Here is a 57,671-nt window from a genome sequence, read left to right as displayed (position 1 = left end):
GGAGATGCTCCAAAGGTCTTTGCCAAGAAAATCAAAAAATTGAAAGAGCTTCCCCTTCCATCGCTGGGATTGGCAGTGGTGGGTTTAATTGCATCAATCATTACAGCCTTGCTGCTTCCGGGGAAAATTTATGAGTATATTACTACAGCCGCAGGTATCCTGATTTTATTCAATTGGGCTTTTATCATTATCTCTGCTTTAAAATTGCTTGAATTAAAAGCATGGGGGAAATTCATTTCTTTTGTTGGAATAGCCCTTATCCTAGCGGCTGTTAGCGGAACGATTATGGAAAAGAGCATTCGTATGGGTTTCTTCATTAGCATACTCCTTGTCTTGCTTATTGGGATAATTTCTCTGTTTTTACAGAAAAAAGTATGGAATAAAGCAAGTAGCGCAAACTAACGAAAACATTAATAGTTTATGGAGGAGATTTTAATGAAACATCTAAGAGCGCTGGCAGTAAAATCCCTTGCCAGCCTGGTACTCCTATATGTCATTCTTGGCCTGATGTATGATATGTCTTTTACCAATGTATTTTTAATATCCCTGGTGCTTGGGCTAGCGTCTTATGTAATTGGAGACTTGTTCCTCTTGCCAAAAACGAATAATACAATCGCAACATTAGCAGATTTTGGACTTGCCTTTATGATCATCTGGATTTTGGGAGAAAGTTTGACGTACGGAGAGAGTTTACTGATTGCATCTCTAATATCAGCCGCTGGAATCGCTTTGTTTGAATACTTCTTTCATAAGTATGTGGCTGGGAATGTTCTCGAAGATGGCGGGAGGGATTATCAGAATACGAATTACCGTTACCAAACAGAAGCTGCTGAAGAACTATATCCCATTAAACCTGATGTAAAAAGTGAAGAGGATACCAAATAATAATGATGAATCCTAAGCGCTAAAAAAGAGCTGCAATCGCAGCTCTTTTGCTTGTAGCAGAAATTTTAATCTTTAAGATAAACTGTATCAGACTTTTCAGCAACCTTGAATTCGAATAATTCAAAGACAATTCCATAAATAAATGAAGTTAAAAACATGGATGCGAACATATCAAGTATATAGTGCTGTTTAACAAACAATGTAGAAATAATGATCAGCGAACCCATAACCGGAACGAAGATTGAATGGATGATATGTTTGTTGCCGATATTGATATTGCCAAGAATAATGGCAAATGTAGTTAATACATGAATGCTGGGAAAAGCATTATATGGTTGATCATGGCTGTAAATCATGCCGACAAGTTCTATAAGGATTCCGTCACCAACCAGGTTTGGGCGCGGAACGGTAGTCTGGAAGAAGAAGTAAATGACGAAACAAACTAACTCTCCGATAACAATTAAAGTCAATGTTTTTAAATAGACCCGAGTATCCTTATACCAGAAATAAACCAGATAACCTAAAATGAAGGCGTACCAAATGATATACGGTATAACGAAAATTGGAAGGAAAGGTATCTTATCGTCTATATCAGTTGAAAGGATTACAGCTTCCCGAGGGTTGTTATTCAAGATTTTATAAATCAAGCCCAGTACTGGCATAACCAGCAAAAACAATAAATATGGCAAATCTTTTATTTTGTTTTTCATGTTACTACCCCTTTTGCTTAGTTGCTTATGGAGTATAAATACCACAAACAAACTTATTTAATCCAAAAACAAAATATTGGTATATTAATAGAAAAATAAGAGCTTCACATATAATAGACGCATAAAAAATGTATTTAGTTCCATTGAACTAACTTTTTTTGGCCTTTTTAAACAAAAATGTGAAGTAGTGATTTCTACTTGGAGGGTAAAAAAAAGCTCTTAAGCGATATATTTCGGCTCATTTCGCAGTCATCAGCAAGAAGACAAAAGCAAGAGGGGGAGGAAACATTTTTAGAAAAATAAAAAACCTTGATTTTAAAATCAAGGTTTTAAAGCGTCCCAGAAGAGATTCGAACTCCCGACCTACAGTTTAGGAAACTGTTGCTCTATCCTACTGAGCTACTGGGACATGATGAAAATTAAAGTTATAAGTAAATACATAATCATTCACTAATTACAGCGACTCAATTATTATACGATGAATCTGTGAAAAATTCAAGATAAATTTTCCTTTAAATTTCAGAAAGCACCAAGAAGCCGTACCTCAGCTTCTTGAATGCCATTAATGCTGCTTTTTATGGAAAAGCCCCATAACTTCCAGGGTTTCAGTAATATTGACAAATGCTTCAGGATCTATTTCTTCTATTAGTGTTTTAACTTCTGTAAGTTCATAACGAGAAATGACTGTAATGATGACGTTGCTCTTCTCATTCGAAAAACCTCCAACAGAGTCCATGACCGTTACACCACGATAGACATTTCCAAGTAGATGCTGCTTTACTTCCTCCCCTTTTCTAGTGATGATCATCAACGTTAGCTTTACGTGATGTGTATGGACCTTATCGATCACTTTGCCAAGGACAAAAATGGAAACAAGCGTATTCAAAGCTGCATCCCAGCTAAACAAAAACCCTGATAATAAAATCACGACAGAATTCATCGCGAATAATAGTGTTCCCATAGGGAAGTCTTTGCGTCTTGCCAGAAGCATCCCGATAATATCAAAGCCGCCAGAAGATCCTGATGAACGGAAGATTATCCCTATACCCAATCCAACGATCGCCCCGCCAAATATCGATGATAATATTGGATCCTCTGCAAGCTTAAATACGGGTATAACATATAGAGCGATAGAAATTGTGATGACGGAAAGAATCGTATAAAAGATGAATTTACGTCCCAGTTTTAAATATCCTAAAACTAATAGGGGGAAGTTCAAAAGGAAATTGTAGACGCCAGTATTGATAGATGTGAGCATTGATAAAATGATGGATAGACCGCTAATACCGCTGCTCATGATTCCGTGGGGGATCAGTAAAAGGTTGAATGCAAATGAAACAATGATTGAGCCAATGATAATTCCTGCTGACTTCAAAAACGACGCCTCCAAAAAACAGTGTGTAAAAAATATTATATAGATGAAAATAAAGAAGTGAATTTAAAAGTTTATTTAAAATTCATTAAGTATTTCGATTTGCGATGCCCTTCTTTGTAAGAATCATATTTGGTAAAAGGAAGGGAAAGATATAGTGATGATTTTGGGAGGTGAAGCAGTTTTGGAGAATGATTCAATCAGGGACCTGGTGACTGTAACAGATGATAGGGGCAGAGTGAGACAATTTGAAGTAGAAGCGTTATTTGATATGAACGGAGAATCCTACGCGATGCTTAGAGATGAAGAAGGAACAGTGTTAATGAAAGTAGAAGAGCAGGGTGGCGAACAATATCTCGTTGGCCTGGATAGCGACACTGAAAAGTCACAGTTGCTTGATGCCTATCAAATTGCTGTTGACGCCGCACCTGCGGAAGATTAAGTGAAGCCGCCCAATTAGGGTGGCCTTCTTTAAAGGAATTTTTGTATCTAATATAGAAATAAGAAAAGATCATTTTATTTAATTTGGGGGACATATGGAATTTCCAGTTTTAGAAACAGATCGGCTCATTCTTAGGGAAATTACAGAGGAGGATGCTGAGGATTTATTTATCAATTTTTCCAACACTGAAGTTATGAAGCATTATGGATCAGAACCGATCGAGAGTATTGAAGAAGCAAGAGGTCTGGTTCATTCTTTCAAGGCAGGCTTTGTCGAAAATAAAGGGATAAGATGGGGCATTCAATTAAAAAACAAAAAAAGCGTCATAGGTACTGTTGGCTTTCATGCTGTGTCACCGAAACATAGAAGAGCAGAAATTGGTTATGAGCTTAACCAAGGATATTGGGGTCAAGGCCTGGCTAAGGAAGCAATCAGGGTGGCTATAGAGTATGGGTTGAAAGAAATGGGATTAGTACGGATTGGGGCCGTTGTATTTATTGAAAATAAAAATTCGAATGAATTACTTCTAAAACTCGGTTTTCAAAGAGAAGGGGTTCTGAGAAGTTATATGATTCAAGGCGGCCTTTCCTATGACACTAATGTGTACTCATTGGTAGCTGCTAATTGAGCCTGGTAAAATATCATTTTAAATCAACGCTTTTAACTGACTTATACAGTTAACCAGCATGTTTAGAAGACCTGTTTGAAAACAAAAAGCTCAGATTTCTGAGCTTTTTTGTTTGCTGTATTCTAGTGTATATTCCGTTTTTTAAACCTGCCGCCACGCACTTCTGCAATATTCCCGACTGCAAGGAATGCTGACTCATCCAATTCTTCGACAATGGATTTCAATTTGGCTTCCTCAAGACGAGTGATGACACAAAAGATGACTTTCTTGTCATCACCTGTATATGCACCCTCGCCAGTCAAATACGTGACTCCTCTGCCAAGACGTGCCATGATTGCGTCACCGATTTCCTTGTGCTGTTCACTTATGATCCAGGCTGCTTTTGACTCATCGAGACCGGCAATGACTATATCAATCGTTTTAAAGGCAATGAAATAGGCAAGGATGGAATACATTGCCCGGTCCCAACCAAAGACAAAGCCTGCGGTACCAAAGATGAAGATGTTAAAAAACATGATTACTTCCCCGACGGAAAATGGCAGTCTTCTGTTTGCCAGAATCGCAAGTATTTCCGTACCGTCCAAAGAACCGCCGTACCGAATGACAATTCCTACTCCAGCACCGAGAACGATTCCTCCGAAAACAGTAGCCAGGAGTAAATCTTCTGTAAAAACAGGCCAATCATGAAGGAAGCTGGTTGTTAAAGATAAAACGGTGATCCCCAATACGGTGGATAGCGCAAATGTTTTGCCAATTTGCTTATAGCCAATGAAAAAGAAAGGGATGTTCAGAATGAAAATAAAGAGGCCGAGGCGCCAGCCCGTCAGATGTGAGAGGATGATTGAGATACCGACAATACCGCCATCAAGAATTTTGTTCGGGACCAGGAATTCCTCAATTCCAACGCCCATCAGGACAGCACCGAAAATGATGAAGAAAATTCTTTTTGCGAGTTTAGTCTTCGTGATGCCCTTATGCTGCTGCTGAACAAGGGCTCGTTCTGGAATGCTGTTCATTTCTTCCCCCTTAATAGATTCTTCCATATGACTTTTATAACTAATTTTACCACAACTTTTCAGCCAAACTAAAAGAAAGACCTTTCATAATTTTATTTTCCAGTGTTGATTTTTAGGAAAGTGGGTAGTAATTAGGAAGGTTATTGCTTATAAAAATTGAAAAGGTGTTGTTGCAGGTTGAATCTTACTTTAGTCATTGGACTCTTTTTACTGATGCTATTTTTGATTGGTATGATCGGCATCAAATTAATAAAAATACCGGATATATTATTATATATTTTGCTTGGTCTGATTTTATCCTTGGTTATTAAGGAATCAAAGGTAATTGAAATGGCAGGGGAGATCGGTCTGATCCTGTTGTTCTTTATTCTCGGCTTGAAGTTCCCGGTCAACAGGTTGATTTCGAACAGTGCGAAGGTATGGAGAGGCGGATTGCTGGATGCTGTGCTTGGGATACTTGTAACTGCGGGAATAGCACTGCTGTTCGGTCTCGATTGGGTTTCATCATTAATTGTCGGAGGTATTGTCTACGCTACCAGTTCTTCTATCACAGCAAAATTGATTGAAGATAAAAACAGGACTGAAAACAATGAATCAGAATTCATGCTCCTGATCCTGGTTTTCGAGGATTTGATTGCTCCTATACTTGTAACCGTACTGATCGGTCTTTCCGGGGAGGGGTTTACAGTAACTGATTTTCTGTTAATTATTTTGAAGATTGTACTTCTCGCAGGGATTGCCATGTTCTTTGCCAGGGTGGTTTTCAAAAAGGCAGAAACTATGTTAAGAGAAATTGACCAGGATGATATTTTTATTGTGTTGATTACGGGCATTGCGCTAACATACGGCGGGATTGCGATGCTTCTTGGGTTATCAGAGGTAATCGGAGCTTTTCTTGCCGGAATGATGCTGTCTGAGCTTTCAATTAAGGACAAGGTAGAAAAAGCTGCATTGCCAGTAAGAAATATTTTTCTTCCCTTTTTCTTCCTGAATTTTGGCCTTCATATAGAAATGACAAAAGACATCCCTTATTTAGGACTATTGATTGTTCTCGTTCTGTGGTCATTGATCCATAAATTAATCGTGGGTTATATTGGTGGGCAATGGTATGGTCTTTCAAGAAGTGATTCATTGAAAGCGGGGCTCTCACTGACACAAAGAGGAGAATTCTCCGTGATCATAGCTGCGCTGGCAACCGGAGAGCTAAAGATCTTTGCCAGCATTTATATTTTGGTGATTGCCATCATCGGTACAATCATGTTCCAGTTGGCGCCGAGGCTGAATAACATGATTGTTGAAAAAGTAAAGGAAAAGACTAATTAAGCATTAAAGGGATTACCCTTTAATGCTTAATTTATTGTCTATGGGACTTATTCTGGAATTCCATACTAGTCAGTAAAGGCAAGGTAAAGCGTTACTCCAGTATTTCCTTTACGCGGCCTACCTGTCCGTCCTCCAGCCTGACCTTCACGATATGTACACTTTAAATTGTGTACATAATTGGTGAGACGTTGAAAATAGTGAGTTTTCTTCCTTTTTATTAATGTACAATAAAAATCATGTACATTAATAACTAATTTCCTGAAGAAAAGTCGGTTAAAGGTGTTTTTAAATATTAGATAGAATTGAATTGATTACTGCTTATCTGAGCTATCCATAATAATCGCTTGAACTCTTCCAACTTGTCCATCCTGTAATTTCACTTTAATTCCGTATGGATGATAGGAACTGTTTGTTAGTAATTTTTCAATTTTCCCACGAGTTAAGATTCCCGTTCTTTGGTTCTTCTTTAATACAACATCTACTGTTAAGCCAGAAATTAGTTCATTTCTGTATTTCCCTGTCATATAGAATAATTCTCCTTTTTCTGTACTTAAATTTGTGAAACGTATGCCTATCTTTATATACAAAAGCGAGAAACTCTTGAAATTTCTTTAACACTAAAAAGAAATGTGTACATAAAGCATTTTTAAATAAAGTTTATTTCCTTATTTCTTTCAAATAAGTTCCAAGTATACTGTAAGTATTTCTTTCCGAGAATATGACCTTCATTCATCTTGAGTTTGGACAAATGATATTCATCTTCGGCTTCAAAAATGCAGTGTACTTCCTCAGTTTCGGGATTAATTGCAAAGTACAAATCATCAAATTGGGTGTGACAGTTGGGACATAATACAATTATGTTATGACTAATATCATCACCTCTATGTAATTTATTATATGGTTGAAGATGGTGTGCTTCAGAGGTGAACTCACCGTTAGATTTTCTCAATTTATAACCACAAAGCTGACATTCGTTGTTATAGGAAATCTTTAGTTGTCTGGCTATTTTACTATCCCTTACCATTCTTTGTATAGAAACTTTATTTTGTTCGAGATTTCTTTCATTATTCATATCGAAATCATGAATATCTTGTTCATTAACGTCATTCCTTTCCGAATATTGGTTTCTTAAGAGAGTATCTGGTTTTTTATTCGGTAAAATATCTTCAATGTTATAGTTTGCACTCACAATACTTTTATTTTCAGCCCTCATGATAGATATATATTCATTAAAGGCATATTCAAATGGTTTAGTTATATCTTGTTCTAATAATATTTTGTAAATACCTCTTCCATCGGTAGAATGAAGTATATGGAACATCATACTTCTTCTCAAAAGTTCTTGATAAATCTTTTTCCCCCTAAATAATCCCTTATTAGCGACTCTATCAAAACAACTGAAGAGCCTATTGATTTTTCCATTATCTAAAGTGCTGTTTTCCATAATTAAAAGAATGTCACCAGAATAACCTTGCTTATTTCGATACTTTAGATAGTCCGTTAAGTATTCAAAAGTTATATCATTTAAAGATAACCATTCTACTAAGTCAGAATTTGCTTCCAAACGTCTTACATTTCTTATACGTTTTTTCTCAAAGTCAATATCTGATAATAAAAGTTTTACCACATCTTCCTGTTTAAACATATTAAAGAAGGTAAGCGAACAAACCAACGGAATTAGTGCCTCTTCGTAATCATACTTGAAAACTAAACGACCACTGAATAAAGTTCTAATATCATTTGGCGTCAAAAAGTCTATTTCATCTTCATTATTTTCAACTTGCTCTTCCGCAAAAAAGATGGATTTAATATCATTGTTAAATTGATAGTATACATTCTGTTCAATAAAACTTTCATAACGTAAAAACTCCAAGAACTGCAATAAACTTGGTCTAACATTATTAGATTTTCTCTTAATTAAAGAAAGCCTATCAATGTTAAAAATTTCTGCATAATCTCCTTTGGCAATTTTATCAATTATATATTTTTCAAAATAATCATCAAGAATAACCTTGTATCTTGAAAATGTACTTGGTTTAAGTTTTACATGTTCTGTCGCATATTCAGTAAATCCATACATCAAAAATTCATATTCTCCAATATCAAACATTCTTTCACCTCTTTATCTAACTGTGTGCTTCATAATTATTCTATTCAAATAAACCAGGGAAATTATCTTTCCAATTAGAGGTTGTCATCTTCTTTTTATCGTTTATATTTATAACATTCTCAATATTGTTTTCCTTTTGTTTATGGTCATACGTACTTTCTATGGAAATTTTTTGATATTCATTTTTATAAAAATCTCTATTGTCTTTGAGAAACCTAATTTCCTTGTCCTTTTCTTCAAGTAATTGTAAAAGTTCTCTTTCTTTTTGACTTGCTTTTTCAAATGCCACAGCTTTTTCCCAAAGAGCTTGTATATAGGTATTGTATTCATTAAGAGCGTTAATCATCGCTTTCTTATTTTCCCAATACTTATTTACAGTATCTATAATATTAGGTAAAGGAATTGCCTCAAAACTTTCAGCATCAAGAGAACTATATGATTGGTTTAACTCATTAATTTGTTCACTCATTCTACGAGACCATATATGACGATGTATTCCTGTTTCTTTTTCTAAGTTAAGAAAAGTTATTTTCCCTATGTTGTTTAACGCATAATTTGTTAGTATTTCTAATAGTTCTTCCTTGCTGTAACGTTGAGGTCTACCTTTTTTATTAATCATAACTTTATCTCGCTTTCATTTAACATTACTTAGGAATATAAGAATCAATAAGGGCTTTTTTATTGAATAATTCCGTTAGTTTTCTTGCAAGAATAGATAGCTGTTCTTGGTCTTCATGAGAATATTTCAATGTGCTTTTATCATAAAGCATATCTTTTGAGAAACGTTGCATTGTTTCAATTTGGTCTTTTATATTCTGAGAATATTTATTTGATTGTAATTTTAATGAGTTGACCATTTCGGGATTGTTTATTAAATCAAGTTGAAAATGAGAACAAAATATACAATTATCTATACAATTGTTTGGGAAGCTACTATCTCTACAAAATCCTCCTTGTATTCTTATATCCGTTGTTTCTCCCTTTGTTAGCTTACTTCTAACGATTAGGGCATTTGAATCAGATAGGAACGCATCTCCTAAATCTTGTTCTCTATTTCTTTTTATTGTCTCAGACAATATTCTTACTCGTGCTTCCGCAAAATAATCAAGATGGCTTGAATAAGTAATTTGGGATTTTAAATTTAAATGTCCACCGATTCTGGCAATCGTCAACTCATTAAAGCCCTGTAACATCATATTACAAAATGCAAAATGTCGAGTATCACCTAACTTCACTCGCTCCAAATCTGGATAACCATACTGTTCACCTATTACATCCACATAGAAGTCATCTAACAACTCTTCCATTTGAGCATTGTCCATCTTGTCGGTTCGATTTCTTCTACTTTTAGCATTATGTCTTGACCGTTCCTTTATAAAGGAATTGTAAGGCATATAAGCAAAAAGATACTCGCTTTTTTCCGTTTGACTTTGAAGAGATAAGTATTCAGAGATAAGGTCATATATCTCCTTGGTAATTTTCAAAGTGTTAGTAATTTCAATTTGACCATTTCCTTTTTGCTTATTTCTTGGAACAGTAATACTAAATGTATTATTTCCCGAAGAGAGACAGTCGGCTTTAAGGTCTAAAAAATCACTGGGGCGTAGAGGGATGATTTTTGTTATTCTCCACCATAAGAGAATAGGCAAATATTTTTTCCTTTGGTCAGTGGTACATTTTTTCATAAAATCAAGTAATATATCATCGAATTGAATTATACTTTCATAATGTGGCAACGTTCTGATTTTTCTCTTTGGAAGGGAAATGGATTTAAACAACTTTTCATATTCACTATTCCAGTGGTTTGTGTAAAATTCCGCAAACTTCAGATTGCTTTGAATTAATTGTTCTTTCTTTCTATCGGTTGTTGCCATTAAAATATCTTCATATTGTCTCAGAAATGCTGGTTCAAACTGTCTGCTTTCTATAAAGGCTTGTCGTATATTTGTTAACATAGACTTCAAATGGTCAAGAGTGTAATCGGTATTAATCAAATTAACAATAAAGCATTTTAAGGCTAAATTAAATTCCTTATGCAGTTCCAAATCAAATGTGAAAGTAACGGTAGACTTTTTCTTAACGTTTTTCAAGAGCCAAATAGATTCTGAAAACTCACCCGATTTTATTACACCTTCATTCTTTAATCCCTCATATATTTTCAAATAAGTTTCGACATCTTCAGATTTAAAACCGTACTCGCTGTTTTTAAATGATATTTTCTCATTGGGAGTTTCCTGTAATGTATGTAGCTTAACTAATATGTTCAAGTCCTTAATTCCTTTCAGGTAAATAGATTTTATCATTTATAGCTTCTAAGCTCGTTTCCAATGGTTTTAACGCTATAAAGCTATTAACGTATTCTTTATCAAAGGACTTTATTGATTGGCTTACTAAACCAAGCAATTTATACAGTATATGTGTTTTTCTGATTCGTTCATAAACATCATGTTCATCCAAATTCCTAATATCACTTATAATATGTACCAAGTCATTTTTCAGTGAAGTTAATAGATGGGTTCTTGGAATAATATAAGGGCATGTTTTACAGTTTCCTGTCGGATTTTTGCAGTTTTCACTATAAAAACATTGTGAGTATTCTTCCTTTGAGGGCATTGCTCCCACATATATACTGTACAACCGTTTTTCAATTTCATCGTTTGGTAAAAGAGCAATTTCAAGTGCGATTGATTTTTGTTTATTTTGTTGCTCTAAAAAATAAGACGATATTTCTTCTATTTCAGAAGGGGAATACTGTTGTTGATACAATTCTATTATTCTTGTTTTTTCCTCCAGCGATAGTTTCAATTCTTTTTTATTTATTGCTATGTCTACTAAAGAATTATATAGCCAACCAAAATGCCCCCTTTTAAACAGATTATAAGAAGTATCATCGAGGAATTCGTCTTCGTTGGTATTCATAACGTACTGACTAACCGTATCTTGGTCCATATGTCTTCTTAGTCTTTGTGCGAGGAGATGTGCCACATCACCATTTTTTGAGCCTTTAGAAACACTGTGAAAGAAGTAAGTCATTAAACTCCTGTTTGCTATCCTACTGGAAAATGACTTTAAAGTAGGGTGAGCGTGAAAAAACGAATTGATTAAAGGAGAAAATGAACTTCTCTTTTGCATTAAAGGGAGTAGATATTCATTATTGTAATTTTCTTTTCTTCTATGTAATTCAATCGTTAGTAATATAGTGGATGCTGTTTCAAGCATATCCATATTCACTAAAAATTTGTTTAAGACCTTCGTCTTACTAATGACAAATCTTTCCCATTGCTCTGAAACAATGTTAATAATAGATTGGGCATCAGAAACTGGAATTCCATCATTTAAAACACGCTCAATATAGTCATTTGGTATCTCCGAAAAATTTATCAAAGGGAAGTTAAGTATATCCGAACGTCTCCAGGCATTAGTCATGTGCATAAAAATGTAGAACCAAGTTTCAGCATATTCAGGTTGTAATAAAGATTTTTCTTTATGTATGCTAATGTTTTTAACGTAATCATAGTATTGTTTAAATTCACTTCTGGAATAGATTTCTTTATCCATTTGGGTATGGATTTTTGAAGTATAGTTATACTTATTTCTAAATTTACATTCATCCGATTTAACTGCCAGTATAAAATTTAAAAAGCCTATTAATTGTTTTTTATGCTTGGTTGAAGATGCTATTAAATTCATTATTTCAGCATCTGTATGATTATGAAGCTCCTTAGTAAGTAAAGTAGATAAATCAACAAACATCCGACCATTTACATTTATCAATGCGTGTTTTTGCCTCATTCTTGTATTAGAATACAAGTGTGTTACATAGTCTTTAAATATTTCGATTGTGGCCTCAATTTTTGCTTCGTTTTTGACCCTTTTTAAATAATAAGAAACTCTATCTTCAAAAGATGTATTTAAAGTTAACTTCTCGGTCTTTATCAATTCAAATGGAATAGAATGAACTTCTGTTTTACTTATAAAATATTTTTTCCGTTTATTATTAGTTTCAGTAGTATGTATGTCTTTGAATAAGCCATCTTCAATCCTTGCATAAATGGTGGAAGAATTGACTCCAAAATATTGTGCAATTTGTCCCACAGTATAATAGTTAATAGACAGTTCCAACTCAATAGTGGATAATATTCTTTTTCTTTTTTTGGGTTCTTCTTGGGCTTCATGTACTACTTTGGTACTTAAGCGTTCTTTTTCGGCTGTTAAACGTTCTTCTCTTGTTATTCTACGTTTCTCCTTCAAGTCCTCATTTAAAGCTCTTATACGGGCTTTAAATGAGATTATATCCCTATTAGGTATCTTCCAACTGGAACTGTAAAACGTTGATTTTATAGCGTTAGGGAAGGAACCTTTTGTAATATGTCTAAGAACTGTCTCCACATGTAAATTTAAATGTTTAGCTGTTTCCTCGGTAGTTTTAAAATCTGTCATCTCATAGTATGATTTATTTTCCTCTATTAATTTGTGTATTTCCGCTTTGCTTACGTAGTAATGATTATTAATCATCTGAACCGTAGTGAAAAAATTCTTTTTTACATAATGTTTATATAAATTGTTTTCACTAAAACCAAGCAGGGAACTTGCTTCAGGAATTGTAAACAGTGTATCCAACAGCTCAAGGTGCTTTTTGTATTCCTCTATGTCATTTTCAGAAATAAGTGTTCTTCCAGTACCCCTAATAACATCAGTGAATGTATTTCGTTGAAGTAAATATCTTACTTTATTAATTGTAATTCCTAATATATCGGATGCTTCTTTTGTTGTTAGATATTTCATATTTATCTCCTAAAAATCAGTCTAAAAAATCGCCATTATAAAGTAACTCTAATTCTTTTTGCAGTTTGTTCATTATCCTTTTTGTATCTGCTATATAAGTTAGTGAAGAATTTAAATTACTATCTCCACGAGAAACTGCAACCTCTAACACATTGTCAGTATACTCCGCTAATAAATTAGAAAATACACCTCTCCCAATATGTGTTGACCATTTCATACTGTCTAAGTAATGACCGTATGTTGAAATCCTAATGTCATTCGATTTCTTTAAATTTTCTACAAATAGTATCTGTAAATTTTTAAATGCTTTTCTATAACTTTCTCCTGACATTGGATTACCATCTCTATTAAGGAATAGAGCATCTGTATCGGTATTTCTATACATTTTTAAATGGTTATTATAAAGTTTTTTCAATAAACTCCTGTATGGAAAAATTGGTTGACTTCTATTTTTTTTAACTTCACCTGTTCCAGAAGTCGTTGTTAAGTCCGTTCTTAAATTTGTATCGGTAATCTTAACAATTTGTCCAAACTCTCCAAAAGAACCGATATTTCTAATATTTGACTTTGTGATATTAACTATTTCACCCATTCTTATTCCTCCAAAAAACTGATAATACACACCTAATGCAATTGGATTTGTTTCGTTATATGCAGTTTCTATAAAAGGAATTATTAATTCAGTTTTAAAATCATGAATTCTTTCCCCAACAGGGTTCTGGTTATATATTAACTTTTTAAAATGTTTATCTTTGAGATTTAATATGTCACTATGTTGTATGTTTTTTAAAATGCTATTTTCTGATAGATATACATAGAATTGATAGATAATGTTTTCATAACTCTTAACAGTTGACTTTACGTTTCCCTTCTTGGTTTGTGAAAATAAGAACTCCGTAGCACAGCTAATAGTCAACTCTTCTAAATCTTTAAGTGGATGTTCCCTGTCAAAGAATAACCAATTTAAAAAAGAAGTAATCCCGAACGATGCTACAGACATGGAGTTATACGATTTATTACGGTAATAATCCACAATAAATTGATTTAAAGGGTGTATAATCTCCTTTCCGTTATTTACATTTTTAAGCATTATAACGGCATGTTTTTTCATTACAGGTCCTGTTTTACGGTCTCGATACAATTCTATTGTTGCTGTCCTCACGACAAATCTTATATTGTTCTTACTCTTATTAAAGTGTAGTAAATTATTCATACATTTTCCCCTGATAACTTAAATTATTTTTGTACATAGGTAATTCGACATGAAATAAAAAAACCCTTTTATTCAAAAGGGTTTTGCCAATATTAATGTACATTTTTATTTATGTACAGATTGGTATACATTATTAATGCCATGGGGATGTGTGCTGGATTTGGTGAGGAGATCTTTCACGATTCCAGGAGTTAGCTTACCGGTTTTCTGGTCAGCCTTTAGGACAATATTAACTTTCATGCCGGGTTTGATCTCATTTCGGTTTTTGCCATCTTTTCTATTGGACATACATGACCCTCCACAGTTTTATTTTTAAATATAGTCTTATATATAATATAAAGCGACCCATGAGTATTCAATTCTACCATTTTTTACATTATTATAAAGTAGGGCTCTTTTCGTGAATTTAATCGAAAATAGCTACAGTAAAAAGGCAAAGAGGGATAGACTTGAAATTTTGGAAAACGGGTGTACTTATTTTAATCATTTTTTCATTTCTTGGCGGGCTTTTTTATTTTCAAATTAAACAGGAAGAGAAATATGAAGGGCTTGCCGTAATACCAGAGCGAACAGAAGATATTCCGCTTTATAGTGAATTGAAGCCAGCCAGTCCGATTTATAGAGCCGAAGGTGACCAATGGGAAGAAATTAAGCAGTTTTACGAAAAGGAACTCCTAAATAATGGATGGGTATTAATTATGTCACAATCCTCCGCAACACACACAGAGGATGGAGCAGGATTTACTTCTTTTTGGAAAAAAGATAATACATCCTGGGTACTATCAATAAGGGCGGCCTATTATAAGAACCTGAATCAAACACAAGTTATTTTTGATAAAAGAGAAGGACTGAGGGCTGACAGATGGATCGAGATGGAAGTTTCAGAAATTTGTATTAACGAACAGCCGGACCGTAGCGACGAGTGCTTCAAAATGAAGGATAAGCAAGTAATTGGACAGGTAATCAGTATGATAAATGGAGCTTTGGAAGCGGACAGGCAACAGGTTTATTATACCGGAAAAAGCGTTATCGATTTTGGTAGCTTAAAAGTTGATGTATACTACGATTTGGAAGAAGGAATTTATTTCGTGTCTGATAGAGGAGTTAAATGGATGAAACCAGAGAAAGAGTTTTTTGAGTTGACGAGAATCTCTAAGGAATATTGAAGCATGTTACGTAACACTCACGGTTTGGATTCTATACGCAGCAGGAGTATTATATACCTAGGCCAACCAGATCATTTTCATAACTAAAGAAGGTTTTAGCAGGTTTAAAGAAGATTAATTGTTGTTAAAGATGTATTCTATAATTAAGGAAGATAGGCTATTACCGAATTGATTAGGGCCAAAAAAGATATCCTTGCAACCGAGCCTATCCAGGCATTTTGAACAGCTAATACAAGATTACTCATAAACTTTTTTTGAAATCTGCAATACTTACGAAATAACTTAAGTAAAAAAGGAAGTGACCTTTGTGAATCCAACCTCAGCAGTAGCAAATGAACTTCAGCAAAATTCCGAACCTATCGCAAAGGAAATGGTGAATTCCATACTTAAACTGATTGGTGTGGAGATTCCAAAGCAGGAAGTTGACCAGGCAATTGTTGTTTATACAGAGTATCTTAGTTTTCTCGGTGACTCTATCATGACTAAAGATGAAACAACTTCTAAGAGACTTCTTGAATGGAGCAAGCAAAATGGAGAACGGGAAGCAGCTAAAGGCGGCAGGATTTCTGACATCCTTTTTAGGTATCCTCCCACGAGGATTGTTTTTATAGATAAAATGGCGGAAATTAGTTTGAGGCATGACGTTAACACGGAAGATTTAATATGGATCAATAAAAGAGTGAACAATATGCTTGATATTAGCATAAATGAAACTGTATTTGCGTTTGAAAGACAAACCTCAAAACTGATGAAAGATGTCCAGGCTGAAGTGGATATTCTATCTACTCCAGTTGTACCAGTACAAGAAAACATAGCGGTGCTGCCTTTAGTAGGCAAAATGGATCATGACCGTGCCAGATTGATATTGGAAAGGGCAATACCTTTGGTTGCAAACCAAAAAATACAGTCACTAATTATTGATTTTTCTGGAATTGTTACAATTGATGCAACGATTGCCAAGCACATTATTGATATCCACAATGTTTTACGGCTGTTGGGTGTAGACTCAATTGCTACTGGAATGAGACCAGAGCTTGCCCAGGCTGCGGTGGAGGGTGGAGTTGATTTTTCAAACATCAATACCTTTGCTACGGTAAAACAGGCTATTGATAGTATCAATAAAAGATTGTTTTCGTAAAGATTGTTGTTAAAATCCTAAAGCCGATTTTAACGTGATAAAAAGCCATTTTGTGGGGCGTTATTAAGTGTGCAAGCTCTTTCTCATAATAAGCGTAATTTTGTGGAAAACATAGGTCATTCAATCCTATTTTGTAGTCAATAGCAACAAAGTTTGTGTAAGAAATATAAACCAACTAAAGGAGATTCATTTTGATTAATAAAAAGCCAGATATTAAACTGATCGCACTGGATATGGATGGAACACTTCTAGATGACAGGCATGAGGTGTCAGACGAGAATAGACGTGCGATTAAAGAAGCCGAAAAAAGAGGGGTCCGTGTTGTACTAAGTACTGGCCGCAGTCTCAAAACAGCAAGGGATTACGTATTGTCCCTGGAGCTGTCTTCTTATCTCGTGACGGTCAACGGTGGAGAAATCTGGGGTCCGAATGGTGAATTGGTACAAAGAAGTAAAGTGGATACCGAGCATATCCAATGGATGTTTGAACTGTCCAAAAAGAATAGGACAGGGTTTTGGGCGACAAGCAGTGAAAACGTCTGGAGGAATAATATGCCAGAAGACCTGTTTTCCCAAGAATGGATTAAATTTGGCTTCCATATTGAAGAAGATGAAATAAGAGGAAATGTACTCAAAGAATTACAAGATAAAGGTGTATTCGAAATTAGCAATTCAAGCCTGAAAAATATCGAAGTCAATGCTCTAGGCATCAATAAGGCTGTGGGGCTGCAGAAGGTTTGTGACCTATTGGGAATATCAATGGACAATGTAATGGCAGTGGGAGACAGTCTGAATGACATTGCAATGATTGCTGAAGCAGGTCTTGGAATCGCAATGGGGAATGCCCAAGAGACAGTAAAGGAAGCTGCAGATGATGTCACAGGTACTAATCAGGATAGCGGAGTTGCCCAGGCAATCGAAAAATGGGTGCTCTCATAATCAAGGAAGCAGTTTGAACTGCTTCCTTTTATTATTTGTTTTTAAACGGTTGGCTGGTTTCTGGTAGAACCTCCCCAAATAACCTCCTTGAATCCTTTTGCGTTAATTTCCTTTACCATGGCTTTATTTTCATTATCGGCTAGTTCAACTACAATCTTTCCATTGACTGCTTCCGCGAAGACCTTTTCAACCTCAGCCATGGCGACACCTTTACCTATTTGAATGGCTTTTGGTGCCGAATATCTTGAAAGAACATTTCGAATTCTAACATTATCTGCATGGTTGCTTCCTCCAAATACCTTTATATCGGAACCTGCTTTTGTAAAACCGCTTAATGCCACATTTGTTAAAATAACATTTCTCGAACGGTACTGAATGGCAATTGCTGGTTCACCGCCATAGTCATAGAAAGGATCACCAATAGCAGTAAAATGGTTCACAGCTACATTTTTATAAGCTGATATTACCATTGCCCTTGGTGAAGAGTTTGCATATAACTCGGTATGAATCGGCTTATATGATATGATATTTGCTGCTCGAATGTTGATTGCAGTTTTTGATTCAGGATCATTTTCTTTGTGGTGTCCTATATGCCTGAAATTATAAGATCGATTGTCATTTGCAGAGAGATGGCCTATGATGACAACATTATTAGCTGCCGAAGACGTATGGTGGGCTTTGATTTCAACCCCGCCAAAGCATCTTGCGGATGAGTTGTTGAATAGCCAGACATTTCTCGATCCATCATCTATTTCGATTCCATTTGAATTTGAAAATCCTTTTTTATGTGTTTTGCCACTTGGATCACTCATATGGCAATTTGAAATGAAAATATTATCACTATGGTGAGTCGTAATCCCGTCATCACCAAAACCATGGCCATTGAGGTTATCGAGCCAGATAAACTCACTTCCTCCACGGGCCCGATAGCCATCACCATAATAATTATATAGAGGAGATGAAATATCAAAACAGTGAAGCCCGGGGTTAACACCTTCTACATCCTTTACCCAGCCATATTTTACATTTGCATAAAGCAGACAGCTGGAATGGTTACCCCAGGTACTGGTTTTTTCGACCTTCCCCAAACGTTCAACATTCCAATCCAGTGTCATCCCTTTCACATATACATTTCGATTCCCAGTGCGATGATTTTTATTTGTTATGAGTCTTCTGCTTTTTGGTGCCGAATCATGCAGTTTGATAACTGTTTTCCCTTTACCGGCCCCGACCAGATAGGTGAAGGAGGGCAGTTTCATCTCTCTGACGATATAAACACCCTCAGGAATGTATATTTTCACACGCCCTTTGCCAAGAGCCATTTTGAAAGCCTCAGTGCAATCCGTCGTCCCATCTCCGAGCGCACCAAAATCCTCTATATAGACCCCACGATCAATTTCCTTCAGTAAAGTTTTATATTGCTCATTTAATCTTTCCATCCATTCAGGAAAGACATTTCCGTTTTTATCAACAACGGTTTCATACGAAATAGCGTTATCGAAAGCAGATTTAGTCTGGATGACTCTGCGCAAATTAGCAGTGAAATTATTGAAAAAAGAGAAAATACCTGAATTTGATTTCATATTTAAAGGCTCGTAATGCTCACAAGCTTCTTCGAATAATTCGTTTGTTTCCTCAACCAATGCATTAATTTTTAAAGTTTGTCCTGATAATTGTGCAATCAGTTCAGCATTTAATCTAGGGTCATGATTTTTATCCAGCATTACCATTTTGTTCCCACCTTTTTAAAAAGCTGCTTGAATATTATTTCCCGCTAGAGGGAATGATAATCTTTTCGTATTCTAAAAATACCAATCTCTAATCCATCAACAGTATAATTGATATATGTTTTATTCCAAACAGGAAGGTTATGTTAGATTATAAGCGTTCTTATTAGGGAGTGAGTGGTTTAAATGATAACTTTAGGTCCAAGAGTTTTAAAGACAGGAGTGTCCGTTGCACTTGCTTTATACATAACAAAATGGATAGGATTGGAGCCTCCGGTTTTTGCTGCAATCGCAGCAACTTTTACGGTTCAGCCATCGATTTATCGATCATGGAAACAGGTATTAGAGCAGTTCCAGGCCAATACGCTTGGTGCGATCATCGCAATAGCAGCAATATATCTATTCGGAAACAACCCGATTGTCATTGGGTTAGTTACTGTTATTGTCATTATCATTAGCTTGAAGCTCAAAATGGAAAGTTCAATATCCTTAACGCTAATCACTGTTTTAATCATGATGAGTTCACATGAATTCAACGGAATTTTAACAGCAGCAAACAAATTTGTCATTGTCCTTGTTGGGATGGGCTCTGCTTTCCTTGTTAATCTATTAGTCTCACCTCCCAATTTCAACAAGAATTTTACTGAAAAAATGGCCAATAGCTTTAGAACCATGTCATTGCTTATCAGAACAGCCATATCCAATGAACTGACAGAGAAAACATTCCAGGGTCAATGGAGTCAGCTGAGAAAGGACGTAGCCAAGCTTGAAGAACTCTATAAAATACTTGATGAGGAAAGAGAAAAAATATCTAAGGTGAAACCTCTTGATGTGAGGGAATTGGTGGTGTTTAAGCAAATGCTTGCCTGCCTCCATCAAGGCTTGAGACTTTTGGATATCGTCGAGGACCATTTCTTTCAAAGCCGGCCTGAACCGGAGGAGACAAATGAATTTGATGACCAATTCGAAGAACTGATTCAATACCATGAGATGATTCTCTTGAAATATTCGGGAAAAATCCGGGAAATTGATATGGAACATATTCTTCAGCAAAGCGGGTTATTCCTAGAAATGATCATCGAGGATAGGTCCATTGAACGGAATGATAGACTTCGTCTCATAATCATTGGATCTGCGATTTATGATTATGCATTTCAGCTTGAGCGACTCAATGAACTGATTGATCAATATCAAAACAGAAAGGCAGATACTGAAAAAGACAGCAAAAAAGGAGTTTTAAAAAGGACAATCTTTTTTAAAAAGGATTAAGGCCGTTATGTGTGGAGGAAACCTTTCCAAGGATATGAAGTTTGAAACGGAGAAAACAGGTAAAATAAGGTTCTTGCTCCTATAAAAAACATCTATTCCAATTTATAAAAATCTCCTATAATCTATTTAATTGTGATTAAGGAGATATTGGGAATGACAGAGGAAGCCTTCAACGAGAAAAACCTGGTACATAAAAATGAGAATAAATATTTCTGGATTGTATTAAGTATTAGTATTGCTTCTTACATTCTATTTGCTTTATCCATTGTAGGGATAATTATTATTGCAGCATTCCTGATAATTTCATTGGTACTGCATGCTTTGATGATTGGACAGATCCGGCTCAATGCAGTGAAAATAGGTGGTGATCAATTTCCGCTTATTCATTCAACCGTCAAAAATTTGTGTATCAAAATGGGAATAAAACGGACTCCGGATATATATGTGCTGCAGTCTGGCGGAATAATGAACGCTTTTGCGACACGCTTTTTCGGCAGGAATATGGTCGTAGTTTACTCTGAGATTTTCGACCTTATTGAACAAAATGCTGAGGAGGAGGTTCAATTTGTCCTTGCCCATGAACTGGCTCATATAAAACGGAATCACCTTGGCAAAATGATGTTCATCCTTCCTTCAATGTGGATACCAGGACTTGCAGAAATGTACCTGCGCGCTTGCGAATATACTTGTGACCGCTATGCGGCCTTTTATACAGGTAATCCTGCAGCGGCAAAAAACGGACTTACCATGCTGGCTATTGGGAAAATCTTATTCAGAAGGGTAAACCAGGCAGAGTACCTAGACCAAATCAATCAGGAAAAAGGATTTGTAGTCTGGCTGGCAGAAATCTTATCAACGCATCCACCACTTCCAAAAAGAATGAATGAAATCAGCGTCTTTTTTGGTGAAACAGATTCAGTCATTATTCCTTCCAGTAAATCAAAGGGGCTTATAGCTTTTGTGGCTGCTTCATTTATGCTTACCGGGTTGGCCATGGTTGGCGGTCTCATGGTCTTTAATGAGGTGAATACGGCTTTCTATTCAGAAGAGGAATATTATGATGAAGCTATAGAAGTTTCTCCACTAATTGAAGCTGTCATCAATGGTAATCAGAAGAAGGTTGAAAGTTTAATAGAAAATGGGGAAGATATTCAACAATTAGACTACAATGGTTACACAGCATTGGACTGGGCTGTTATGGATGATAATGCTCAGATGGTTCAATTGCTGCTGGACCTAAATGCCGACCCGAATTTCGAATCCGATTATGGGATGACCCCTTTCATGACTGCTGCTGAAAGAGGGAATGCTTCAATGATCAACATGCTTTATGATGCGGGCGGAGATCCAAATTATCAGGAAATTAGCGCAGGTTATACAGCAATGACTCATGCAGTATTTAGTGGTGAAATCGACAAAGTCAAATTGCTGATAGAGCTAGGTGCAGACATCGAAATTAAAGATTATTCGGGTATGACTGCAAGGATGCACGCTTTGCAAACAGGTGAACAGGAAATCGCAGATTTATTAAAATAAAATTGAACAATTAGGAGGAAAAATCAATGTACAGACCAGCTGGTTTTTGGGTAAGACTGGGTGCAGCAATATTAGATGGATTAATTATCGGGGTGCCACTCTCGATCATTAGCTACTTAGTAACAGGAAGTGCGGAAGAAAATGCTTTTACTTCCTCGCTGAACCTGCTTTACACTCTTCTTGTTCCTGTTGTTTGGTCAGGATATACAGTAGGCAAGAAAATTGTCGGTGTGAGGATCGCGAAAGTCAATGGAGACAAACTTGGCTTCGGTACAATGCTTATGCGGACAATTGTCGCAGGACTTGTTTATGTGCTTACATTAGGGATTGGTGTAATCGTCAGCGCATTCATGGTAGGCATCCGTAAGGATAAAAGAGCGATTCATGATTTTATTGCAGGCACATATGTAACTTATGAAAAACCAAATGAAATACAGTATGAACAATAAGATTCGGACACCTGGCATGCCAGGTGTTTCTTTTATGCTCTCAAACAACAAACTCTTCGGGATCACTAACCGTCATGGCTTGATTCCTTAGAGTTTTTTTGTGGAAAAAATTGGTGATTCTTTCTCTGTTGTTATGTTATATTTATGCATAATAACTTGCAATAGGCGGCCTGCTGATATTGCTAATTAATTGTTAATCAGCAAGAAATACAGGTTGGCCTGTCATTTAAGGGGGAGTGAGTTAATGGGACCAATATTATTAGGCATCTTAGCGGCCTTCTTTTTTGCTTTTACCTTTGTTTTGAATCAATCAATGGAGTTATCTGGTGGAAGCTGGATTTGGAGTGCTTCACTGAGATACATATTCATGGTTCCATTCCTTTTGGCCATAGTGTCAGCCAGGAAAAACCTGAAGCCATTATTAATGAATATTAAACATAATCCAATTCCATGGTTTCTTTGGAGTTTCGTTGGCTTTGTCTTGTTCTATGCACCCCTTACATATGCAGCAGCCTATTCTCCTGGCTGGCTGATTGCTGGTACATGGCAAGTTACAATCATATCCGGCGCTTTGCTCAGTCCCTTGTTTTATGAAAGAACTTTGACTAATCAAGGGTTAGTATTTATCAGGGCAAAAATACCTTTTAAGGGACTCGGGATGTCCGTGATCATTTTAGCTGGAATATTGCTGATGCAATTTGAACACGCAAGGCATATACCAATCGAAATGGTTATGCTCGGAGTCATCCCGGTATTAATCGCATCCTTCGCCTATCCATTGGGAAATAGAAAAATGATGGAAGTCACAAGCGGGAAGTTAGATGCATATCAACGGGTCCTAGGAATGACGCTGGCCAGTCTGCCATTCTGGCTGCTCTTAGCTTTATATGGTCTTCTGACGGAGGGAGTTCCTACTGTGAACCAGAGCTTCCAGTCCCTTTTAGTGGCCATGACTTCGGGAGTAATTGCGACTGTACTGTTCTTTAAAGCTACAGATTTAGTAAGTGGTAATATGCAGAAACTAGCTGCAGTAGAAGCAACACAGTCAATGGAGGTGCTTTTTGCCTTGGCAGGTGAATTTTTTATCCTGTCATTGCCGCTGCCTTCACTATTATCCTGGGTCGGAATTATTCTCATCATGCTTGGCATGGCACTTCATAGCTATTCTACATTCAGGAGCAAAAAGGGAGAATTGAAAATTAGTGCATAAGTCTTGTTTCCTCCAACCTTAATACCTTAATGACATATTGGAAGTGAAATGCAATTTTCTGTACAACAGAAAGCTTTCTCCTCTGTAATGGGAATGTCAGAAACAGGATCTCTCGATTGAAATATTATTAATTTTTGAAGTTTTCAGGGGGGGGAAGATCAATGGAGCTAACGAAAATAAAACTAACGACACAGATGGCAAAAGTTTTTAGAATTGCAGAACAGGAATGCAAAATGTCACAAACACCCTGTCTGATGCCTGGACATCTTTTGATCGGCTGCTTGGATGATGGTTCCTTCCCCATCAAGGAGGGGAAACAAAAAAGTGGGATCGATATCGATGCTCTGAGAGATTCATTAGGGCATAGTGCTGATGGCCTTTCTTATGAATTCCAGAAATATTTTAAACTTCCGGTTTGTCGATCAACGAAACTGGTGATTGAACAAGCGATCCTTTATATGAGGAACTATAATCAAATTTATCTAAACGAAGGGCATGTCCTGAAGGCTTTAATTAAGACTGGCCAAACTGAAAAAATGTTGACTCAAGAACAGAATAACACCCTTCTCAATATAGCTACAGGATCCCGGAATATGTGGCTGGATGTAACAGACTATAAAAAGCCACATACACTCAGCAGGGAAATCATAATGGCTAGCAAAAAAGATGCTGAAAGGTTGATTCTGTTCATAAACGAAGAGTTTGGTACCCGCTGGACTGAGTCGATCCAACATGAGTTTAAGAAGCCTCATCCGTCTATTTTTATCGCGGAGGATCTAAAGGGGGAAATCGTTGGCTTTGCTGCCTTTGATATTCATGAACCCCGTTTTTTTTGACCGATGGGTGTCGCAAAGAATAAGAGAGCTGAAGGTATCGGGGAATCTCTGTTGCATATTTGCCTTGAAGCCATGCAAGAAAAGGGTTATAAAGAAATCATTATTGATCATGCCGGACCAATCGAATTTTACGAAAAGACATGTGACGCAAAAGTCATTCCTTTAAACTAATGGAGCTGTTTTCGCAATAAAGGTGACACCATTTAGGTTCCTTTATTAAAGCCCGAGGCTTTTTATAGCGCGATTTAGAATATGCAGGAAAAGTCAAAATTAAGGCGACATCACCTTTCATAAAGAAGTGTTGAAGGCTTTCTTTCAGGGAAGCCTACTATAAGATATTAGTGTAACTTAAAAGCATTTAGTTGGAAAATTAATTGAGGAGTACTTACACTTGTACTAAGCTTATTTACAAAGAATAATTGCTGAAAAATATTATTTGATATGCTTATTATTTCACATTCTAGGTACTTTTATGATATATTAATATTTAAAATATTCTTACAAGTTTTAGGAAGGTGACAAAATGACATCAGGAATCGAAGTGAATGACAGCAGTATGCCATTGCGCCGGGATGTGAAGATGCTTGGAAACATCCTTGGAGATATTCTTGTCTATCATGGCGGAGTGGAGTTGTTTGAAAAAGTAGAAAAAATTCGAGCTATGTGCAAAACGCTCAGAAATGAACATGAACGTGATACATATCCTGCTTTAAAAGAGGAGATTGCAGGTTTGTCTGTTCCGATGAGAAAAAATATCATCAGAGCTTTTTCGGTATATTTTCATTTAATCAATGCAGCAGAACAAAATCATCGGATCCGCAGGCGCCGCGACTATCTGCTCAAGTCTGAAATCAGCGCACAGCCAGACTCTATTGAAGCAGCCATCCTTTCATTGAAAGACAATTTTATAACCTCTGATATCATCCAAAATGTACTAAATACCATTTCTTTAGAATTGATTATTACAGCCCATCCTACGGAAGCCACAAAGCGTTCAATCCTCGAGATCCAAAAAAGGATTGCAGATATCCTTAAAAGTTTGGACAATCCAATCTTATCCAGGAAAGAACGTGAAAGGATAGAGGAAAGCCTGTTTAATGAGGTTTCTGTCCTGTGGCAGACTGATGAATTAAGAGACCGTAAACCTACTGTCATTGATGAAGTCAGGAACGGACTATATTATTTTGACCAGACCCTATTCGATGTCCTGCCTGAAATCCATCAAGAGGTAGAAACCAGCCTTAAGGATCATTATCCAGAACATGAGTGGAAAGTACCTCACTTCCTTCGTTTTGGATCATGGATCGGAGGCGACAGGGATGGAAATCCAAATGTTACTTCGGATATTACATGGGAGACATTGCAAAGACAGAGACGTCTGGTGCTTAAAAAATATAAATCTGTTTTGGTTGATTTGATGAAGCGCTTCAGCCATTCAACAACAAGAGCAGCTGTCAGTGAAGAGTTAATGGCATCGGTCATTAAAGATGAGGAAAAATACTTAACAGGTGATCAAAAGTGGAATATTGAAGGCGAAGTGTATCGCCGTAAATTTGCTGTTATCATTCAAAGGCTTAAGGAAGCTGGAAAATCAGATATCGGCTATAAATCATCAGAGGAAATGCTTGAAGACCTTCTTATCATAAAACGAAGCATCTATCAGCATCATCCAGTGCACCATGAACTTAAAACACTGCAAAAGTTGATACGCCAAGTACAGCTGTTCGGATTCCATCTTGCTACATTGGATATCCGCAATCACAGCGGTGAACATGAAGCAGCAATCGCTGAAATACTTAAAAAGGTCGGAATTACTCATGATTACCCATCACTATCTGAAGATGATAAACAGGAATTACTTGTCAAAATTCTTGAAGACCCACGTTCATTGCTCCTTCTCCATGAGGATTATTCAAAAGAGACGCAGGAAATGCTTCATGCTTTTGAGATGATCAAACGTGCGCACAATGAATTCGGGAAGCGTTCGATCTCTGTTTATCTAGTGAGTATGACTCAATCAGCGAGCGACTTGCTGGAAGTGCTCGTCCTTGCAAAGGAGGCTGGTATTTACAGGCTTCATGCAGATGGGACATTCGAGACAGACCTTAACGTCGCCCCATTGCTTGAAACAATCGACGATTTGACAGCTGGGCCGAAAATTATGGAAACATTATTTAAGCTACCAATTTACCGCAATCATCTGAAAACAATGGGAGATCAGCAGGAAATCATGCTAGGATACTCAGATGGAAGCAAAGATGGCGGTACATTAACAGCCAACTGGAAGCTTTACAAAGCCCAGCTGGAGATCAATGAAATGGCGAAGAAATATCAAATCGGCCTGAAGTTCTTCCATGGCAGAGGGGGTTCACTAGGCCGTGGAGGCGGTCCTTTGAACAGGAGCCTGCTCTCCCAGCCAGTCGAGACACTTGGCCAGGGAGTCAAAATTACCGAGCAGGGTGAAGTTTTATCTTCTCGCTACTTGTTGAAGGATATTGCCTACAGAAGTCTCGAACAGGCAACATCTACAATGATGAAGGCAGCGGCGAATGTACTGAAGGAATCGGAGCAGGGCCATTTGCGTGACCAAAGATGGGTTGAAGCCATCGAGCAGATTTCTGCCGTTTCCTTAAAGAAATATCAGTCGTTAGTATTCGAGGATCCTGATTTCATCACATATTTCAACCAGGCTACACCGTTGAAAGAACTTGCTGAATTGAATATCGGTTCACGTCCGATGAGCCGTAAAAACAGTGCCAAATTCGAGAACCTTCGTGCGATTCCATGGGTATTTGCCTGGACACAAAGCAGACAACTCTTCCCTGCTTGGTATGCGGCGGGAACTGGCTTGCAGAGCTTCGCACAGGAAAGTCCGGATAATTTAAAGGTCTTACAGGAAATGTATGAAGAATGGCCATTCTTCCGAAGTACTGTTGATAACCTGCAAATGGCATTGATGAAAGCGGATATTACCACGGCACAGGAATACACGTCTCTAGTGGAAGATCAAGGAATTGCTGACCGTATATTTGCCAACATTTTAGAAGAATATGAACGGACCAAGAATATTCTTCTGCAAATTACAGAGGATGAAGAACTTCTTGACCATACACCAAATATCAAAGACTCAGTCCATAGACGAAATCCATATGTCGATCCGCTTAACTTCATTCAAGTGGAATTGATTAAAGAGCTTCGCAAGGATGAAGATCCGGATGATGAATTATTGACTCAGGTTTTATTAACCATCAGCGGCGTTGCTGCCGGGCTAAGGAATACTGGTTGATGTAAAGAGGATGTCCCAAAAGTTTTTTTGGGACTTCTTTTTCTTTGTTTGATGGACTAATTGTGAAATGCCAAGGGAAAGAGGTGTAATCTGCTAAAATCAGGGTGTCATGAGAAATAATGAAGAAATTTTTAGCATATAAGCATAAATATAAATTCTTATTAGTCTCCAGATTATTTTTCAGCCATGCAGTTTCATTTGCCTCTCGGAAGTAACATGAGTTAAAACTTCATGGTTAAGTGTTTTAGCCATTTTCATAGTAAGGTTCAGTATTTTACGAATGCCTTCCTGGTACCCATTTTTGATAGCAAGCCCGTCACATAGAATTTCACTTTCAATGCTCATTTGTTGTTCTAGTACCGGGTATTCAATATGACCAAGTTCATGCCAGATAATCGCTTCTTTTATATCTTTGTCGGAGCAGAAGTTTGGATAGTCATATACAATGATGAACCAATCGAATTCAGCTTCATAAGATTGATAAAACAGGGTCAGAATCCGGGAATCGATATCCCATAAATCAAGCCAATTTTCATTCCTGAACCCAAATACCTTTAATACGGCTGCCTTATTTTCAATAATCGCAATTCTCCCATTGACCGAGTACTTCTCCTGATCCAATAGTTCACCGATGCATTTCAAAAAATTCCTCCTCAATATGAAAACCTGTTATTATTGTTAAATATATTTGGTATTGTTAAACAACATGAGTAAAATAAAAAGGAAAGAAATGATTAGAAGGGAGAAAGCTGTGAATGCTTTGTTCGCATAGTTACTGGAAAGTGGATCGCAGGATTGAGGATAATGAACAAATTTATGAAGAAAATGAGCAATTCATAAAAATGTATCATGACAGGATAACCACAGCTTCTGACATTTTTCATCTGCGTGACATATTAGATATTACATTTAAGAAAATGTCTGGAAGGACAGGCTTCCTTTATCTGCATACAACAAGGGGAGTATATTCCTTCTGTACGGATGCAAAGCCGGATAAGCTTATCGAGATTTATAAAAAAATCAAACATCAAAATTAGCTGAATTTACATATTTAGCAGCAAAAATCACACTCTATATACAAAGGGTGTGATTTTATGCTTTTTTCAACGATTGGTGCAATTGGATCCCAATTGAATGAGTATATGATGATTTTAAACTACATCTCGCTCCAGGAACTATTAGATGCTGAGGCGAAATATCATAGGGTATTAAGGATATATTGGCATGAAAATAACTTCCTTACTTACAAATGGTGGTTTCTGGTGGCTCTTTCCATCGTTCCGGCCATTGTCTGGTGGGTACAGGTTGATAAAACAAAGCTTATTGAAAATACAGCATTTGGTTTATTTTATGGCGTAACAGCCATCTTCCTGGATTCAATCGGCAGTAACGCTATGGTATGGACATATCCAGTCAGGCTCACGCCATATTTAAATCCTCAGCTGTATCCATATGATGTGGGCGTCGTGATAATCCCTTTCATGATGGTCTATCAAAAATTCAGTATGGTATTTAAAAAGTTTTTTATCGCTACAGGTGTATTATCCATTTTCCTCGCTTTTGTTGCAGAACCATTCATGGTCTACATGGGGATTTATAAAGAAATTACCTGGAAACACATATATTCATTTCCGATTTACTGGTTAGTAGGACTAATGTGCTGGGCAATCATTAAAAAATTCAAATCTTATTCTTCTTAGTGTTAAAAATCCCTGGCCTAAGGTCAGGGATTTTTATGATATATTTGCTTTGTAGAGGCTCTTTTCTCAAACTTTGTTGTTAATGAATACAAAATTGTATTGGATTACCTATATTCCTTCGTAAAGTTGACGCTTCTTATGAGAAAAGAGCATGCAAACTTAATACCGACCTCCAAAATGGATATATATTACGTTGAAATCGGCTTTAGGATTTTAACAACAATCTCTACGAAAACAGCCTTTGTAGGAAAGGAAGTGGAATCATGACAGATTTTACTAATAAAGTAATTAGAATCATCCAAGGCATCCCAAATGGGAAAGTGATGACATATGGACAAATAGCAAAAGCGGCTGGAAGCCCAAGATCAGCAAGACAAGTTGTCCGAATACTCCATTCGACGTCAGAAAAATATGGTCTTCCGTGGCATAGGGTGATCAATTCAAAAGGAGAAATTGGCTTCCGGGATGAAGAGATGTTCATTACACAGAAATTGTTGCTGGAATCTGAAGGAATCCAATTCAATACAGAAAGATCCCTGCCACTCAAGAGTTATCTATGGCATATTGAAACTGAGCTTTATTAACGGTAAGAATCGGATAAGTCATTCAATAAATATGCAGACAAAAACACCCATTGGTTGCTTTTGTCTGCATTTATTTTTTTGAGAGTTTTTGTCTGTCAACTGATAAAGGCGGTTGTTCAAGCCATTCATTCGCAACCAAGATATTGATCCCGTCTTCGGAATATTTAAGGATCTCTGCGTTCAATCGCGAATAATCAATCACAAGGTCACTGCTTTTACTCTCTGAAATGGCAACTCCATAATTGCCTATACCAGCATAAATCATAACGCTGAAATGAAACATCATTAATTTATCAGAGAAAACTAATACGGTCGATTCAGTTACTTCTGGTTCAATTCCGGCAGTGAATGCTTTTCTAAATAATCCCTAAATATCTTTGTGTGTTTTAGAGCAATTTCCTTTCCTCTAATAAAATAATTCCGTGCTTGTTTGTTTTGGGCTGTCTGACTAAAACCTGTTGACATTGCAGCTCCTAACTGATTTGTTTCAATATTAAAGTGAAGATGAGTTACTTCTGTGCCAGATAATGCACCTCTTCGGCCCAGCCCCTCAAGGAAAAAGGATTGTTTTTCGATGAATTCCACCTTATCCGGATAAGGAATGAAGGGAGGGCGTGTAGCAAGCCCTTTTTCCAGAAAAATCAATGTAGCCTTATTTTCCAGCTCCATTGAGGAGGTCAATGCCTTCGAGTAAAAGCTCTTTATGTCTTAACGATATATATTTGGCAGCATCCTGCTGTAACCAGATAGACCACCGCCCACCATGTTTTTTATGTATTTCAGATAGAGATTACCAGAAAACAATCTCTCAGCTTTAAGATTTACATCTTGATCAGTAAATCCCTGAGGAATCGCTATTTGCTCATGAACAAATAATTCTTTAATAATCTCCCACATGCTGATACGACAAATCAAGCGCATGGTTAGCAGTGCTTTTATATCAGAATCGTCTATATGCTGCAGGAAATACTTTAAAACGCAAATAGACATCGTATCTGATAGCTAGGTTGTCCAAAGGTATGAAATCTCTGCAGCTGTCATCTTAATGGAATTATGAGTGCCCCCCAAGACCATGTCCCCCTTTACTTAAAAATAATATGCCCGAAGCCAACTTCAAATATAACGATAAACCTTTATTGATTTATACATAAATCTGCAGTTTAGTTCTAAATTAAGTACGACGTATTCATGGTTTTGTCAGTAGTCGATTAGGGAAGAGATAAAGAGGAGTAAATTTCATAGCGAGGTATAATATGGAAATAGCAATGCTTGAAAAAGAAATCAATGGATATATAGGGAAGATGTTAAGAGAGAATTTTGGCCGTGGGCCAGGTAATGTGTTTTGTACCATCTCTAAGCCGTTCGTATCCATCTATATTACCAATTTTTTGTCCCCGATGGAGAATACTCTCCTAACAAATCACCAAAGTGTATATGTGCAAAAGACAAGAGATTTGATGATGGAAACTCTTGAAGAAGAAATCAAATCCTTTATTGAATTGAATACAAAAGATAAGATAAAAGAATTTTACTATGACTGGAATCTAGATGAAAAATCAGGAATGTTACTATTCATTTTTGAAAAAGACCAGCCATATAATAGCGATGTTTATGACAATAAAAACCTGGTTGAGGAAGAAACAATCGAATTAAGCATGGAAATTCAGAAAGCTCCTGAAGAAACCCACTCTAAGCTGCTTAACGAGCGAACGCTTATTATTGCACGCCACGGCATACTAATAAGCCTGGAAAAGGAATTTATTCAATTAGGGTTTCAAGAAACGCTGAAGATTGCAAAAAGGAAGCTGGAAAAGAAAGTAATTACCCAGCATCAAAGTTCGTATGAAAGGTACCTAAACGCAAAAATAACAGATTACTTTGTTGACTGGAATTTTGATAAGGACAAAAGCTACACTTTGTTTATACTTAAACCTGAATGATTAGCCTATTGATTTACTGATGATAAGATGCTATCATACTCAATAGGGTAAAGGTTAAAATTCTTAACCTTGCTTATTTGAAACTAGAACGTGCTTTATAATGAATAACTAAATATATTGATCTGATAGCAATGAATGGGCATAGAACCAAATCATAAGTCAGAAAAGGATTAATGTGGATTAATCCTTTTCTGACTTTTTTTATTGCCAATTATTGGATAATTTGATTGGAAAGGGATGATCATTCATTAATATGAGTATAAGCAAACCTGAAATAGGTCCATATATTGATACATTTGTTCAAAAACAGCAACAATTACTCTCGGAAACTCCTAATACTATTAAGAAAAAAGAAATCGAGTCGTATTTAGAAGAATATGCCGTAGAACATGGAATAGATTTCGATAAAGTCTCGGAATCTACCAAAACTATTTACACCCTTAACGTCGAAGGAAGAGAGACAATTGTAGAATTTTTCTATAGATATAGTCATTACTATACTAGACATTCCATCACTCTTAAATAATTCTGCTGTTCCTTGGGGAGCAGCTTTTTTAGTTCTATTTCAAACGGAGGTCTTGCTTTCATCATAATATTATAGGATAATTTTGTCATTGTTGTTAAAGAGGTGGGGAAATGGAAGACACATTTAATCGTTTTCTTGATGAATATCTAACTGTTTGGAAAAATTCTTCCTTGCCAGAATTAAAGATGATGATTTCAGGTGAATATCAGGCAAGGGAAATTACAAATGGTAAAATATCTGATTTTGGGTATGATGAATCGATTAGAGGGTGGGAGCAGGGTTTTAATTTTGTCAAAGGAATTAAGGGAAGTTGGGAATTAACAGTTATCGACAGGATAAAGATAAGGGAGCATGAGGTAATGGCAATTATCCTTGCCAGGCTGGTCCTCGACGGAAAAATCTTGGAGACTAGTAATCTCTTTTTTCAGACATTTACGTATGACTTTGGCTGGAAGCTTATCAGAAGTTATATAGAGGCTGGAATTCCTGTCAGCCAGTTTGAGTAGACAACATCTTGTAAAATGCTTATAAAAACTCTGGGGGGGATACACGGTGAACATCGCAGTAAAGGCTATATTAATCACCATAGGGACACTTTCAATAACCCTGGGAGTGATCGGAATCGTGGTTCCACTCTTGCCTACCACACCGCTGATCCTGCTTGGTGCAGCCTGTTATGTAAAGGCGTCAGATGAACTTTACCAAAAGCTAATCAGAAATAAGTGGTTAGGGAGTTATATAAAGGATTTTCGTGAGAAAAATGGAATTACCTTAAAAAATAAGGTATTAAGCCTTAGCTTGATGTGGATTTCAATATTGGGAACGATATTAATTTTTGAGATCAATTTTTGGCTTGCTGCTGTCCTGATAGTTATTGCTGTTACGGTAAGCGCCTATATTTTATCCTTTGATTCTATTTGAAGCAGATAGAAACCACCCTTTTACATAAGAAATTCGAGGAATTAATTTTTATTTGCTTCAATTGTATGGATAAACAAAGTAAAATCTGTATCCTTTGGCAAGCATACTTAATATCAGATTCTTGACATAGACAGCTTAAATTTATACAATTATCTTGAATTCGAGATATATTTAAATAAAGATTAGTGGATTATACAGAAGGCAGGTGCACAACATGATGAAGAAAGAAACAGCTGGTATCCATCATATTTGGGCAATCGTAGGGAATCCACAAGAAAATGTTGATTTTTATGCAGGTGTTCTAGGCCTGCGTTTAGTGAAGAAAACAGTTAATTTTGATGACCCTGAGACCTATCATTTATATTTTGGAAATGAGGACGGAACACCAGGCACTATCATTACGTTCTTCCCATGGTCAGGTTCATATAAAGGGAGAATCGGTGATGGCCAAGTTGGGATCACGACCTATGTAGTTCCAGAAGGATCCTTTAGTTTCTGGGAAAACAGGTTGACAGCCTTCGGTATTAATTGGGTAAAACTGGACCGTTTTGGCGAACAATACTTGCGATTCGAGGATCCGCACGGCCTTAAGCTGGAGCTTGTAGAACGCGATGGCGGACAGGTGAATACCTGGGAGTTTAACAGAGTTTCAAGAAATGAAGCGATTAAGGGATTTGGAGGAGCTGTACTTTTTTCTTCAAATCCACAGCAAACAGCAACATTGCTGGGAGATGTAATGGGCTTCGAACGTGTAAGTGAAGAAGGGGACTTCATCCGGTTTAAATCTACAGGAGAACTTGGGAATATCATTGACTTAAGATCAAGTAATGGCGTCCGTGGATTGATGGGAATCGGTAAAGTACACCATATTGCCTGGAGAGCTGCTGACGATAAAGATCAGCTTGTTTGGAAAGAGCTTATAGAGACCCATGGTTATAGAGTAACACCTGTCCAGGACAGGGATTATTTCAATGCGATCTATTTCAGGGAGCACGGCGAAATCCTATTCGAGATAGCCACTGACCCTCCAGGCTTTGCCATTGATGAACCTCATGATAGGATGGGTGAAAGGCTCATGCTCCCGCAACAGTATGAGAAACATCGTGCAAAGCTGGAAGAATCATTAGATCCAATTGAAGTAAAAGAGTTAGATATAGAGTAAGGTTCACTTAAGTGACTTTTGGCCATTTTAATATGTAAGGAGAGTTAATATGAAACATATTTATAAAAAAGGAAGTAATACATCCAAACCAACTTTATTATTGCTGCATGGAACAGGTGGTAATGAAAATGATCTGCTGCCTTTGGCGAATATGATTGACCCGGAAGCATCTGTGTTGAGTGTTCGCGGGAATATTCTGGAAAATGGGATGCCGCGTTTTTTCAGGAGGCTTGCTGAAGGTGTCTTTGATGTAGAGGACTTGATCTTCCGAACGCAGGAATTGCATGAATTTTTGGATGAAGCATCGGAAAAACACGGATTCGACCGAGGCAACATTGTGGCAGTCGGTTATTCAAATGGTGCCAATATCGCAGCAAGTTTACTGTTCCATTATGAGAATGCCCTTAAAGGAGCAATCCTCCACCACCCAATGGTGCCTAGAAGAGGGATTGAGCTTCCCGAATTGTCTGGAACTGAGGTGTTTTTAGCTGCAGGCAAAAATGATCCAATTTGTCCCGCTCAGGAGTCAGAGGAATTGAATACACTTTTGTCTTCCGCTAATGCCAGTGTGGAAATGCATTGGGAGAACAGCGGGCATCAATTGACATTAAGTGAGGTTGAGGCTGCCAGGGACTGGTATACAGGCAGATTCTAATTCTCGGCATAAGAAAGAGCAATGTCCTGACATTGCTCTTTAATCGTTATTATACGAAGCTCCCAATAATAACGTATGACTATATTTACTCAAGAGATCGCTTTTTGTGATTTGACTGTTTTTCTCATTAATTCTACAAAGATGCCTGCAAATACCGGATCCCATTGAGAACCCATACCATCTTCGATTATTTTTAGTGCTCTTTCAAATGCCATTCCATTACGATAAGGTCTGTTTGATGTCATGGCATCAAACGCATCAGCCACAGAAATGATTCTGCCGAAAAGAGGAATTGCAGTTCCAGAGATACCTGTTGGATATCCACGACCATCATAACGTTCGTGATGATACATAATGCCTTCGATCACAACCTCCATTTCGGTAAAGCCTTGTACCTGTCGTACGATATTTGCACCAACTACAGGGTGCTTTTTTATCTCGGCAAACTCCTCATCTGTTAGTTTGCTGTCTTTTTGCAGAATTTTATCCGAGATGCCAATTTTGCCAATATCGTGCAGTATCGCAGATTTTTTTAACAGGGACAACTCATGTTCTGATAATCCATATTTTTCTCCTATTAAAAGAGAATACGCTGCTACTCTTCCGGAATGCCCGGCAGTATACGGATCACGAGCATCCAATGCAGCTGATAAACTCTCGAGGAAGCTCTCGAACATCATTTGGTTTTGTTGATCCCGGATGTTGATTGCATCAACCATATGATTGAATCCACTCACTAAACCTGCGAATTCATCGGAATATAATTCATCTGTTTTTGCCGTTAGGCTCCCTTCCTGTATATTTTTCATTGAATTCTGAAGTTGTACTATAGGTTGGTTTATATCCAAAAATAATAATTTCGAACCAAAATAGGCAAAAGCAAGACCTATAAAGATAACAATGGCCGCCCAGCTCCAATAATTTTGGACAGAATCTCTTAATATATCCAATTTTACTTGAGTGGCTAGACCAAATAATAAAATGGGAAAAACGGTTATATAAAGAAAACTTAATTGGAATTTCCGCTTAATTGAAATAACACTTTTACCTTCAAGTGAAAGTGACTGGCTGAACCGCTTATCTGCTGTATGGGATAGTTCCTTCAACAATGGCTGAATCGCTTTAATAGTAAGGAAAAATTCAATGATACCATGCATCCCAGCTACCAGAATTGCCCCAATCATTGCAAAAAACACAAAAGAATAAGGAATACTCAACAGCTCCATATGGATTGAAGCACTTGCCAAAATCACTGCTGGAGCAGATAAACCAATTAAATGTGGGACCATTATTCTTTTGAAAGTCAGTATGGGGAAACTGTGCAGCCTGGTAAACGCAAGACGCAAAGAGGTAAGATTTAAAAATTCTTCCTCATAAACCTTCAAAATTGGCTCGATGTCCTTTGAAAAAGCTAAGTACTCTATAATCAACATGAAAAAGAAAGAAATTACCAATATAGCAGCCATAACAGAAAATTCAATAGCAGAAAGAGATAGAGTGAAGTAAATGAAAATTCCTCCGACCCCTAAAACAGCTAAAATTGATCCAAAAATATAATTATGTAAAAGTTGTTTTCTAAAGTTTATGAATGATTTCAAACATCTTTCTCCTTATTAAAAGACTTGTTTTGTTAATTATTATCTATACCAGATAGATCTGTAAAGAAAATTTCAGCTATAAAAGAGGCTTACTCATGTTGTCCATGGAACTTATAGTAATAAAAATTAAAATCAAAGGAGAGGTTAAATTGAAAACGATTGGAATGATCGGTGGTATGAGCTGGGAATCTTCGGCTGAATATTACCGATTGATCAATGAGGAAGTAAAACGGCAGCTTGGAGGTCTGCATTCTGCAAAGGTGATTATATTCAGTGTTGATTTTGATGAAATCGAAAAATGCCAATCAGAGGGCAGATGGGATGAAGCGGGGCAGATATTAGGTGTAGCTGGTTATTCACTGGAAAAGGCCGGGGCCGACTTTATTGTGATTTGTACTAATACGATGCATAAAGTGATTAACCAAATTTCCGAGAAAACAAGTCTACCCATTCTTCATATAGCAGATGAGACTGCAGCGCAAATCAAGAAACTGGGTATCAAAAAAATTGGTTTGCTTGGTACCAAGTATACGATGGAACAGGATTTTTATAAATCCAGAATACAGTCACGAAATATTGAGGTGTTAATTCCAAAAGAAAATGATAGGGATTTGATAAATAATACCATTTTCAATGAATTATGCCTTGGATTTATCCAGCCGTCCTCAAGAGAAAATTTTAAGAGAATTATTGAAGACCTTGCTGGGCAAGGGGCGGAAGGAATTATTCTCGGCTGTACAGAAATCGGTCTATTGATAAAGCAGGAAGATGCAACGGTTCCCCTATTTGACACCACGGAAATACATGCCCATGGAGCAGTGAAAAAGGCGCTCAATATATAGAAAAAATGGGTCAGAATTTTGGCCCATTTTTCGTTACTATATATGAATTTGAAGTAGCTTGAAAAGAAAAACTAGTGAGCACGAAAGGTATAGCGCCAAATAGGATGTCATGCTGGACCAGATAAGAAGTCTTTCTCTAATATTCCAGTAAGGTCTTATTTGTGTTTCAGATGTAATTCGTTTTCCCTCAAGTTATTTTCCATTATTTTGTCTTCTCATTTGATACCAAATTTATAAAAATGAAAACCAAATCATTTTAAACAAGAGAATATGGGTATATAAAGGCTGACTATTTTTTATAAATAGACAGCATTGGTGAAATAAAGGGATTAAGGGGCATGGGACGCAAATAAATATTTATGGACCGAGGCATAAGGTAATCATTCTGTGCTTGCTTAAAGCAATTATACATGGCTTTACCGCCGGTAGAGTTTGCAGAGTGTATCGTGATTCGATTGGCAAATAGCTGTTTCTCGACCATTATTTTTACTAGCATCAAGCCATTCCTGGTATAGCTTTCCAGGTCATGGTCTAACGACAGGTGGTCAATTTCATAGTTTTTCAAGAGAATGAGACATTCATCTATAGTTTCTGCCAAAACATAACCTTCTGGCGCCTGGCGGTAGTCATCTAGGAAAACACTGATTTCATTCATTTCTCGCTCTCCTTCCCAAAAGAGGGTGACTAAGAAAAGTCGAATAACCCTAGATATTTATCATTCTCTTAAGCCTAACACACTTTTTGACATAAAGGGCCGAATACCACTTGGGAAATTCTTCTATAAAGTGCAAATTAATTTATTGCTGTTCAAGCTATTTAATATATTGTGCTGCAAAATGCCCTGAAGGCTTAAAGAATACGCAAGCAAGTACAGGTCTATAAACAAGCAATTTTTTCGAGAACAGTTTACAAACTTGGAGGATTTAGTGGTTCCGACTCACTTACAAACAAGGGAGAGATCAGGAACCCCCGATTCTGATAATTGGGGGTTTACTTTGGTTTACTTAGTGAGTAGAGTACTTTAGCAAGAATACCGGGACGGGCTAGGCTGATTGGATGCGCTTTTAGATGAAGGACCTGAATGAACTGGGAGTAAACACTTTCATCATGTGAGCAAGCCGCCACGACTTTCATTACGTACCATTGCAAAATGGGAAGAACTATTGGTTTCCTTCCGCTTGTGGTACGAAAACGAAAGTCTTCGGTTAAGGCTATCAGCCAGGGAATATCGATAATCCTGCTGACATTTTTATAATAGCTATTTGTTAACTGTTTCTTGTTTAACCCCTTCTTTAATAGGTCCCTTAATGCCTTGGCTTCCATCGCAGCAAGGCTCATCCCCTGTGCAAAAACAGGATCAATCCGACAAAAAGCATCTCCAATTACCAGTAATCCTGAGGGGAGGTCTTTTAGTTTCTCAAAGTGATACCGGCGGAGGGCAGGAAACCGGTAGACTTGTATTCCCTCGGAGAGTGGTATTGCATTCTTAATTGTTTCATAAAATTCAGGTTGTTCAAGCTTCTTAGCATATTCCTTAAAACTGTCTAGATCTTTAGGAACTTCCTTCGAACCGTAGCCAATCAAGGTAACTAACATACGATTTCCTTCAATGGGAGAAATCATGCCTCCACGATCAATTTCTGGTGGTTTGGGATAGGCGAGCAAACTATGCCAATCCATAGGTGCATGAGAGAGTTCCTTATATACCATGCTGGCATAAAATAAATTTACTTTGACTTCTGTTTTGGGCGGAATACCGTATCCTGAGTCCCTTAGCCATTGGCTATGGAGTGCGGCTGCTCCAGATGCATCGACTACTAAATCTGCTAATAGCTCCGTAACAGTTCCGTCTGCCTCTTCGAAGACCATACGGTTAATCTCATCGTTATCGAATAAAAGATCTTGTACTCTGCAGCCGAATCGGAAATGGATATTCGGTATTTTTTCCAGCCTTTGCTGAATCTGCCACTCAAGTAAAGGTCGGCTTTGCTGGCTTATGATCACGTTGGAAGCAAATCGGGTTTTTTGCGTCCCGTGATGCGACCAGAGGAGGTCTCCTGCGAAGTCTGATTTCTTTGCCCCATTAAGAGATAATTCCTGAATGATTCCTGGGAATAGTTCCTCTATGATCTCTTCGCCGCTTTTCAGCAAGACATGTCCCTGTTCACCCTGCGGCACTCCATTTCTATTGATGACATGATCATTTTTTTTATCTTTTTCTATTACTATCACTTCTTTGAAAAACTCAGAAAGTACTCTTGCAGCCAGCTTGCCTGCAATGCTGCCGCCTGTTACCACTGCTCTATTTTGGTTCGTTTTTTTTGAAAACATCCTAAGCTACGATTCCCCTCAAAATAATAGTTATGTTGAATTGTATAAGTTAAAATAATCTTATGTATGCTGAAAGCACAACATGGTAATTTTACCTAAAGAGGTGGGGAAATGAAAGAGTTACAATCATATACACGGGATTATCAAAAAGAGATGGGCTGGGAAATCAATTCCGATAACTATGCTAAGAGCAGGGAATCACTCTTGAACAATTACTTACTTCTGACAACAGAAGTAGCGGAAGTGGCAGAGGAATTGAGGAGGGCTTTTAATCTTACACAGAGCAACATACAAGAGGGGATGGATGAGGAAGAGGCGTTCGCCATCGCCAAAGAGAGAATTAAACAGGATATAGGCAAGGAACTGGCTGACTGCCTTGCATATCTCTTGAAATTCTACAATTATTTTGACTTAGATTTGGAAGATAGCTTTTATGAAAAAATGGTAGAGGTAAGACTTCGGAAAAACAAAGATCTTTAAAATGCCTTTGCTGCTAAATAGGAGTTATACAAGGAGTCCCAAAACATCTTAGCTGTAATTTTTTTCGAAGTGTTAATGAATGGAGTACGATCATTATGAATGAACAACAATTTGATAAATTGCTGAATATCAAAACAACTGGTGAACAAAGAGGGTTTTTGACTTCATTGCACTACCATCGCTATGAGCCCACTCCATATAGTGCGCTTGAGTTATTTTTCAATGAATTCAATATGAGCAGTCATGATCATATTGTCGACTTTGGATGTGGAAAAGGGAGATTGAATTTTTATCTTAACCACCATTTCAACACAAATGTAGTCGGGGTTGAAATGAATGAAACATTCTACATGGAAGCTCTAGAAAATAAACAAAGTTACTTAAAGAACTATCGAAACAGAGGAGATAAGATCAACTTTTATTGCGTGTTGGCAGAGGAATACGATATTTCACCTAATGAAAACAAGTTCTATTTCTTTAACCCTTTCACGGTTCAAATCCTAATGAGAGTAATAAAGAACATTATGATTTCTTTTGAAAAACATCAAAGGGAGATTGACCTGATTCTATATTATCCATCTGAAGATTATATATTTTATTTGGAGAATCAGACACCGTTTGAACTGGTAAGTGAAATGAACCTGCCGGAAAATAATCCGAATGAGAGGTTTTTAGTTTATAGATTGAATAATTGATATTTAATCGTTCAATTTTAAATGCCCCGGCATATTACCGGGGCAAAAATGGACTATTTTATACTCTGTGGATGGTTTTCCTCGGCCAGCTGTGCTGCTTTTGCATTGAGTTCCACTTGTTCTGGTGTCTTGCAGCCTGGAATGACGGCAGTTACTGCAGGATGTTTCAAGACCCATGATAATGCCCACGCGGCCATTGGAATACCTTCCGGGACTTCGTTTTGTTGAATCTCTTCCACCTGTTTGAGTAGCAGCGAAGTTTCTTCACTGTCATGTTTTGAACGAACATCATCGGCGCTGAAGGTCACACCTGGTTTGTATTTACCGCTTAAATAACCGCTTGCCAGCGGAACCCTGGCAAGTACCCCTAGATTTTGATTTTGGCTGGAAGGGAAGATCTTTTCTTCTGGCTTCCGGTCAAGGCGATTGTATACGACCTGAATGGCACCTGCGTTTACTTCTGTTGCGTGATCCGTTTGATAACTTTCTTCATTTGATCGCAGGGAGATCCCAAGGCTGCGGATTTTTCCTTTTTCCACTTGCTTATCTAGCATTGTCCATAACTCGTCGTTATTGAATTCTTCATCGGTACATGAATGGGCCTGATATAAATCTATGTAATCTGTACTTAGCGCTTTTAGTGAGGCATCGAGCTGTTTCAATACTTCATTTGCACTCCAGTGACGTGTCCTTTCAAAATTACCATGGAAATGATGGCCGAATTTTGTTGCCACAATCCAGTCCTCGCGTTTGTTCCGGCTCAGGTAATCTCCAATAAGGCTTTCAGATAAATGGTCCCCATAGCATTCGGCTGTATCGAGGAAGTTGATTCCTTTTTCGTTTGCTTTATCCAGAATCGCATCAACCTCATATTGTTTGAAGTCCTTTCCCCATTCACCGCCGTATTGCCAGGTTCCGATTCCTATTACAGATATATCAAGGTTTGTATTACCTAAGCGTCTGTACTTCATTCCATCACCCCTAAATTAATTTACATCAATCTTATCATTTCAATGTTTTTAACAAAAATATGTTGCACAAATACATCCATTGTATACATCCAGAAAGGAATTCGAATTTTTTAAAGGAATTCAATCAACTATCGAAGAAAGTATTATAGATTCGGATTGACAAGGGGGAAGCACAATGGAAGAAAAAGTGTTGAAAGCCATCCAGGATGAATACCCGGAGGATTTTGCATGGTGTTATGGGTGTGGGAGGATGAACGAGCAGGGACATCATTTTCGGACAGGCTGGGACGGTGACAAGACAATATCCATCTACAATCCCCAAAAAGAACATATGGCACTGCCAGGATTTGTCTATGGCGGCGTGATTGGCTCTTTTGTGGATTGTCATGGTACCGGTTCAGCTGCACTCTACCTGCATCGTAAAAATGGATACGAACCAGGTGACGGAGCTGAACCGCCAAGATTTGTCACAGCATCCTTGCATGTCGATTTCATGAAGCCGACTCCTCAAGGAACAGCCTTAAAAGCAATAGGAACCGTACATGAAATTCATCCAAAGAAATATCGAGTTGAAACTGAAGTTTATGCTGGGGAAATTCTTTGTGCTAAAGGGGAAGTAATCGCTGTTGTGATGCCGGATACTTTTACAGGAAAACAATAGTACCTAAAATAAGACCCTGAACATAATTCAGGGTCTTAATCTGGTTATTGGACAGGTTCAAGCATAGTAGTAGGAAGGTATCCTTCCTCACCGGAATCTGTCATTTTTACTTTAGTTCGTCTAATCTCTCTTTCCAAGACTTCAGCTTGACTGCCTTTCTTGATTTCATTCACTTTATTATCCTGTACGATCTTGTCTACACCTTCTACATCATTAATTTCAATCAACTGATAGAGCTCATCATATGCTTCTGGTGTAAGTGCAAGGTAGGCATCTTTTTGTACAGTTACCTTATCTCCAGCCTGCAGTGTATTGTCTTTAACTTCTTGTTCGCTTTCTTTATATGTGTCCTTCATGTTCTGGATAATTCCCGGAGCTTCTTCTTTTACCTTATCCACTACTTCTTTTGATTTTTCCTCGGTTTCCTGGGCAGCGTTCTTTGTTTCCTCTTCTAGCTCTTTCACACCTTGCTCTGCCTCATCGCTATTGCAGCCAGTAATGAGCAAAACTGCCAATCCTGCAGGTATTAACAATTTATTTAAAGACAATGACATAGTATATCCTCCTGATTCAACTACTTTTATACTGTAGGATACCACTGAAGTTGTCTTATAAAACATTCGCAATATTGTCGACAAATTTTGTGTTGTCACTAATAATAACCTTATGAATAGTTAATGGAGGATTTTGCACATGGACATGCCTACTAGATTATCAGCACTTGAAACAGCGCAAAAGTTTGTGAAGGAGCGCTTCCCGGACTGTGACGCAGCACTGCTGGCCGGGAGTGTAACCAGGGGAGAAGCAACTGCTACATCTGACTTGGATATCGTCGTATTCGATAAGGATATTGCAACACCCCGCAGGGAGTCTTTAATAGCTTATGGGTGGCCGATCGAGGTTTTCGTCCATAATTTACAGTCCTATAAGCTTTTCTTTGAAAGTGATATAAAAAGGGCAAGACCAAGCTTGCCGAGAATGGTTTCGGAAGGAAAGGTTATTAGGGAAAGCGATTTTGTCCGGGAAATAATTGATGAAGCAAAAAGGATAATAGAGCTGGGACCAGAGGAGTTGACCGAGAAAGAAATCGAGTTAAAAAGATATTTCATTACTGATACGCTTGATGATTTCATTGGATCTGACAACAAGGCAGAGGAAATCTTCATTGCAGCCACGCTGGCTGAACAGCTGCAGGAATTTGTGTTAAGAGCAAACAAGAGGTGGATCGGCAAATCTAAATGGGTAGTGAGAGAATTAAATCATTATGATCCCGTATTCACTGAACAATTCGTAGAAGCTTTTTCCAATTATTACAGTACAGGTAATAAAAATATGGTCATAGAATTGGCTGAACAGATTTTAGAGCCCTTCGGTGGAAGGCTATTTGACGGCTTTTCAATAAAGTAGACAAAAAAGCAGCCTGAATGAGGCTGCTTTTGTCCTTTACTGTGGTTTCCATTCAGCTAAGGGCCGCTTTGAGTACATTGATGTGCCCATACATAGCGAAATGGTCCCGTTAAAGTCACATTAAGTTCTTCAACATTACAATGATCTGTTCATGCTTTGAAAGAAAATAAGAGCAATATAGCAGATATCCCCTGGATACACAGACTGAAAAGGGCAAAGAAGATTATCATTTTTTGTTCGGAGGCAATGGTACCAGGAAGACCGCAAATAGCTGGGTTTTTTACCACCAAACCAAGCATCGTTCCCATTATTGCGCTTATGCCGCCGTTATAAATCCCTGTAATCAATGATTGTGCATTCAACATTGAGCCATATAAAAACCCCATCGTGATACCAAGTATAATGTTAAGCACCCCAACAATTTCGGAATGGTTAGGGAAAAGTAGTATGAAATTTAGTGAAGCAACCAGTCCCAATGTGCTGCTGGCAAAATAAGAGGCTGTATATCCAAACCTGTCACTAAAAAGAAATCTCGATTTCCGAAGTACATAATATAGCCAGGCTCCAATCAAAAAATTGATGACAGTTATGGAGATTAATAATATCTGCATAAGACACCCCCTCCAGATTACTGAATCAGGTTTTGTAGGCCGAGGAGGCCGCTATGCAAAAAGAGCTGAGGATGAAAATCTCGATCATGATTAAGAACATTACACCTTCATATGCAGAAGCTCCAACCATAGGCGCCATGATTCCCATCATTAGCCCTGTTATATAACCAGACAATAAAGTTTGATAGTCAAAGAGGCTGCCAAACAAGATTCCTGAAATACCGCCTATGATGACTGAAAACAAGGTCGCTTCCAAAAAGTAAAAAGGATACATGTTGATAAAAATAATCCCTGTCCCGAGAGCCAAACCTCCAGCAGCCACCATCGTTATATTCATTCCTAAGTGAAAGCCGATTTGTTTTCTTCGATTGTATAGATAGATATATAGAACGTATGCGGACAAGAAATTAATTGGGTAAAAAATCACAATCCATTCCGGCATGACATATCACCTCTACTGTTCAATGTATTCACAATTAAATTTGTGGTGTTTGAATTTTTTGTCAATTGCAATGACGTTTATGATATTTGCCTCATATGATAATGGGAAAATTCGCTCGAAGGGGGCAATTCGTTGAGAACAGGTATGCGTCATTCGGATTATTTAAGAAATTTGTTAGAGAACAGAAGGAATGAAGTCAGGCAGGTTGATCCTATTCACGAAGTCGGAAATCAGATCACCTCTCCACCAAGTGCAACACCACTAGAAGAGAATAAAATCATTGCCGAATACCTGGAACAAAAAAATCTTCACACACTGGCGAATGCTGTTCCTGAATTTAAAAAACCATTGATTTTAAAGAAGTTTTTTAAGATGAAGCGAAATCAGGAAGTAATAGTCTATATTGACCATCAAGATAATACACAGGAAATCTCCGGTAAGGTGAATGCCATCGGTAGAGATTTTGCTATACTGACGAACTTAAAGGATCGGATTTGGATCCCGTATAAAACGATATTATCAGCAAATTCTCCATCTGGAGTGCCGACATATGAAAATGCCCATCAAAATTTCATCTATGATAATGACTTAAAACGAAAACTGACTACGAATTTTGGTGAAACTGTTGCCAATCGAGATGTTTTAATTCAGCAATTTTTCGAAGAGTCACTAAAAGGCAACCTTCATAGGTGGCAAGGAGTGTGGGTTAAGGTGGTTTTAGCTGATGAAATAGTAATCGGGAAGATCGCTTCGGTTACTGAGGACTTTATCCTATTACAATCTTTTGGCTCAGAAAGGAAAATTGCCTTCACGGATGTAACACATATTCGTTCTGCCCGCCTTTATAGCCAGATCCTTCTGTTGGGGAAGAACATGATCAAGAGTATGTTTCGTTAAGACATAAATTGCAGAAGTTTTATTTACGAGAAAGGGTGACAAAACATGCATGACTCGCCATTAAAATCATTATCGGCTGCTTCTAATGTTGCTAGTGTCAATGACCCATTATTTGATTTTTTTAACAAGCATATGGGCAAACAAATCCTGATTATTACGGAATCATCACAATTAAATTTATTAGGGCAAACCTTCAGGCCAATTTTTTGCGGAAAGGTAGCTGAAGTTGAACCTGGACATTTAACACTTTCTCCCGTAACAATCAAAATTTTGAATGCACCGTTTCATAAGTTCCCAATTCCGTTATCCATTCCTTTTGAAAAAATTGCCCATTTCACAACAGACGTCGATTGTTCGATGAGAATTCCGTTAGTTTAAACATACAAGTAATGGAGGCGTTGTTTCCTATGTCCACAGATTACTCAAAAATGACAGATGTAAATGAAATCCATGAATCAGCCATTTTGGAACACTTCAGAAATGGAATTGGCCACAAAACGCTTGTGATTTCTCCATCCTATCCATATATGTTCGTTGGCATAATCAAGGAATTGATCGGTGATACGGTTATGATCGATGTTGAGACCACGCACTTTGCTCAATTAGAAAACCGCGAATGGTACATTCACATTCATAATATTGAAATTTTCTATATTGAAAGGCCTGGAGCACCTAAGATACCGAAACTCGAAGACTATTAGATTCCTATGAAGGGGGGAAATACATGTTACGAAAATTTCATGTTGTCGGAATTTCAACGAGGATAGTAGTTAATACGTTCGGGGACCATAATCCTAATGGCAGAATATATGTCTTGAAGGAAAATGAGTCAAAGCTTAAAGACCTCGTGCGAAAGAATCCTTATAAGCCCATTGATCTTGTTCAACCGCTGGCTATTCGCGCAAACGAGGGGGATATAGTTGAAATACTTTTTGAAAACCAGCTTCCTTTTTCAGCAGGAATGCACTTCCAGGAAGCAGATTACAGTGTGCTCAGTTCCGATGGAGCGGATGCCGGATATAACCCGGATACAACGGTAGAACCTGGCGGAGAAATTCTTTACAGGCTTAATGTCAGTCAGGAAGGTATCTGCTTCTTCACCGATCTGGGCAATGTTTCAAGCACCGAACAAGGATCAAGTGTCCAAGGGTTATTCGGGGCGCTGCTTGTCCAAAAAAGGGGCTCTAGCTGGACTGATCCTGTAACTGGCGGTCCAATCAATAGTGGTGTGTATGCTGACATACATCATCCTTTTCTGCCATCTTTCAGGGAGTACGCCTGGTTCTTCAATGATGAAATGGAAATTAGGGATTTAACGGGGAACCGACCTTTCAACCCAATGACAAACCAGGAAGCAGAATCCTTCCATGGAGTGAATCTTCGCTATGAACCTATGACGAACCGGAAAAGGTTGATAGAGGCAGGAGTTGTATGCCCTGACTGTGATTCAGAAGAAGTCCACCATGATTCGTGGGTTTTCGGTGATCCTGCAACCCCTATATTAAGAGGGTATGTGGGGGATCCTGCAGTCATCAGGCTGATCCATGGCGGTGTAAAAGAAACTCATGTTTTTCACTACCATGTCCATCAATGGCTCGGTGATTCAAGTAATATTAATGCAGAAATTCTTGATGCCCAATCCATAAGCCCTCAAACCCACTATTCGATTCAGCCTCTCTATGGACTCGGAAGCCTGCATGGTGCCATCGGAGATTCAATTATCCATTGCCATCTGTATCCGCACTTCGGCATAGGTATGTGGGGAATCAACAGGGTTTTTAATACTCTGCAGGATGGAAGCCAGTGTTATCCGAATGGAGTCCGAATTAAAGCCTTAATGCCTTTGCCAGACCGTCCTGCACCGCCAAAGCCAACTCCTGAAAAACCGGGATTCCCTAATTTCATTCCGGGAAAAGTCGGCTACAAAGCACCAAGGCCACCTATGGGCATTGTTGGAGGCCGGGAGATGACTGAACTGGAACGGAATGCAGCGATTGAAAATCCACGTCCGGGAGCCGTTTTCGTTGACCCTTGCATTGACCAGGACCCGGTGGTAGTTGAATTCAATGTTTCTGCTATTGAAATGCCAGTCGTATATAACAAACAAGGCTGGCATGACCCGAAGGCAAGATTTTATGTGATGGATGAAGACCTGGATGATATCCTTTCAGGGAAAAAAGAACCTGAGCCGCTTGTATTCCATGTCCCTGCAGGTACATGTATACGGATGAATTATACCAATCGCATGCCGCATATTTTAGATGGTGATGCATTCCAGCTGGTGACCAGGACGTATGAAAATGGTTTTCACATTCACTTTGTAAAATTTGATGTCCTTGCATGCGATGGAGGTAATGTTGGGTGGAATTATGACAGTGCGGTTCTTCCTGGCCAAACCATTCGCTATGAATGGTATGCGGAAACCGAATTAAAAGCGTTTTTCTTCCATGACCATCTATTTGCTAACTCTCACCAGCAGCATGGAGTTTTCGGGGCGGGCGTGATACAGCCAAGGTTTTCAAAATTCCTTGATTCGAGAACTGGTGCCGAGGTGGACCATGGTACTCAGATTTCCGTCGAACACCCGTTGATCCCGGATTATCGTGACCAGACACTTTTCGTCCATGATTTTGCCCTTTTATTCGATAAAAACGGCCGTCCGATCCAGCCGCCGGAATATCCTGGTTCAGAGGATGACCCAGGTGTCTTTGGAGTCAATTTTAAATGTGAACCTTTAAAGTTCAGGCTAGGTGAGGATTGTGACCCTGCTTATTCCTTCAGTTCCTATGTTCACGGTGATCCTGTTACCCCGATACTGAGGGCTTATGAAGGCGACCCAATCAGGATCAGGCTGTTGCAGGGAGCGCATGAAGAATCTCACAGCTTCAATATCCATGGGCTGAGATGGAAAGAAGAGCGTCCGGATTTGGGATCATCCATGAAAGCGCAGCAGCATATCGGAATCTCGGAGTCCTTCACTTTTGAGACTGAGATCCCTGCATCCGGTGATTATCTTTGGGCTTTTGAGGATGAAGAAGATGTTTGGCTTGGTACATGGGGATTAATCCGTGCGTATAACGGAAGAATGGAAGATTTAATCGTCTTAGCTGACCGAGAAGCGCTGCCGGAAGGATCCACTGAAACTCCAAAGCCAACGGGCAAACCGCCTGAAAAAGCAAATCCTCTTGCCAGTCTGCCGCCAGGGGCTTACCATGGCTCACCTGTCAAGAAGTTCGAGGTAGTCGCCTTCCAGACACCAATCCAATATAACTCATATGGCGATCATGACCCATATGGTATTATTTTCGCTTTAAAGGACGATGTAGAAGACATTCTCTCTGGCAAAAAGAATCCGGTGCCACTAATCTTAAGGGCTAATGTCGGTGACCTTGTAGAAGTCACCCTGACAAGTGAACTGAAGAAAGAGCTCTTTCCATTTCAAGATGGAATCCATCCTTACCCGCCGGTAAAAGAACAATCTTTTTATCCTCCTTCATTAAGGATATCTCTTCATACAAGCCTGCTGAATTATGACGTTAAAACATCCAGTGGAGATACAGTAGGTTACAACCCTGACCAAACTGTCGGTCCAGGGGAAACGATCACTTATAGATGGTTTGTCGATGGCCAGTTCGGCATGTGTTCGATGTGGGACATGGCCGATCTGCGAAATCACCGGTCGTTTGGTACCTTCGGTGCATTCGTTGCCGAATCCAGGTTTACAACTTACCTGGAACCATACAGCCTGGAAAAAGCCAATACAGGGGAAAATGTGATTCTTCGGCACCCCTTACTTCCTGCAACAAGAGAATTTGTCCTCATTTTACATGATGGTGTAAGGCTGGAGGACAAAGATGGGAAAGTGATTATTGATCCGATGGATGGGGTGGTACCTGATACTGAAGTGCTCGAAGAAGTCGATACGTACGATTATGGATCAAGGGGTTTTAACTACCGCAGTGAAAGACTGATCAATCGATATAAGGAACACCCGGTAATGCACGAGCTTTTTTCATCAGAAGTTTTTGGGGACCCAGCGACACCTTTATTCGAGGCTTATCCTGGTGAACCTGTGGTAATTCGGATTACGACTCCTGCAGAAAGGCGAAGAGCTCATACATTCCACCTTCACGGACATTATTGGAAATTTGACAGCAAGGATCTTGATTCTCGTATTCAGTCATTTTTAGGCCATATGGTTACGGGCCATACTGATGATTTGCGCTTGATTGGAGGAGCGGGAGGAGTTTTCAATTTCCCAGGGGATTACTTGTACCGGTCCGGCAATATCCGCTGGGACATCGAATTGGGGATGTGGGGAATCTTCCGGGTTCATAAGGATTCGAAGGAAAACCTGCCGCGCCTAGAGGAAGTTGAAGGGGAGTGGGACAATGAAGAAAAGGCATAAAATTGAAATTCCAGATGAGGAGTCTTCAAGCCATGAGATGACGGAAAGCAGTTCCTCCTCAGCAAACAGCCCAAAAGCCGATTTTTGTTTCCCTGATGATTGTCCTGAAAGAATCGAAACTCCAAAATTCCCTTCTCCGACATCATGTATGCCAGAAGGCAGGTTGCACGAACTAGAAGAAAAAATCGATGGAGCTAATCGCATGCTATTGGATCTTGGTCTATCAAATGAACAGTCTGAGCTTGGCCGGAGGATTTTATTTGATGGCCTGGCAGGTCAAATGGTGAAGATTAAGTTAAACTGCTCAAATCATAATGAGAGCAATACCGAAGCCAGTCCAGCAGAACCAATTGGTGAGATAATTAACAAGAATACAGAGAGGAAAAAGCGTTACAAAAAGAAACGGCTTGCCAAGAAGAAGCGCAAGCATAAGTATAAAAGGAAGAAGTTAGGAAAAAATTTCCTGGAAGGATTTGTACAATTAGTTGGCAGTGATTTTGTCCAACTCCAGAAGAATAGAAAGACATTTATTATACCTTTCAATAAAATTTGTCTGGTTTTAACTAAAAAGCCTTATCACCCACCTGAATCCCAAGCTCCTTTACTAGATATCGATCCATGTTTCCGGAGGGATCTTACCTTTAGTTTTGGAGAAACAGTAGCTCATGATCCAGAGCTGATCCAGATCTTTTTCAGGATTAAGTTATCAATGTACCTTAAAACCTTTTCAAATGAAAAAGTAACAATTTATACAAACTCTGAAAAGGTATTAGGGTTATTGGCAGGGCTAGAAAAAGGAAACGTTAATCTAGTCAGTGAAAATGGGCAGGCTAAAGAAGTACCTTTAACATCATTCTGCTACCTGAAAAAAACTTGACTCACAAGTAGAAGCGCCTGAGCAACTGCTCAGGCGTTGTTTCCTTCATCCATTTCAAACCAGTTGATATTGTCAAATGGAATCATTCTATATTTCTTTTTACTGTGTTTTTTACTGCCTTTGCCTGTTTCATAGATGTCTACCTCTACAAAATCTGTCCCAACAAAGGAAATCCTGCCGTGGATTTTTTTACCTTTGTCACAATCAAGTCCAAAGATAACTTTGCAGCCGATATACCTTCTCAGGATAGCTGCCATTTTGTTCCGCAACCCGCCTAAGCGGACGCTGAAATGCCTGCTGCACAATTCGCGATCTGCGAAATTATAACGACGGTCGAAAATAACCGGGATACAATCATCTTTGTAGCTATGGCAATATCCATGATGCGAGCTTGATTCCAGCTGCGCATCCTCTGATGGGAAATCTGCAGTTGAGCCACAGGAAAAAGCTGAATCATGACATTGGCATTCCGGATAATCGCAATCTTGGAATCCATGAGTGTGCCGCTCAAAAAAATCACGGCTTCTAGAAAAGTAAGCTCCAATATCCATCTGTATCCTCCTTTAATAGTATGAAAACAATAGGTGCTTGTAATCATTTTATTCCTTGAAAATAATTTCGAATGAGCAAGATGCCCTGTTGGGGAACTTGACCATTTAAAATATCTTGTAATAAGCTGTAGTTAACGTTGATTCGGCTTTTATACCAGTTTGAAAACGGATCAAATACTAAATTTCAGGGTGGATGCAATGGATGAATTATTAAAGAAATTGCGATACAAGCAGGGGTCTGCCAGTATAATGAACGCGCCGGCAGAATACCTGTCATTAATTGAAGAGTCCGACAGTGAGAGCGGCACAAAAGAATTTTTGCTGTTGTTCGCGAACAACAGTGAGGAAGTAAGGACATGGTTTCCAAAAGCCCTTTCAAGACTGAAGGAAGATGCTATCTTCTGGATCGCCTTCCCAAAGAAAAGTTCAAAAGTTAAAACTGACGTTAACCGCGACGCATTATTCAGGCTGGTTCAAGACTTGTCTGACTATAGAGCTGTCAGCAATGTCTCCTTGGACGAAAAATGGTCAGCACTAAGGTTCAGGCATCAGGATTTGGTAAAATCACAAAAGTGATGGAATAATACAGGCTTTCTTTTTATAAAATATGTGATAAAATGAGTAAGTTAAAATTACATATTCCGTTTTGACGGAAGAGGTTCTAGCTACCCTCTCAAAAAAACTAAGGGAAAACAGTACTGCTGTCTTAGTGGTACTGTTTTTTCTGTTGTAAAGGAGTTTTCTAATGAAAAATGAAAAAGCGGTTGTTGTGTTCAGCGGAGGACAGGATAGTACGACTTGCCTGTTCTGGGCCATGAAGGAATTCAAAGAAGTTGAAGCTGTTACTTTCGATTATAACCAGCGCCACCGAACAGAAATTCTATGCGCAAAAGACATCGCAAGCGAGCTTGGGATCAAACACCATGTTCTCGATATGAGCTTGCTCAACCAACTGGCGCCTAATGCACTTACCAGGAGTGATATCGAGGTGAAGGATGGAGAAGAAGGAGAACTGCCATCAACCTTTGTGCCAGGGAGGAACTTATTGTTCTTATCCTTTGCAGGTGTGCTTGCGAGTCAAGTGAACGCTAAGCACATCGTAACAGGTGTATGCGAAACGGACTTCAGCGGCTACCCTGATTGCCGGGATGTGTTCATTAAGTCATTGAATGTAACCCTTAACCTATCAATGGACCAGAACTTTGTCATCCATACACCATTAATGTGGCTGAACAAGGCACAGACATGGAAGCTGGCTGATGAATTGGACGCTTTTGAGTTTGTTCGGAACAGGACATTGACTTGCTATAACGGAATCATTGCAGATGGATGTGGGATTTGCCCCGCCTGCAAGTTGCGGAAAAAGGGGCTGGATGAGTACCTGGAAGGAGTTGTTTCTTGATGTATGAATTCAGGATCGTCGACCAGCTTCAGAAAATAGATAAAGATATTAAGGGAGAACAATTAAAATACCATTCTAAACGTGTGCTCGTCAGTAAGGAATTCACTTTTGATGCTGCGCATCACCTTCATGAATATGAGGGGAAATGTAAAAATCTCCACGGTCATACTTATAAAGTCATATTCGGTCTTAGTGGTTTTGTTGATGACCGCGGATTAATGATTGATTTTGGAGACATAAAAGAGATTTGGAAATCAGAAATAGAAATATATCTGGATCACCGATATTTGAATGAAACTTTGCCCCCGATGAATACAACTGCTGAAAACATGGTAGTTTGGATTTATGAAAAAATGGCAGAAGCCCTGGCAAATAGACAGCATTTATACCAAGGTGCAAGGGTCGAGTTTGTAAGACTCTATGAAACTCCCACTAGCTATGCTGAAGCAAGAAGGGAGTGGATGGAGATTGACTAAGATACCCGTGATGGAAATTTTCGGGCCGACAATTCAGGGAGAGGGAATGGTCATCGGACAAAAGACCATGTTCGTTCGTACAGCAGGGTGTGACTATTCTTGTGCCTGGTGTGACTCATCCTTTACATGGGATGGATCTGGAAAGGACTTGGTCAGGCAATTGGATGCTGATGAAGTCTGGAGGGAACTGAAAGCCTTGGGTGGAGATGGCTTTACATATGTCACCATCTCAGGTGGAAATCCTGCTCTCATTAAAAATCTATCTGGACTTGTTGAATTACTAAAGGAAAACCAGATTAGCATTTGCCTGGAAACACAGGGGAGCAAATGGCAGGATTGGTTTTTGGAAATTGACGCACTGACCCTTTCCCCAAAACCGCCAAGTTCAGGTATGGAAACAGATTTTGAAACTTTGGACCAAATCGTAAATGGTCTGAAAGAGAATGGCTCTATAAAAAACGCCAGCCTTAAAATAGTTGTTTTTGATACAGATGACTATGAATTTGCCAAACTAGTACATCAGCGTTATCCGGACTTAGCGTTCTTTTTACAGGTAGGAAATGATGACATTGTAACCGAAGACCAGCTGAATCTGATGACTTCGTTGGTAGATAAGTATGAATGGCTTATTAACAAGGTTGTGTGCGACATAGAAATGAACGATGTCAGAGTGCTTCCGCAGCTTCATGTCTATGTTTGGGGAAACAAAAGAGGAGTTTAGACTACAGGAGGTAAGATCATGAGAATTTTTTTATACTTAATTTCAATTATTACGGCCAATGTAATTACAGCCGCGCTTGCACCGCTTCAATTTGGAATGTTCATCGTGCCCATGGGGACATTATTGATAGGGGCCACCTTCATTTTTCGTGACCTTGTACAGAATAAGTACGGACGCGGGAGAACTTATATGTTCATCGGTTTGGCACTCGTTCTTTCTGCTATCGTTTCGTATATTCTTGGAGATACCCTTACGATCGTCTTTGCTTCGGCATTGAGCTTTGCTGTTGCTGAAACAACTGATACAGAGATATATACAAGACTAAATCTTCCTATGAGCTGGAGAGTCTTCTACAGCGGTTTAGTCGGCGGTCTGCTGGATTCAGTCATTTTTGTCGTGATTGGATTAAGTCCGCTAGGAGCAAACTTCCTTCCATGGGAAGCTGTTCCCGCTGCAATTTTAGGCCAGGTAATCGTTAAAACCATCATTCAGGGAATTGGCGCAATGCTGCTTAACCCTATTAGTAACATTTTTAATTCTAAAGCGATGTCAAACTAGGATAAAAAGGTGCCCGATTCTATCGATCGAGCATCTTTTGTTTGATTGGGATGAAATTTGCCGGAGCAATATTATCATCGTCTGCTTTGATATCTTGTTGTTTATTTTTGGGAAAGGATATGACTGGTTGTTCAGTGTGCCGTTCCATATTGGCGATTATTTCATTTTTGATCACAATAACAAGGATGAAAATAATTAGCAGCAATCCCAACGAACTGAAGGCGACCCATGGAGCATTTTTGAGTGTCCAGAAGTTTTGTCCTGTGAGACCTGCAAGCTCATTGGTGATGGACTTAGGATAAGACGTATTATATATCTTTTCCTCATGGCGTCCGCCGAGAAACAGCCGGAATAGGGCCAATCCCATCAATACTTGCAGGGTTTGTAATACCTGCTGGACAAACAACAGGATCAAATGCGGTTTTAGATGTGGCAGGATCTGTACTCTTAAAATATGAAATTTACTTCCCCCTAATAAAGCTGAACTTGTCACAAACGATTTCATGCTGATCTCCTTGACTATATCTGTTGTGAAGAAAAATACAGCCGGAAACCCAAGCAGGAATAAAACAATCAACTGGTATTCGATTTTGACGGTAACGGGAATCTCGTTAAAAGGAAATATGACAGCATCCATCAAGATTATAGCGACCAACAGTAAAGGGACATAATGAAAAGGCAGGAAAAATGCCTTAACAAAAGCTTTAATGGCTGGTGTCCAGGTTTCAGTGATTAATCCCAACGTGGCACCAACGGTTACTCTTGCTAGAGATACTATAAATACAGCCGCAATGGTATATTTTAATCCATCCAAGATTAACAGCAAATTATCCCGGCCATCACGGTCAGTACCCAGGATATAGTCTTTACTAGGAGGATACGGCGGATTTTTCAGGACGTTTCCGTTCTCATCATACAGCTGGTCAAGCATCGAACGATAATCCTCCGGACCGATATAATCATAAAGTATACTTGCGATCAATAAGGCCAGTAAAACCGCCAGGCTGAATTTGGTTTTCCGATATGTTAGTAATTTCATAACTGGAATTCTCCTCTTTTCCTGATCACAGTCTCTTTAACAATTAAATTGATAAGGAACTCGAGCATGATTACCGGGAGAATTAAAATTATAATTGCATAGATTAGCGGTAAAACATGTTCTCCCCTGAATACCTGGTCAAGAATCTGGTTTGTAAGAGTAGTTTTGTAATGGTACATATGTTCAACCAGTATAAGATTGGAGAGCAGCATATAAAGGATGACCCGGAATTTAAGTGATAAAACAGGCAGGATATTCCTCAGCATGTAAACAGAATATAAATAAATTCTGGATAAGCCTTTGGAATATCCTAACTGGACGTAATGGGCAAGTTCTTCCTCTTCCATACATTTGATTATATATAAACCAAAAAGAACTGCAGGCAGAAAAGATGTAACAATGACAGGAAAAGCGACAGGCTGTAAAGATCCAAATCCATACATTGGAAAAATTTTAAAGTTAAATTCCTTCAACAGGTAGATGTTCAGCATATTAATGATGAAAATGAACAAAAGATCAGGAAGTCCTTCAAAATAATCCAGAAATTGATGAAATCTTCTCCTTAACCTAATAGGTAATAAGATCACCATGAACCCAATAATGCTTCCCAGCATGATGATCGCAACTAATGATATGCCAAGAACCTTATAGGAATTTATAAAACCATCTAAAACATTCGGGTTTTTGATAAAATCTAAGACACTTTTAAAACTGAAATCCATTAATTGAGTGAAGATTGTTTGCAGTCTCAGCGTAAATCCTTCAAAAGATATCGCTAAATGTTCACCGGGCTTTCTATCAAAATTAAAAAAAGAAGTGAAAGAAAGCAGAAAGGCTATTCCGAGCAAGAATGTTCCTATCAAGGCCAGGGTGTAAAGTGCTTTCGTAATTACTTTTTTAAGTATCCAAAATCCTTTATTCATATCTACTCTCCTTCCAGACTTAATAAAGTTCTCCCTGATGGTAAAAAAAACCTTTTTTCAGAACGCAAATTTTTGCTTACACATTCTAAGTTATTCCTTATTTTTTTCTGTGCTCATGCGCAGATCATCAGTATTGGGATGAAAACAGAAAAAAACTCTTTTCCAATGAAAAGAGCGCAGTCAGAAAGTGGGGGAATAGCAGAGGTGGTTCTTGTATGGGGATTTGTGGATCAAATCGTGCCCTTATGCAGGGA

At 38.2% G+C, this 57,671-nt stretch carries 61 protein-coding genes, 1 tRNA gene, 1 pseudogene and 1 riboswitch (1 of these 64 running past the window's edge); of the genes and pseudogenes, 37 read left to right on the top strand and 26 right to left on the bottom strand.

The genetic code is table 11. From position 1 onward, the window contains the following. Both J7I80_RS03530 and J7I80_RS03525 read left to right on the top strand, forming a co-directional pair. A protein-coding gene (locus J7I80_RS03530) for an amino acid permease (RefSeq protein ID WP_214736023.1) crosses the window boundary here: on the top strand, positions 1-402 show its 3' portion. It extends 966 nt beyond the left edge of the window; only the last 402 of its 1,368 coding nucleotides appear in the window; its start codon lies beyond the left edge, outside the window; it ends in the stop codon at positions 400-402. A 33-nt stretch (positions 403-435) separates the two neighbouring features. Further along, positions 436-885: a YndM family protein gene (locus J7I80_RS03525; protein ID WP_214736022.1), complete on the top strand. Its 450-nt coding sequence runs from the start codon at positions 436-438 to the stop codon at positions 883-885. Positions 886-950: 65 nt separating this feature from the next. On the opposite strand, the gene J7I80_RS03520 is transcribed toward J7I80_RS03525, so the two are convergent. The 3 genes from J7I80_RS03520 to J7I80_RS03510 form a co-directional block, all read right to left on the bottom strand. After that, positions 951-1,595: a phosphatase PAP2 family protein gene (locus J7I80_RS03520; protein WP_214736021.1), complete on the bottom strand. Its 645-nt coding sequence runs from the start codon at positions 1,593-1,595 to the stop codon at positions 951-953. A 335-nt stretch (positions 1,596-1,930) separates the two neighbouring features. Beyond that, a tRNA-Arg gene (locus J7I80_RS03515) sits at positions 1,931-2,004 on the bottom strand. A gap of 153 nt (positions 2,005-2,157) precedes the next feature. Further along, entirely contained in the window at positions 2,158-2,970 is an 813-nt protein-coding gene (locus tag J7I80_RS03510) for a YitT family protein (protein WP_214736020.1), read from the bottom strand. 181 nt (positions 2,971-3,151) lie between these two features. On the opposite strand from J7I80_RS03510, the gene J7I80_RS03505 reads away from it, so the two are divergent. After that, on the top strand, positions 3,152-3,409 hold the full coding sequence (locus J7I80_RS03505) for a DUF1292 domain-containing protein (protein ID WP_251027570.1): 258 nt from the start codon (positions 3,152-3,154) through the stop codon (positions 3,407-3,409). Between the two features lie 94 nt (positions 3,410-3,503). Then, positions 3,504-4,037 carry a GNAT family N-acetyltransferase gene (locus J7I80_RS03500; protein WP_214736019.1) on the top strand — a complete coding sequence of 178 codons (534 nt, stop codon included), beginning with the start codon at positions 3,504-3,506 and terminating at the stop codon, positions 4,035-4,037. Between the two features lie 122 nt (positions 4,038-4,159). Here J7I80_RS03500 and J7I80_RS03495 read toward each other — a convergent pair whose 3' ends face one another. Further along, positions 4,160-5,053 carry a YitT family protein gene (locus J7I80_RS03495; RefSeq protein WP_214736018.1) on the bottom strand — a complete coding sequence of 298 codons (894 nt, stop codon included), beginning with the start codon at positions 5,051-5,053 and terminating at the stop codon, positions 4,160-4,162. A gap of 177 nt (positions 5,054-5,230) precedes the next feature. Between J7I80_RS03495 and J7I80_RS03490 the strand changes: the two genes are divergently transcribed. Continuing rightward, complete coding sequence (locus J7I80_RS03490) at positions 5,231-6,376, top strand: cation:proton antiporter (RefSeq protein WP_214736017.1); 1,146 nt, start codon at positions 5,231-5,233, stop codon at positions 6,374-6,376. Between the two features lie 91 nt (positions 6,377-6,467). On the opposite strand, the gene J7I80_RS23605 is transcribed toward J7I80_RS03490, so the two are convergent. The 8 genes from J7I80_RS23605 to J7I80_RS03450 form a co-directional block, all read right to left on the bottom strand. Beyond that, positions 6,468-6,524, bottom strand: a complete 57-nt coding sequence (locus J7I80_RS23605) for a DUF2196 domain-containing protein (protein WP_353050079.1) — start codon at positions 6,522-6,524, stop codon at positions 6,468-6,470. A gap of 163 nt (positions 6,525-6,687) precedes the next feature. Then, complete coding sequence (locus J7I80_RS03480) at positions 6,688-6,900, bottom strand: YwbE family protein (RefSeq protein ID WP_214736016.1); 213 nt, start codon at positions 6,898-6,900, stop codon at positions 6,688-6,690. A gap of 122 nt (positions 6,901-7,022) precedes the next feature. Continuing rightward, positions 7,023-8,486 (bottom strand): HNH endonuclease, encoded by a 1,464-nt coding sequence (locus J7I80_RS03475; protein WP_214736015.1) that lies wholly within the window; start codon positions 8,484-8,486, stop codon positions 7,023-7,025. Positions 8,487-8,526: 40 nt separating this feature from the next. Further along, entirely contained in the window at positions 8,527-9,105 is a 579-nt protein-coding gene (locus tag J7I80_RS03470; protein WP_214736014.1) for a hypothetical protein, read from the bottom strand. Positions 9,106-9,130: 25 nt separating this feature from the next. Beyond that, entirely contained in the window at positions 9,131-10,753 is a 1,623-nt protein-coding gene (locus tag J7I80_RS03465; protein ID WP_214736013.1) for a tyrosine-type recombinase/integrase, read from the bottom strand. A 4-nt stretch (positions 10,754-10,757) separates the two neighbouring features. Then, positions 10,758-13,271 (bottom strand): helix-turn-helix domain-containing protein, encoded by a 2,514-nt coding sequence (locus J7I80_RS03460; protein ID WP_214736012.1) that lies wholly within the window; start codon positions 13,269-13,271, stop codon positions 10,758-10,760. A 16-nt stretch (positions 13,272-13,287) separates the two neighbouring features. Continuing rightward, the gene (locus J7I80_RS03455) at positions 13,288-14,484 is read right to left on the bottom strand and encodes a site-specific integrase (protein ID WP_214736011.1); all 1,197 of its coding nucleotides are present in this window, start codon (positions 14,482-14,484) and stop codon (positions 13,288-13,290) included. A 105-nt stretch (positions 14,485-14,589) separates the two neighbouring features. Beyond that, entirely contained in the window at positions 14,590-14,772 is a 183-nt protein-coding gene (locus tag J7I80_RS03450) for a YwbE family protein (protein WP_214736010.1), read from the bottom strand. Between the two features lie 161 nt (positions 14,773-14,933). On the opposite strand from J7I80_RS03450, the gene J7I80_RS03445 reads away from it, so the two are divergent. The 3 genes from J7I80_RS03445 (at position 14,934) to J7I80_RS03435 (ending at position 17,726) form a co-directional block, all read left to right on the top strand. Next, positions 14,934-15,650 (top strand): hypothetical protein, encoded by a 717-nt coding sequence (locus tag J7I80_RS03445; RefSeq protein ID WP_214736009.1) that lies wholly within the window; start codon positions 14,934-14,936, stop codon positions 15,648-15,650. Between the two features lie 307 nt (positions 15,651-15,957). Next, a complete protein-coding gene (locus tag J7I80_RS23600) occupies positions 15,958-16,788 on the top strand; it encodes an STAS domain-containing protein (protein WP_214736008.1) in 831 nt (276 codons plus the stop codon). Between the two features lie 188 nt (positions 16,789-16,976). After that, the gene (locus J7I80_RS03435) at positions 16,977-17,726 is read left to right on the top strand and encodes a Cof-type HAD-IIB family hydrolase (protein WP_214736136.1); all 750 of its coding nucleotides are present in this window, start codon (positions 16,977-16,979) and stop codon (positions 17,724-17,726) included. A 41-nt stretch (positions 17,727-17,767) separates the two neighbouring features. Here the strand turns inward: J7I80_RS03435 and J7I80_RS03430 are convergent, their stop codons facing one another. Further along, positions 17,768-19,456 (bottom strand): glycoside hydrolase family 55 protein, encoded by a 1,689-nt coding sequence (locus J7I80_RS03430; protein ID WP_214736007.1) that lies wholly within the window; start codon positions 19,454-19,456, stop codon positions 17,768-17,770. 183 nt (positions 19,457-19,639) lie between these two features. Here J7I80_RS03430 and J7I80_RS03425 point away from each other — a divergent pair, with 183 nt between their 5' ends. The 6 genes from J7I80_RS03425 (at position 19,640) to ppc (ending at position 28,039) form a co-directional block, all read left to right on the top strand. Beyond that, positions 19,640-20,722: an FUSC family protein gene (locus J7I80_RS03425; RefSeq protein WP_251027569.1), complete on the top strand. Its 1,083-nt coding sequence runs from the start codon at positions 19,640-19,642 to the stop codon at positions 20,720-20,722. A gap of 153 nt (positions 20,723-20,875) precedes the next feature. Further along, a complete protein-coding gene (locus J7I80_RS03420) occupies positions 20,876-22,258 on the top strand; it encodes a M48 family metallopeptidase (RefSeq protein WP_214736006.1) in 1,383 nt (460 codons plus the stop codon). A gap of 26 nt (positions 22,259-22,284) precedes the next feature. Then, positions 22,285-22,707, top strand: coding sequence for an RDD family protein (locus tag J7I80_RS03415; protein ID WP_214736005.1), 423 nt, complete (start codon positions 22,285-22,287; stop codon positions 22,705-22,707). Positions 22,708-22,951: 244 nt separating this feature from the next. Next, positions 22,952-23,917, top strand: a complete 966-nt coding sequence (locus J7I80_RS03410) for a DMT family transporter (RefSeq protein ID WP_214736004.1) — start codon at positions 22,952-22,954, stop codon at positions 23,915-23,917. A 161-nt stretch (positions 23,918-24,078) separates the two neighbouring features. Then, entirely contained in the window at positions 24,079-24,753 is a 675-nt protein-coding gene (locus tag J7I80_RS03405) for a Clp protease N-terminal domain-containing protein (protein WP_214736003.1), read from the top strand. A gap of 523 nt (positions 24,754-25,276) precedes the next feature. After that, a complete protein-coding gene (gene ppc / locus J7I80_RS03395) occupies positions 25,277-28,039 on the top strand; it encodes a phosphoenolpyruvate carboxylase (protein ID WP_214736001.1) in 2,763 nt (920 codons plus the stop codon). 180 nt (positions 28,040-28,219) lie between these two features. Here ppc and J7I80_RS03390 read toward each other — a convergent pair whose 3' ends face one another. Beyond that, entirely contained in the window at positions 28,220-28,681 is a 462-nt protein-coding gene (locus J7I80_RS03390; RefSeq protein ID WP_214736000.1) for a hypothetical protein, read from the bottom strand. A 113-nt stretch (positions 28,682-28,794) separates the two neighbouring features. Between J7I80_RS03390 and J7I80_RS03385 the strand changes: the two genes are divergently transcribed. The 3 genes from J7I80_RS03385 to J7I80_RS03375 all read left to right on the top strand — a co-directional run bounded on the left by J7I80_RS03385 (position 28,795) and on the right by J7I80_RS03375 (position 30,323). Beyond that, positions 28,795-29,076 (top strand): hypothetical protein, encoded by a 282-nt coding sequence (locus tag J7I80_RS03385; protein WP_214735999.1) that lies wholly within the window; start codon positions 28,795-28,797, stop codon positions 29,074-29,076. 57 nt (positions 29,077-29,133) lie between these two features. Then, positions 29,134-29,739: a CBO0543 family protein gene (locus J7I80_RS03380; protein ID WP_214735998.1), complete on the top strand. Its 606-nt coding sequence runs from the start codon at positions 29,134-29,136 to the stop codon at positions 29,737-29,739. 263 nt (positions 29,740-30,002) lie between these two features. Beyond that, entirely contained in the window at positions 30,003-30,323 is a 321-nt protein-coding gene (locus tag J7I80_RS03375; RefSeq protein WP_214735997.1) for an MGMT family protein, read from the top strand. A 70-nt stretch (positions 30,324-30,393) separates the two neighbouring features. On the opposite strand, the pseudogene J7I80_RS23215 reads toward J7I80_RS03375, so the two are convergent. Together J7I80_RS23215 and J7I80_RS23210 are read right to left on the bottom strand one after the other, a co-directional pair. Beyond that, positions 30,394-30,992: pseudogene (locus tag J7I80_RS23215) on the bottom strand (DUF3231 family protein). 39 nt (positions 30,993-31,031) lie between these two features. Then, positions 31,032-31,313, bottom strand: coding sequence for a DUF3231 family protein (locus tag J7I80_RS23210; RefSeq protein WP_251027567.1), 282 nt, complete (start codon positions 31,311-31,313; stop codon positions 31,032-31,034). A gap of 263 nt (positions 31,314-31,576) precedes the next feature. On the opposite strand from J7I80_RS23210, the gene J7I80_RS03365 reads away from it, so the two are divergent. The 5 genes from J7I80_RS03365 to J7I80_RS03345 all read left to right on the top strand — a co-directional run bounded on the left by J7I80_RS03365 (position 31,577) and on the right by J7I80_RS03345 (position 35,527). After that, on the top strand, positions 31,577-32,263 hold the full coding sequence (locus J7I80_RS03365) for a Na-translocating system protein MpsC family protein (RefSeq protein ID WP_214735996.1): 687 nt from the start codon (positions 31,577-31,579) through the stop codon (positions 32,261-32,263). Between the two features lie 636 nt (positions 32,264-32,899). Further along, positions 32,900-33,295 (top strand): flavoprotein, encoded by a 396-nt coding sequence (locus tag J7I80_RS03360; protein ID WP_214735995.1) that lies wholly within the window; start codon positions 32,900-32,902, stop codon positions 33,293-33,295. Positions 33,296-33,341: 46 nt separating this feature from the next. Further along, positions 33,342-33,710: a YbaN family protein gene (locus J7I80_RS03355; RefSeq protein WP_214735994.1), complete on the top strand. Its 369-nt coding sequence runs from the start codon at positions 33,342-33,344 to the stop codon at positions 33,708-33,710. A gap of 217 nt (positions 33,711-33,927) precedes the next feature. After that, on the top strand, positions 33,928-34,872 hold the full coding sequence (locus J7I80_RS03350) for a ring-cleaving dioxygenase (protein WP_214736134.1): 945 nt from the start codon (positions 33,928-33,930) through the stop codon (positions 34,870-34,872). Between the two features lie 49 nt (positions 34,873-34,921). Beyond that, positions 34,922-35,527, top strand: a complete 606-nt coding sequence (locus J7I80_RS03345) for an alpha/beta hydrolase (protein ID WP_214735993.1) — start codon at positions 34,922-34,924, stop codon at positions 35,525-35,527. A gap of 89 nt (positions 35,528-35,616) precedes the next feature. Here J7I80_RS03345 and J7I80_RS03340 read toward each other — a convergent pair whose 3' ends face one another. Further along, positions 35,617-37,125 (bottom strand): HD domain-containing phosphohydrolase, encoded by a 1,509-nt coding sequence (locus J7I80_RS03340; protein WP_214735992.1) that lies wholly within the window; start codon positions 37,123-37,125, stop codon positions 35,617-35,619. Positions 37,126-37,274: 149 nt separating this feature from the next. Here J7I80_RS03340 and J7I80_RS03335 point away from each other — a divergent pair, with 149 nt between their 5' ends. After that, positions 37,275-37,967 (top strand): aspartate/glutamate racemase family protein, encoded by a 693-nt coding sequence (locus J7I80_RS03335; protein WP_214735991.1) that lies wholly within the window; start codon positions 37,275-37,277, stop codon positions 37,965-37,967. Between the two features lie 289 nt (positions 37,968-38,256). Here the strand turns inward: J7I80_RS03335 and J7I80_RS03330 are convergent, their stop codons facing one another. Both J7I80_RS03330 and J7I80_RS03325 read right to left on the bottom strand, forming a co-directional pair. After that, positions 38,257-38,622, bottom strand: coding sequence for a cyclic-phosphate processing receiver domain-containing protein (locus tag J7I80_RS03330; RefSeq protein ID WP_214735990.1), 366 nt, complete (start codon positions 38,620-38,622; stop codon positions 38,257-38,259). Positions 38,623-38,957: 335 nt separating this feature from the next. Further along, the gene (locus tag J7I80_RS03325) at positions 38,958-40,298 is read right to left on the bottom strand and encodes an FAD-dependent oxidoreductase (RefSeq protein ID WP_214735989.1); all 1,341 of its coding nucleotides are present in this window, start codon (positions 40,296-40,298) and stop codon (positions 38,958-38,960) included. Positions 40,299-40,409: 111 nt separating this feature from the next. Here J7I80_RS03325 and J7I80_RS03320 point away from each other — a divergent pair, with 111 nt between their 5' ends. Together J7I80_RS03320 and J7I80_RS03315 are read left to right on the top strand one after the other, a co-directional pair. Then, positions 40,410-40,778, top strand: coding sequence for a MazG nucleotide pyrophosphohydrolase domain-containing protein (locus J7I80_RS03320; RefSeq protein ID WP_214735988.1), 369 nt, complete (start codon positions 40,410-40,412; stop codon positions 40,776-40,778). Positions 40,779-40,873: 95 nt separating this feature from the next. Then, positions 40,874-41,473 carry a class I SAM-dependent methyltransferase gene (locus J7I80_RS03315; RefSeq protein WP_214735987.1) on the top strand — a complete coding sequence of 200 codons (600 nt, stop codon included), beginning with the start codon at positions 40,874-40,876 and terminating at the stop codon, positions 41,471-41,473. A gap of 53 nt (positions 41,474-41,526) precedes the next feature. Here J7I80_RS03315 and J7I80_RS03310 read toward each other — a convergent pair whose 3' ends face one another. Further along, positions 41,527-42,444, bottom strand: coding sequence for an aldo/keto reductase (locus J7I80_RS03310; protein ID WP_214735986.1), 918 nt, complete (start codon positions 42,442-42,444; stop codon positions 41,527-41,529). 175 nt (positions 42,445-42,619) lie between these two features. Between J7I80_RS03310 and J7I80_RS03305 the strand changes: the two genes are divergently transcribed. Next, the gene (locus tag J7I80_RS03305) at positions 42,620-43,105 is read left to right on the top strand and encodes a PaaI family thioesterase (RefSeq protein WP_214735985.1); all 486 of its coding nucleotides are present in this window, start codon (positions 42,620-42,622) and stop codon (positions 43,103-43,105) included. A 44-nt stretch (positions 43,106-43,149) separates the two neighbouring features. Here the strand turns inward: J7I80_RS03305 and J7I80_RS03300 are convergent, their stop codons facing one another. Then, the gene (locus J7I80_RS03300; protein WP_214735984.1) at positions 43,150-43,659 is read right to left on the bottom strand and encodes a hypothetical protein; all 510 of its coding nucleotides are present in this window, start codon (positions 43,657-43,659) and stop codon (positions 43,150-43,152) included. Positions 43,660-43,798: 139 nt separating this feature from the next. Here J7I80_RS03300 and J7I80_RS03295 point away from each other — a divergent pair, with 139 nt between their 5' ends. After that, positions 43,799-44,512 (top strand): nucleotidyltransferase domain-containing protein, encoded by a 714-nt coding sequence (locus J7I80_RS03295; RefSeq protein WP_251027566.1) that lies wholly within the window; start codon positions 43,799-43,801, stop codon positions 44,510-44,512. 149 nt (positions 44,513-44,661) lie between these two features. On the opposite strand, the gene J7I80_RS03290 is transcribed toward J7I80_RS03295, so the two are convergent. Beyond that, positions 44,662-45,123 (bottom strand): hypothetical protein, encoded by a 462-nt coding sequence (locus J7I80_RS03290; RefSeq protein ID WP_214735983.1) that lies wholly within the window; start codon positions 45,121-45,123, stop codon positions 44,662-44,664. Positions 45,124-45,148: 25 nt separating this feature from the next. Next, positions 45,149-45,565 (bottom strand): hypothetical protein, encoded by a 417-nt coding sequence (locus J7I80_RS03285; RefSeq protein ID WP_214735982.1) that lies wholly within the window; start codon positions 45,563-45,565, stop codon positions 45,149-45,151. Positions 45,566-45,697: 132 nt separating this feature from the next. Between J7I80_RS03285 and J7I80_RS03280 the strand changes: the two genes are divergently transcribed. The 5 genes from J7I80_RS03280 to J7I80_RS03260 are packed head-to-tail and all read left to right on the top strand — an operon-like array spanning position 45,698 to position 51,747. Beyond that, positions 45,698-46,462 carry a hypothetical protein gene (locus tag J7I80_RS03280; protein ID WP_214735981.1) on the top strand — a complete coding sequence of 255 codons (765 nt, stop codon included), beginning with the start codon at positions 45,698-45,700 and terminating at the stop codon, positions 46,460-46,462. Between the two features lie 45 nt (positions 46,463-46,507). Next, positions 46,508-46,840: a hypothetical protein gene (locus tag J7I80_RS03275; RefSeq protein WP_251027565.1), complete on the top strand. Its 333-nt coding sequence runs from the start codon at positions 46,508-46,510 to the stop codon at positions 46,838-46,840. A gap of 29 nt (positions 46,841-46,869) precedes the next feature. Beyond that, a complete protein-coding gene (locus J7I80_RS03270) occupies positions 46,870-47,163 on the top strand; it encodes a hypothetical protein (protein WP_214735980.1) in 294 nt (97 codons plus the stop codon). A 23-nt stretch (positions 47,164-47,186) separates the two neighbouring features. Next, a complete protein-coding gene (locus J7I80_RS03265) occupies positions 47,187-50,870 on the top strand; it encodes a multicopper oxidase domain-containing protein (protein ID WP_214735979.1) in 3,684 nt (1,227 codons plus the stop codon). After that, positions 50,854-51,747, top strand: coding sequence for a hypothetical protein (locus J7I80_RS03260; protein ID WP_214735978.1), 894 nt, complete (start codon positions 50,854-50,856; stop codon positions 51,745-51,747). The genes J7I80_RS03265 and J7I80_RS03260 overlap by 17 nt, the downstream gene beginning before the upstream one ends. Before the next feature lie 29 nt (positions 51,748-51,776). Here J7I80_RS03260 and J7I80_RS03255 read toward each other — a convergent pair whose 3' ends face one another. Continuing rightward, positions 51,777-52,298 (bottom strand): hypothetical protein, encoded by a 522-nt coding sequence (locus tag J7I80_RS03255; RefSeq protein WP_214735977.1) that lies wholly within the window; start codon positions 52,296-52,298, stop codon positions 51,777-51,779. Between the two features lie 198 nt (positions 52,299-52,496). Between J7I80_RS03255 and J7I80_RS03250 the strand changes: the two genes are divergently transcribed. From J7I80_RS03250 to J7I80_RS03230, 5 genes are all read left to right on the top strand, one after another. Beyond that, entirely contained in the window at positions 52,497-52,874 is a 378-nt protein-coding gene (locus J7I80_RS03250; RefSeq protein ID WP_214735976.1) for a hypothetical protein, read from the top strand. Positions 52,875-52,947: 73 nt separating this feature from the next. Then, positions 52,948-52,990, top strand: a riboswitch (PreQ1 riboswitch). Positions 52,991-53,043: 53 nt separating this feature from the next. After that, positions 53,044-53,700: a 7-cyano-7-deazaguanine synthase QueC gene (queC, locus tag J7I80_RS03245; RefSeq protein ID WP_214735975.1), complete on the top strand. Its 657-nt coding sequence runs from the start codon at positions 53,044-53,046 to the stop codon at positions 53,698-53,700. Next, positions 53,700-54,176, top strand: a complete 477-nt coding sequence (queD, locus tag J7I80_RS03240) for a 6-carboxytetrahydropterin synthase QueD (protein ID WP_214735974.1) — start codon at positions 53,700-53,702, stop codon at positions 54,174-54,176. The genes queC and queD overlap by 1 nt, the downstream gene beginning before the upstream one ends. After that, entirely contained in the window at positions 54,169-54,897 is a 729-nt protein-coding gene (queE, locus tag J7I80_RS03235; RefSeq protein ID WP_214735973.1) for a 7-carboxy-7-deazaguanine synthase QueE, read from the top strand. The genes queD and queE overlap by 8 nt, the downstream gene beginning before the upstream one ends. An 18-nt stretch (positions 54,898-54,915) precedes the next feature. Next, complete coding sequence (locus J7I80_RS03230) at positions 54,916-55,455, top strand: VUT family protein (protein ID WP_214735972.1); 540 nt, start codon at positions 54,916-54,918, stop codon at positions 55,453-55,455. A gap of 19 nt (positions 55,456-55,474) precedes the next feature. Here the strand turns inward: J7I80_RS03230 and J7I80_RS03225 are convergent, their stop codons facing one another. Next, positions 55,475-56,494: a hypothetical protein gene (locus tag J7I80_RS03225; protein WP_214735971.1), complete on the bottom strand. Its 1,020-nt coding sequence runs from the start codon at positions 56,492-56,494 to the stop codon at positions 55,475-55,477. After that, the gene (locus J7I80_RS03220; RefSeq protein WP_214735970.1) at positions 56,491-57,417 is read right to left on the bottom strand and encodes a hypothetical protein; all 927 of its coding nucleotides are present in this window, start codon (positions 57,415-57,417) and stop codon (positions 56,491-56,493) included. Before J7I80_RS03220 ends, J7I80_RS03225 begins: the two co-directional genes overlap by 4 nt. Positions 57,418-57,671: the final 254 nt, after the last annotated feature.

Origin of the sequence: Bacillus sp. ISL-41, from assembly GCF_018613235.1 — a bacterium.
Classification (GTDB): Bacteria; Bacillota; Bacilli; order Bacillales; family Cytobacillaceae; genus Mesobacillus.
Note: the sequence above shows the minus strand (reverse complement) of the source record. Positions and strands in the feature narration are given on the sequence as shown.

Coding starts and splice junctions, on each gene's coding strand:
- J7I80_RS03525 (WP_214736022.1), top strand. CDS start 436: ATGAAACATCTAAGAGCGCTGGCAGTAAAATCCCTTGCCAGCCTGGTA.
- J7I80_RS03520 (WP_214736021.1), bottom strand. CDS start 1,595: ATGAAAAACAAAATAAAAGATTTGCCATATTTATTGTTTTTGCTGGTT.
- J7I80_RS03500 (WP_214736019.1), top strand. CDS start 3,504: ATGGAATTTCCAGTTTTAGAAACAGATCGGCTCATTCTTAGGGAAATT.
- J7I80_RS03495 (WP_214736018.1), bottom strand. CDS start 5,053: ATGAACAGCATTCCAGAACGAGCCCTTGTTCAGCAGCAGCATAAGGGC.
- J7I80_RS03480 (WP_214736016.1), bottom strand. CDS start 6,900: ATGACAGGGAAATACAGAAATGAACTAATTTCTGGCTTAACAGTAGAT.
- J7I80_RS03475 (WP_214736015.1), bottom strand. CDS start 8,486: ATGTTTGATATTGGAGAATATGAATTTTTGATGTATGGATTTACTGAA.
- J7I80_RS03470 (WP_214736014.1), bottom strand. CDS start 9,105: ATGATTAATAAAAAAGGTAGACCTCAACGTTACAGCAAGGAAGAACTA.
- J7I80_RS03460 (WP_214736012.1), bottom strand. CDS start 13,271: ATGAAATATCTAACAACAAAAGAAGCATCCGATATATTAGGAATTACA.
- J7I80_RS03455 (WP_214736011.1), bottom strand. CDS start 14,484: ATGAATAATTTACTACACTTTAATAAGAGTAAGAACAATATAAGATTT.
- J7I80_RS03450 (WP_214736010.1), bottom strand. CDS start 14,772: ATGTCCAATAGAAAAGATGGCAAAAACCGAAATGAGATCAAACCCGGC.
- J7I80_RS03430 (WP_214736007.1), bottom strand. CDS start 19,456: ATGGTAATGCTGGATAAAAATCATGACCCTAGATTAAATGCTGAACTG.
- J7I80_RS03425 (WP_251027569.1), top strand. CDS start 19,640: ATGATAACTTTAGGTCCAAGAGTTTTAAAGACAGGAGTGTCCGTTGCA.
- J7I80_RS03420 (WP_214736006.1), top strand. CDS start 20,876: ATGACAGAGGAAGCCTTCAACGAGAAAAACCTGGTACATAAAAATGAG.
- J7I80_RS03415 (WP_214736005.1), top strand. CDS start 22,285: ATGTACAGACCAGCTGGTTTTTGGGTAAGACTGGGTGCAGCAATATTA.
- J7I80_RS03410 (WP_214736004.1), top strand. CDS start 22,952: ATGGGACCAATATTATTAGGCATCTTAGCGGCCTTCTTTTTTGCTTTT.
- J7I80_RS03405 (WP_214736003.1), top strand. CDS start 24,079: ATGGAGCTAACGAAAATAAAACTAACGACACAGATGGCAAAAGTTTTT.
- ppc (WP_214736001.1), top strand. CDS start 25,277: ATGACATCAGGAATCGAAGTGAATGACAGCAGTATGCCATTGCGCCGG.
- J7I80_RS03385 (WP_214735999.1), top strand. CDS start 28,795: ATGCTTTGTTCGCATAGTTACTGGAAAGTGGATCGCAGGATTGAGGAT.
- J7I80_RS03380 (WP_214735998.1), top strand. CDS start 29,134: ATGCTTTTTTCAACGATTGGTGCAATTGGATCCCAATTGAATGAGTAT.
- J7I80_RS03375 (WP_214735997.1), top strand. CDS start 30,003: ATGACAGATTTTACTAATAAAGTAATTAGAATCATCCAAGGCATCCCA.
- J7I80_RS23210 (WP_251027567.1), bottom strand. CDS start 31,313: ATGTCTATTTGCGTTTTAAAGTATTTCCTGCAGCATATAGACGATTCT.
- J7I80_RS03365 (WP_214735996.1), top strand. CDS start 31,577: ATGGAAATAGCAATGCTTGAAAAAGAAATCAATGGATATATAGGGAAG.
- J7I80_RS03360 (WP_214735995.1), top strand. CDS start 32,900: ATGGAAGACACATTTAATCGTTTTCTTGATGAATATCTAACTGTTTGG.
- J7I80_RS03350 (WP_214736134.1), top strand. CDS start 33,928: ATGAAGAAAGAAACAGCTGGTATCCATCATATTTGGGCAATCGTAGGG.
- J7I80_RS03345 (WP_214735993.1), top strand. CDS start 34,922: ATGAAACATATTTATAAAAAAGGAAGTAATACATCCAAACCAACTTTA.
- J7I80_RS03330 (WP_214735990.1), bottom strand. CDS start 38,622: ATGAATGAAATCAGTGTTTTCCTAGATGACTACCGCCAGGCGCCAGAA.
- J7I80_RS03325 (WP_214735989.1), bottom strand. CDS start 40,298: ATGTTTTCAAAAAAAACGAACCAAAATAGAGCAGTGGTAACAGGCGGC.
- J7I80_RS03320 (WP_214735988.1), top strand. CDS start 40,410: ATGAAAGAGTTACAATCATATACACGGGATTATCAAAAAGAGATGGGC.
- J7I80_RS03315 (WP_214735987.1), top strand. CDS start 40,874: ATGAATGAACAACAATTTGATAAATTGCTGAATATCAAAACAACTGGT.
- J7I80_RS03310 (WP_214735986.1), bottom strand. CDS start 42,444: ATGAAGTACAGACGCTTAGGTAATACAAACCTTGATATATCTGTAATA.
- J7I80_RS03305 (WP_214735985.1), top strand. CDS start 42,620: ATGGAAGAAAAAGTGTTGAAAGCCATCCAGGATGAATACCCGGAGGAT.
- J7I80_RS03300 (WP_214735984.1), bottom strand. CDS start 43,659: ATGTCATTGTCTTTAAATAAATTGTTAATACCTGCAGGATTGGCAGTT.
- J7I80_RS03295 (WP_251027566.1), top strand. CDS start 43,799: ATGGACATGCCTACTAGATTATCAGCACTTGAAACAGCGCAAAAGTTT.
- J7I80_RS03290 (WP_214735983.1), bottom strand. CDS start 45,123: ATGCAGATATTATTAATCTCCATAACTGTCATCAATTTTTTGATTGGA.
- J7I80_RS03285 (WP_214735982.1), bottom strand. CDS start 45,565: ATGCCGGAATGGATTGTGATTTTTTACCCAATTAATTTCTTGTCCGCA.
- J7I80_RS03275 (WP_251027565.1), top strand. CDS start 46,508: ATGCATGACTCGCCATTAAAATCATTATCGGCTGCTTCTAATGTTGCT.
- J7I80_RS03270 (WP_214735980.1), top strand. CDS start 46,870: ATGTCCACAGATTACTCAAAAATGACAGATGTAAATGAAATCCATGAA.
- J7I80_RS03265 (WP_214735979.1), top strand. CDS start 47,187: ATGTTACGAAAATTTCATGTTGTCGGAATTTCAACGAGGATAGTAGTT.
- J7I80_RS03260 (WP_214735978.1), top strand. CDS start 50,854: ATGAAGAAAAGGCATAAAATTGAAATTCCAGATGAGGAGTCTTCAAGC.
- J7I80_RS03255 (WP_214735977.1), bottom strand. CDS start 52,298: ATGGATATTGGAGCTTACTTTTCTAGAAGCCGTGATTTTTTTGAGCGG.
- J7I80_RS03250 (WP_214735976.1), top strand. CDS start 52,497: ATGGATGAATTATTAAAGAAATTGCGATACAAGCAGGGGTCTGCCAGT.
- queC (WP_214735975.1), top strand. CDS start 53,044: ATGAAAAATGAAAAAGCGGTTGTTGTGTTCAGCGGAGGACAGGATAGT.
- queD (WP_214735974.1), top strand. CDS start 53,700: ATGTATGAATTCAGGATCGTCGACCAGCTTCAGAAAATAGATAAAGAT.
- J7I80_RS03230 (WP_214735972.1), top strand. CDS start 54,916: ATGAGAATTTTTTTATACTTAATTTCAATTATTACGGCCAATGTAATT.
- J7I80_RS03225 (WP_214735971.1), bottom strand. CDS start 56,494: ATGAAATTACTAACATATCGGAAAACCAAATTCAGCCTGGCGGTTTTA.
- J7I80_RS03220 (WP_214735970.1), bottom strand. CDS start 57,417: ATGAATAAAGGATTTTGGATACTTAAAAAAGTAATTACGAAAGCACTT.